This is a genomic window from Gilliamella sp. B2911, from assembly GCF_026536965.1.
Taxonomy (GTDB): Bacteria; Pseudomonadota; Gammaproteobacteria; order Enterobacterales; family Orbaceae; genus Gilliamella; species Gilliamella apicola_E.
In genome coordinates this window covers 1-57,671 of the sequence record NZ_JAFNNA010000015.1, presented here as the reverse complement: position 1 = coordinate 57,671, position 57,671 = coordinate 1, and the positions used below count along the sequence as shown (strand labels likewise).

Genomic DNA, 57,671 nt, shown 5'->3' with positions numbered 1-57,671 from the left:
AACTATGTTAGAATTTAAATGTGTTATCATTTCTAAAACTATAATAATGGAATTATAGATTTGTTAGATTAAGGTATTGATGATGAAGCAAGTGATTAAATTGGCAATTTTATTTTTGTGTTTTGCAATATTTTCAAATGTACATGCGTCTGAAACAGATAATGCTGCTGAGATTTCCAAAGCATTAGCTGATAGTGCAAAAAAATCTTTGTTAGGCGATGAAGGAAAGTTTCCTTTAAAAGTCAAATCAGATTATGAAATAACTAATATTTCAGCTAATCACAATAATGTTGTTTTTGAATATAAAATGCCTACTGATAGCAAAAATACCGCACTAAATGAATTTATAGAAAATGTTAGATTAGGAATAAAAGGTCAGTTTTGTGATAAACCAGACGTATTTAATGTATTAAATACATATGATATCGGCTTTATTTTTCAGTTTGAATTTAGTGATAAACGAAAAATTCCTGTCACATTATCAATAAAAGAAATTTGTCTATGATTGAATCATGAATGCAAATTTCCTCCCTTATTGAAGGGGCTGAAAACATAGCTTAATAGCAGTACGTTTTCTATTTGGCTATCATTTTTAATTAAATATAGGCTCGTGATTTTTTAATCCAGATAATTAAAAATATCGACCTACCAAAACTAAATAGATTATAAGCTAACCATAAACCCTGGTTTCCCCAGATTGGTACAGCAATGTATTGTGCTACAAACCAAACCAATAACGCCAATAGCATTGAGTCGCGTATTGATGTTGTATAACTGATTCCAGAAAAAACACCATAATAGATTAATCCACCCGATGCAACAATTGGAAAAATGATTAACCAATATTGATATTGAAGCGATAGCGTTATGATATTAGTTTGATTGGTTAATAACTTTATGATGGTTGTATCGAAGGTTAGCCAAATTGCAATTAAGATAATTGGGCAAATAATGCAGGCTTGTAGTGACCACCGTAAAGTTTGATTGTAAAGGTGGATATTTTTATTTCCTTTAGCTCGTCCACTGAAAACGCTGGAAGCATTAGCAAAACCGTCAAATAGATAAGCCATCATATAGTGAACTTGAAATAAAATGGCATTGGCGGCTAAAACTTCAGTATTGAACGTTGAACCAATAGAAATAAAGTGGTTAGTTACAATTAATAAGCAGATAGTCCGAATCATTAAATTAGTGTTTACTAGAATTACACCTTTTAATGATTGCCATGACAAAATAGATCTTAAATCCACTTTTTGTTCACTTTTAGGCAAATAACGGCAGGTAAACCAAATACCGACTAAAGTGCAACATATTTGTGCAATTAATGTTGCAAATGCTACGCCTTTAATGTCCCAATGACACCACCAAACAAAAATTACTGCCATCAAAATGTTGAGTAAATTAATAAACACTTGTAAAAACAGAACGGCTTTTATTTTGGATATCCCCATTAACCAGCCAACTAGGACATAATTAATCAGAACAAAAGGTGCCCCCCAAATTAATATAGAAAAATAGATATCAGCATAATGTTGAACATCTTGATTCGGTTTGATGATGTGCATTGAAGCAACAAAAATCAATTTTTGAAAAATTATAAATGCCAAACCTAAAAAGATTGCGATAAAAAGCGGCCGTATAAGAGACGATCTTAATAACAAACAATTATCCAACGCTTGCGCGGCAAAACCGGTGGTACTTACTCTTAAAAATCCAAATAACCAATAAATAGTATTAAATATTACTGTTCCTATCGCAATTCCAGCAATAAAAGCTGGATTGGGTAAATGACCGACTAAAGCCGTATCGACCACGCCAAGAAGAGGGGTAGTAATGGTTGATAAAATAAATGGAATAACTAATTTAATATAATCTTTAAACTGATATTGCAAATTTGATGTTGATGACATTGTTTAAAAACCTAAAATTGATTCAAGTAACAGTTTAGAATAAGGATTTTTAACTTGACTGAGTTGTTGTATTTTATCAACGTATTCCACGATTTCACCTTGATAAAAAAATGCAACTTTATCACAAAGATAAGTAATTGTAGTTAAATCATGCGTGATAAAGATACTGGTCAAATTTAGCTGTTTTTGTAGATCGGCAAGTAATGTTAAGATTTGGCTTTGAACAGAAATATCCAACGAGCTTACCGCTTCATCAAATAAAATAAATTGAGGCGAGCAAGCTATTGCTCTGGCAATGCATACACGCTGTAATTGACCTCCACTCATTTCGTGAGGAAACCGTTCATAAAAAGAATGGTCTAATCCAACTTGTTCTAATAACGCATTGATACGATGCTGACGTTCCTCTTTTGATAGCTTTTCGTAAATATCAAGTGGCTCAGCAATAATTTGGCCGACATTAAAGTATGGATTAACCGAAGAATTATAATCTTGAAATACCGCACTGATATTTTTGCGTATAGCTGCTTTATTCCATGTACGTTTGTTAATATCTTGCCCGCTAAAATAGATTTTGCCACTGTCAGGTTTCTCAAGGCCTAAAATCAGCTTTCCTAATGTACTTTTTCCGCTACCACTTTCACCAATAATACCAAGACACTCACCTTGTTTTAAATCGAATGATACATTTTTGATAATTGTGTTTTTTTTATGGCTAAATATACCAGGTTTCAAAAACGATTTTTTTACATTTACAACTTGCAATAACGGTGGCATCAAATTGTCTCCGAGATTAAATTTGGATTATTAGCATAAATAACCGTATTAAATTTATTCAATAATTGCTTGCGAGTATCAATCAGGTAACGAGTATATTCATGTTTGGGATGATAAAAAATCTGATCACGGCTGCCAGATTCAACAATTTTACCTTTATTCATTACGATAATATCATCGGCAATATGATGAATTACACCTAAATCGTGAGAAATAAAAATCATAGTCGTTTTAGATTTTATCTCTTCAAGCATTTTTAAAATATAAAACTGACTAATTGAATCTAATGCGGTTGTTGGTTCATCGGCAATAATAAGCTCTGGTTCAAGTACTAATGCCATACCAATCATTATGCGTTGTAACATACCACCACTTAACTGATGCGGGTATTTTTTATAAATCTCTTTGGCATTATCGAGCCCTATATTTTCAATCATCAATAAGGTTTTAGCAATAGCATCATTTTTATTGATAGTGAGATGAGCTTGAAGGGTTTCAACTACTTGTTTGCCAATACAATAAAGCGGATCAAAAGCAATCATAGGTTGTTGTAATATTATCGAAATAGCACTACCGCGAATTGGTCTTAATGTCTTTTCATTCTGTTTTAGCAGATCTAAAGTTGAATTAGCCTGTTTGAACAGGATTTGTCCTGTCACGCTAAAATAGGATTCTAATAAGCCGATGATTGCTTTGCAGGTTAAACTTTTACCGCTGCCACTTTCACCAACAATACCTAAACATTTATGATGATTGACGGTAAAAGATATATCATCAAGTAACTTGTTACCATTATTAAGCGTAACGGTCAGTTGCTTTACTGCTAACAATGGGCTACTCATGCTGTTTTTTCCTTAGGATCTAAGATATCTCGTAAACAATCACCTAACATATTAAATGCCGCTACAACAATTAAAATAGCTATACCAGGATAAACCATCTGCATAGGGTGCTGAGTCATTACGTTTTTTGCTTCACTTAACATTAGTCCCCATTCGGCAGTAGGTGCTTGGACGCCTAATCCTATAAAGGATAACGCTGAAATATTCAATATCACCCAGCCAGTGTCTAAGGTAGCCAATATAACTACTTCGGACATGACATTAGGCAATAAATGACGATAAATGATAAAAGAATGTGGTGCACCAATTGCTCGTGAAAAAAGGATATAGTTTTTTCTGCTATATTTAATTACTGAACTTCGGATCATTCGACTATACCAAGCCCATTTGACTACAATATTAGCAATAATAATGTTTTCAATACCCACACCTAAAACACCAACTATAGCTAAAATCATCACTTGGCTCGGAAATGACAACATGATGTCACAAAGACGCATAATACATTCGTCAAGTTTACCTCGTTGATAACCAGAAATAAGACCAATGATACTACCAACAATTATTGTGATAATCATGGTTAACAGAGATAAGAATAGGGTAGAACGGATACCATAAAGTAACCGAGAAAAAATATCACGTCCAAGGTGGTCACAACCAAGCCAATGCTCGCTCGATATAGCGGCATATTTTCGCACTATGCGAACTTTATTTGGATCAAAAGGTGCAATATAAGGCGCTAATATACCTAAAACAATTATTGTAATGATGATTAACAAACAAACTAAAGCGGTTTTATTGCTAATTACTTGCTTAATTAAATTCATACAGAGCCACCATTACTTCGTAATCGTGGATCTAACCATTGATGAATAACATCAACAATAAAGTTACATACTACAAATAAAATGGCCATAATTAATATGTAAGCCTGAATTACTGGATAGTCGCGATTCATAATAGCGGCTATACATAATCTTCCTAAGCCAGGCCAAGAAAATATATATTCGACAACAAAAGACCCTGCAATTAATTGTGGAATGGTCATACCTAATGCGGTAATTGTGGTATGTAGTGAATTGACTAATACATGCTTAAGAATGATTGTTCTCTCTTTCAAACCTCGACTACGGGCATAAAAGATCGAATAATTATGCATATTTTCCAGCATATTATTACGGATAAAACGAATATACGTTGAGATGTAAACAAACGATAAAGTTAACGTCGGTAAAATCAGGTTCTGCCAGGTTCCATACCCGTTGGTTGGCAATAGATCTAAATAAGTAGCAAACAGCCAAATAAATAGCAAACCTAACCAATAACTAGGCATTGCGGTACCTAAAAAAATAATAATTCGAACAATATGATCGAATGCTGAATTAGCAAAGATTGCACATAACACACCTAAAACTAAACTGACAATAAGTGTAAATAGAAATGACGACATTGCTAAAACTAATGTAGGAATTAAGCTACGGATAACTTCATCCCAAACTAATCTGTCACGATGAATAAACGAACGCCCAAAATCAAGATGTAAAACGTCATATAGCCAAGTAAAATATCGTTCAAAAAAAGGTTTATTTAATCCTAATTCCTGACGCATACTTTCAATAGCATCTGGGGTTGGCATTATTTCATTTAACCGTAAGGCAACTTCAGCAGGATCGGAAGGGGCTAGATTGATAAGCAAAAAAGCGATAAAAGAGATACCGAATAATATCGGTATCATCATCGTTAAACGTTTAACAATATAATTTAACATTATTGATCAAAAATATTTATGTACTAAAAATGCATTTTCTCAAATGGAATATCAAATTGAGAAGGCGCAAATTCAATTCCTTTTAAAGATTTAACAGCAATAGCCCGATTTCGTTCATAAGTTAATGGTATGTAAACCGCTTCATTATGTAATGTTTCAAGCACGTAACGGAAAAGATCTTGTCGCTCTTTTTCATCGGTTGAGATCAATGCTTTACTAATACTTGCATCGATTTGCGGTTTCTCTTTTAAGCCCTGTTGAGCCATATAGTCACCATAAACAGGTAGTTTCATACCGGATAAAAATGATTGTGGATCATATGGTGTACCCCATGAGATATCAAATACCATATCAAAATCACCCGCTTTTTGGCGATCACGATAACCTTGCTCTTCTTCACCGTGAATATTAAGCTTTAATCCAACTTGCTCAAACTCATCTTGCATATATTGAGCAATTGTTTTTTGTGAAGCGGTGTTACTATCATAATAAAGTGTGATTTCAAAAGGTTTGCCATCTTTCTGACGATAATTTTGGCCTTTAACTTTTACCCAACCCGCTTTATCAAGTAGCGTTTCGGCTAATTTAGTGTCATATACATAAGGTTTTAACCCAATATTAGCATAAGGAATATTGGTTGCCATTAAAGTATCAGCAGGTGCTTCACTATTATTGAAAATACCTTCTGAAATATCTTTTTTACTAATGATATGTTCAATCGCTTGGCGGACATTAACATCACTTAGTTGGTCACGAGTCGTGTTCATTAATACAATTCGACTAGATACAGGTTTAGACATTAAAGTCTGAAACTTATCCATTGTTGAAAAACGTTCAAATGAATCTGCATCAACCATATTTTTACCATAGATGAGATCGATTTCACCTTTTTCGAGTGCCATTAGTCGGCTTTGGTTATCAGCAATAACTTTCATGGTCACTTTATTGAGTAATGGTTTAGTTCCCCAATAAGTTGGATTAGCGTTAAACACTGCATATTGATCTTTCTTATGATCACCTAATACATAAGGGCCGGTACCAATGTAAGATTTAACGCCATTTTTAGTTTCACCATCAATCATAGAATTTGGTGAAATAAAGCGCATCGGTCGGGTTACGGCAATTTCAATCATAAAAGGGTAATAGGGTTCGGAAAGGTTAACTTGTAAGGTATAATCATCTACTGCTTTGATTTCAGTAATTAAGCGAACCATTTCAAGCCAAGTGTGACGAACTTTGTTTGATAACACGGCATCCCAATTCAGTTTTGCACTGTGCGCATCAAATTTTGCGCCATCACTAAATGTCACGTCTTTTCTTAGCTTGAACGTGTAAGTTTTACCTTCGTTAGTAATAGTCCAGCTTTCTGCAAGCCAAGGTGAAAAAGTGCCATCTTCGTTATAATGAACCAATGATTCATACAACATATTTTGAGCCCACATTTCACCGGAATAGAGATGAGGGTTTAAGTCACGAATATCACGAAAATTAGCAAAAGTTATATCATCTTTAGCAAAACAGTTAATACTAACGCTAGCTAAAACTAATGCTAAAAGTAGATTTTTTATACGAGTGAAATTAAAAAACATATTTAGTCCATTAATTTATTGGGATTAGGAGCGAGATAGTAACATAAATGAGAATGATAATAAATATCATCTATATGTTTTTTATAAAAAACATTTTATAAATCATGGCATTTATTTTATCAAATTCTATTAATTGATTTAAACTTAATTAAGTTTAAAGCATAAATAATGTTAACTCAATTAGTTAAAAATATAGCTTAAAACTTTTTAAAAGTCTTTATGAATAAACAAAAAATATAATAAAGTATTTAATTACCATTGTTTGGCAGCCTCAAAATTGAGTTTAGATTGATCTATCTAATTTTAATAGAGAAGAAAGAGAGAAAATCATTGCCAATATAAATCGCTAAATGGTGTCTGTTCTATGCCTCGTTAAATATTCAAACATTTATTATTGAATTGCTTTATAATAGATTTGAATAATTTATTTCACGTTTATTTAGGAATCATTGCATGTCATTTGACTCTCTTGGCTTAGATGCCAAGATTTTAAAAGCTATTGAAGAACAAAACTATACCGATCCAACCCCCATTCAACAACAAGCTATTCCAGTAATTTTGTCAGGTAAAGATTTAATGGCGAGTGCTCAAACTGGTACAGGAAAAACAGCGGGGTTTGGTTTACCTATTTTACAAAAATTGCATGAAAAGCAACTTAATACAGAACCTAAAAGAGGAAAGCGTCCTTTATATGCGCTAATTTTGGCGCCCACTCGTGAATTAGCTGCACAAATAGGTGAAAATATTCGGGATTATAGCCGATATCTATCTATTCGTTCTTTGGTGGTGTTTGGTGGAGTAAGTATCAATCCTCAAATGATGAAACTTCGAGGTGGGGTGGATATCTTAATTGCAACACCGGGTCGGCTATTAGATTTGGTTCATCAAAATGCGGTGGATCTCTCTACAGTAAAAATATTAGTACTTGATGAAGCGGATCGCATGTTAGACATGGGCTTTATTCATGATATTCGTCGCGTGATCGCTAAATTACCTAAAAAGCGACAAAACTTACTTTTTTCAGCGACATTCTCAGATGAAATAAAATCATTAGCTAATACAATTTTAAATTCACCTGAATCGATCGCTGTAGCCAAAACCAATAGTGCATCTGAGCAAATTACTCAATATATCCACCGAGTTGATAAACGCCGTAAACGTGAACTTCTTTCTTATTTAATTGGTAAAAACCAATGGCAACAGGTATTAGTTTTTACGCGAACGAAATACGGCGCTAATCATCTTGCCGAACAGCTTACTAAAGATGGTATTAAAGCCTCGGCAATTCATGGTAACAAAAGCCAAGGAGCAAGAACTAAAGCTTTGGCTGATTTTAAGTCAGGACAAATACGCGCCCTCGTTGCTACCGATATCGCTGCCAGAGGCTTAGATATTGAGTTATTGCCTTATGTTGTTAATTATGAATTACCTCAAGTTGCAGAAGATTATGTTCATCGTATCGGTCGAACAGGACGGGCACAAAATCAGGGGCAGGCAATATCATTAGTTTGTATTGATGAGCTTGCTCAATTAAAATCAATTGAGAAATTGATTAAAAAAACGATTCCAGAAATTTTTACTCAAGGATTTGAAGTCGATCCTCGAATTAAAGCGGAGCCAGCAAAAAAAGCCAAGCCTGCTCCAGCAAAAAGAAGACGTGTTGATAAAACTCGAACTTCTAAAAATAACCAGAATAGTATGAAGCAATCTAGCCATCATACATATTCTAAAACTAACTAAATTTTCTAAAGTAGAAGGATATTATTATGGCTAAGGTTAATCGCAGTCGTCGTTTAAGAAAAAAATTACATATTGAAGAGTTTAAAGAGTTAGGTTTTACCGTAAGTTGGTCATTTGACGAAGGGACGAGTGAAGACACTATTGATAACGTTGTTGATCAATTCATCATTGAAGCAATACAAGCAAACGGTTTGGCTTACGAAGGTAGCGGGTATTTAAACTGGAAAGGTATTATTTGTACGCAAAAATTGGGTAATTGTACTGAAGAAAATCGTGACGTTGTCACTAAATGGCTTGAAAGCCATGGCTTAAAAAATGTCAAAACCAGCAATTTAATTGATATTTGGTGGGATGAATTAGAATTTTAATTTCTAAATTGAATAAATACTAAAATAGCCACTAATGTGGCTATTTTTATGGATTTTAACGTTACTCAATTCCTTGGCTACGCAAATAATCCTCATAATTACCGGTATAATCAATGACTTTTTCCGGCGTGATTTCAACAATTCTTGTTGCAAGTGAGCTAACAAATTCACGATCGTGCGACACAAAAAATAGCGTTCCTTGATAAAGTTCTAATGCCATATTTAACGATTCAATTGATTCCATATCCAAATGGTTGGTTGGTTCATCCATGACAATAATGTTTGGACGTTGCATCATTAATTTACCAAATAGCATACGTCCTTTTTCACCACCAGATAATACTTTAACTTGCTTTTTAATGTCATCTTGTGAAAATAATAAGCGACCTAAAATGCTGCGCACTGCTTGTTCATCATCGGTTGGTTGTTTCCATTGACTCATCCAATCAAATACGGTTAGATCCTCGTCAAATTCGTATTCATGATCCTGTGCGTAATAGCCAATATTGGCATTTTCTGACCATTTAATATCACCTTGTTCTGGCACTAATTCGCCCATAAGGGTTTTTAGTAGGGTAGTTTTACCAATACCATTAGTCCCCAAAATAGCCACTTTTTCGCCAACTTCAACCATTAAATTGAGATTTTTAAATAGTGGTCCGTTATCAAATCCTTTGGTGAGATTTTCAACGACCAGAGCATTACGAAACAGTTTTTTATCTTGTTCAAAACGAATAAACGGATTTTGTCGGCTTGATGCTTTCACTTCTTCTAATTTGATTTTCTCGATTTGTCGTGCACGTGAGGTTGCTTGTTTGGATTTTGCCGCATTAGCACTAAAACGACTAACAAACGATTGTAGTTCACTAATTTGTGCTTTCTTTTTTGCATTATCTGCTAATAGCCGTTCTCTCGCTTGAGTAGAGGCGGTCATATAATCATCATAATTACCAGGATAGATACGTAATTCCCCATAATCCATATCAGCCATATGAGTACAGACCATATTAAGAAAATGACGATCGTGCGATATGATAATCATCGTGCTTTCACGTTCATTTAAGGTATCTTCTAACCAGCGAATAGTATCGATGTCTAAGTTATTGGTCGGTTCATCGAGTAATAAAATATCTGGATTAGAAAATAGGGCTTGGGCTAGTAATACTCGCAATTTCCAACCCGGAGCGATTTCACTCATTAATCCATAATGTTGCTCAATTGGTATACCCACTCCGAGGAGTAATTCACCCGCGCGTGATTCAGCGCTGTAACCGTCCATTTCAGCATATTGGGTTTCTAAATCTGCAACCTTAAAACCGTCTTCCTCACTCATTTCAGGTAATGAATAGATACGGTCTCGCTCTTGTTTAATTTGCCATAATTCGGTGTGCCCCATAATGACGGTATCAAGTACGCTATATTCTTCAAAAGCAAATTGATCTTGGCGAAGTTTACCTAATCGTTCATGTGGATCAAGTGAAACATTACCTGAGGTTGGCACAAGATCACCACCAATAATTTTCATAAACGTGGACTTACCACTACCATTTGCGCCGATTAATCCATAACGATTACCATTACCAAATTTTACTGAAATGTTTTCAAATAGTGGCTTACTGCCAAATTGCATTGTGATATTACTTGTTGTTAACACGGATAATTACTCTCGAATTGATTTGTGCAACTCGTACTTGAAGCATTTTTCATAAGCTTAAAGTGAAGTGGCTAAACTGTGATTTGGCGCACATTATGCCATAATAAAGCGATTTTTAGCACTTTTGTTACTAAATTTATGTTTCAAAAACCCCGCTCCTCAACTTTTTTTGATTAGTAAACATATCATCCTTATTACTGTTTACATTAATAAGCCGAATTGATACTATGCCAAACTTTCTTTTATCAATAAGAATTTAATATGTATTATCTTATTTTTGTAACGATAGTTTGGTCGTTTTCATTTAGTTTTATTGCTGTTCATTTAAGTGGGCAAGTTGATACGTGGTTTGCAGTTGTAATGCGCGTCTTGCTGGCTTTTATAACCTTTATTCCTTTTTTACGCTTTAAAGGTATTTCTGTAAAACAGATGGTGTTGTTGATGGGCGTTGGTGCTTGTCAATTAGGTATTATGTACTTTTTTTATTACAACTCTTTCCAATATATTTCAGTGCCTGAAGTGTTATTATTTACTATTTCAACGCCAATTTATGTCACGCTAATTTATGATTTCTTGCAAGGACATCGACTCAGACTTGTTTACCTATTAACCGCTGTTATAGCTGTAATTGGCGCAGCCGTTATTCGTTACGATCATATTAGTCGAGATTTTATTATCGGTTTTCTCCTGATTCAGGGCGCTAATATAGTTTTTGCCTTGGGGCAGGTTGGATATAAACGTATTATGGAGCTTTATCCATTACCGCAACATCAAGCTTTTGCATGGGTCTATTTAGGCGCAATACTGGTGGCTAGTATTGGCTGGTTTTTATTTGGCAATCCCGAAAAACTACCCACTACCCAATTACAATGGGGGATAATTATTTGGCTTGGGGTTGTGGCATCTGGATTATGCTATTTTTTATGGAATTATGGCGCAACCAAAGTCGATTCGGGTACGCTTGCCATTATGAATAATTTGGTTATTCCAACTGGTATTTTAGTTAATGTTATTATTTGGCACCAATCGATTGATTGGGGCCGATTTGCGCTAGGTAGTGCAATTATTGTTTCTGCCTTGATCTTGCATCATAAATTCAAAAAGCTAGAGGCAAATTAATTTTTCTAAGCAAACTGTAACATTATTGATAGAATTAGCGGTGTTGTCACGGATGATAATGCCGTTGATATCAATAAACTTGAAGCAATAGGACCTTGCAATACCTCAAACTGTCTTGCCATCATATAACAATTTATCGCAATTGATACCGAACTTAGTAATACAATAACTTGCAGTTCTAAAAGTGGTAATCCGACTATTATCGCTAAAATATAGGTCACAATCGGTAAGATAAATAGTTTTAAAACACAAATGGCTATTGTGATCGGTAAATCATCGCGGATCTTATATTCAGCAAGTCCCATTCCTAAAACGATTAATGAGAGAGGCGCTGTCATATCGCTTACCATCTTCGTCGCTTGATTGATGAAGAAAGGTAGTGGAATGTGTACATAATTGACAACTATTCCTGCAAAAATACCAATAATAATCGGATTTTTTGCTACATTTTTAAATGCTTTTATAAATCCTTTAGTCGATAATTTTCCCATCTGGACAAATTCGATGGATACTGTGGCTAATGTCCATAAAATTAACGCATTAAAAATCACAATAATAGCAACAATCGGAATGGCTTTTTCGCCTAATAACATTTTGATAATTGGTATGCCCACAAACACAGTATTGGTATAAATTCCACCCATTGCAAACATGGTACTTTGCGAGCCATTGAGTTTAAAAAATTTAACCGCAATAAAACAGCCCAATGCAAACACAATAAATGAGCCACCAAAAAAGACCAACAAAAGATTGGCATCAATTTCAGAATGCTCTGAAAAATGGCTCATAATCTGAAATAACATAATTGGGAAGGCAATATAAAACGTAAATTTGGTAACACTATCGGTCACTGTTTTTTGCCAACGACCCGCTCTAACTGCTATGTAGCCTAATAAAATCAAAACGAACAGAGGCAATGTAGTTAAAAACTGTTGCCATAATGTGATTAGAAATTCCATGTTACTTTTATGCGTGATTTCGGGTGAAGTACCATTCTAATTCAGTTGAGCGTTTTGAATCAAATTGGTAGCCTTCTAAATTAAAACTTTTAATATCGTCACTGTTATTAATGCTATTTTTTATAATAAATCGACTCATTAAACCTCGTGCTTTTTTAGCATAAAAGCTGATCACTTTATAATCATTTTTACTTTTATCTAAAAAGATGGGTTGAATAACCTTCGCTTTGAGTTGTTTAATTGCTTTGAAATATTCATTAGAAGCTAAATTAATTAACGTTGGATTGGTTGATTTTGCCAACTCGTGATTTAAACACTCTGTTAACTTATCCCCCCAAAATTGATATAGATTAGTATTATTACCATTTTTAAGGCGAATACCCATCTCTAGACGGTAGGGTTGAATTAAATCAAGTGGTCGTAACAAGCCATATAATCCTGATAGAATGCGTAAATGAGATTGCGCAAATTTTAGATCGGCATCATTAAAATCTTCAACATGCAACCCCTCATAAACATCACCTTTAAAAGCCAAAATAGCTTGCCTTGCATTATCAAAATTAAAGTCAGTATGCCAGTTCTGAAAACGTTCATAATTGGTAGTGGCAAGTTTTGGGCTGATCGACATTAATTTAGCCAAGTCATCACTGCTAAGTTTTTTACAAATATCAATAAGTTGTTTAGTCGATTCTAAAAATTCGGGTAAGCTATGTTGTTTGGTAATTAAAGGAGTTTGATAATCAAGCGTTTTGGATGGAGAAATAATTGTTAGCATAAAAAATACCACCTATTGTGTTTTGTACCAATTGGGTTTATTTTACATCTAATCTTAGCAAATAAGGAGAACAAATATGAATAGTACCAAAAAAGAAATACATGAAATTCGATCTTGGGCCAGCATTCGTGAAACTTCTATTGAGATAGCTGAAGCTATTTTTGAATTAGCTAAAAATGATGAAAAACTCGCTGAGCAAATTTGGGAAGAAGGTAGCGATGAAGTCTTAAAACTCGCTTTTTCCAAAACTAAAGCAGACAAACTCTTCTGGGGTGAACAAACCATTGAGCGCAAAAACGTTTAATCTTTTATGAAATTAACTTTTTTAGGAACGAGTGCTGGGTCACCAACAGCTGAACGCAATGTTAGCAGTATTATGCTTGATCTCCGGCAGGAAAGAGGGCGTTTATGGCTTTTTGATTGCGGTGAAGCGACTCAAATGCAAATGCAAAAGGCCAAATTTAGTCTGGCTAAATTAGAGATGATTTTTTTGACACATTTACATGGTGATCATCTGTTTGGTTTACCTGGCGTGTTAACCACTCGTTCTTTGATGCAAAACCAATCGCCATTGACCTTAGTTGGTCCAAAAGGCATTAAGCAATTTATTCAAACTGTTATTGATATTAGTTATTCTTGGCTGACTTATCCTTTAAATATTATTGAACTTGAGCAAGATGGTTTGGTTTTTGAGGATAATAAGTTTCGCGTTGAAGCCAAATTATTAGCGCATCGTGTTCCGTGTTTTGGGTATCGGATTATTGAAAAAGATCTGCCAGCGTCATTGGACATTGATAAGTTAAAAAAGGATAACATTCACATTGGTTCTTTTTATCGTGATTTAAAAGAAGGTCGAACCGTTACGTTAGAAGATGGTAGGATTATTCATGGTAAGGACTATCTAGAAACCATTAGAAAAGGTAAAAAAATTGCTATTTTAGGCGATACCATTCCTTGTCAGGCTTCAATTGATTTAGCTCAGGATGTCGATTTGTTAATCCATGAAGCAACCCAAGAGCAAGCTCTTGAAGAAAAGGCGCTTGAACGAGGACATTCCACAACTGTACACGCGGCAACTATTGCCAAACAAGCTGATGCAAGGCGCCTTATTATTACGCATATTAGTCCTCGCTATAGCTTGAATGACAAAACAAAATTAGTCAGTGAGGCTAGGAATATTTTTGCGTCCACTGAAATCGCAACTGACTTTGCTACTTTTGAAGTATAGTAAAATGAGCCGATCTTGTCGGCTAGTTGATTTTGTATAAGTTAGCTTCCTTCGTAAAAAATAATTCATCTTAAAAAGCCTCAATTTTGTAAAAAATATTGAGGAGTCTATACCGTCGCTTTTTTTCAAATATAGTATGATGAGCCAATTTTGTCGGTTATTTAATTTTGTATGAGTTAGCTTCCTTCGTAAAAAAATAATTCTTCTTAAAAAGCCAAGATTTTGTAAAAAATATTGAGGAGTCTATACCGTCACTTTTTTTCAAATATAGTATGATAAGCCAATTTTGTCGGTTAGCTGATTCTGTATGAGTTAACATCCTTTGTTAAAAAGATAATTAATTTTCGAGAGCCTCGATTTTGTAAAAAATATCAAGGAGTCTATACCGTCTTATTTTTCTATACAGAATAAGATTAATAAATCTCCTTGGGAGATCTTGAATAAAATGCGCTATATTTACTATCTTTTAGCCAAGGATATTTCTTAATTAGGTGTATTAAGAAAGTTTAGTGATAAATTCTAAATTAATATCCCTAATTTTTTCATCCAATTTACATAATTATCGGCACTTTTTTCTATATCGTTTTTTGTGATTTTATCTGGGTAATCTGGCTCATTATTCGCGCCATAAATCGCAAAAATGGGCTGATAATCAGCTTGAACATAATTCATTGTTAATTCGAATGGTCTTAGAATTTGCTCGAGCGTATATTTATAATGTCCAGATTCGCAGTAATCAGCTTCCTTTATCCCCGCCGAAACCGCTAATCCTACTTTTTTATTTTTTAATTTGTTTCCTGAAGAACCAAATGCCCAACCATAAGTCATAACCTCATCCAGCCACTGTTTTAATAATGGCGGGCAATTAAACCAATATATTGGAAATTGAATAACTAAGTTTTGATGATTTTCAATTAAGTTTTGCTCAAAACTCGGATCTATTTTACGTGAGGGGTAGTGTGAATAAAGATCATGTAAGGTTATTTGATCATGATATTGATTTAATTTATTAAACCAGCATCGGTTAACATTTGAAGAAGCTAAATCTGGGTGAGCAATAATCACTAAAGTCCGTTTCATTGTAAATATCTCTTATCTATTTATAATTGAGTCATCATAGTATTGATACAATTATTTTTAAAGTACGGTAATTACAGTTATGTACTATCTTTAGGGAGAGTGTAAACATGGAAAATCATCATTGTGCCGAAGATCATTTTGAGAATAGTGGATTTAATTACACACTCTCAATGATTCGAGGAAAGTACAAGATTGTTATTCTTTATTGGTTAAACGAAAATCAACCATCAATGCGATTTAATGAACTTAAACGAAGTATTAATGACATTTCATTTAAAACGCTAAGTAATACTTTAAAAGAGATGGAAAGGGATAAATTGATTTTCAGAAAAGAATATCCGCAAATTCCCCCTAAAGTGGAATATGGGTTATTAGACCGAGGTAAATCTTTGGTACCGATTTTAGATATGCTTTGCCAATGGGGAAATAACCATAAAGATGACAAATTATCCTAATTTAAAGCAATTTCATTCGCCGACGATGTCGGCGTTTTTATATGATTAAAGACAGAAATCTTTGATCAAATTTTCTATCGTTAATTTTGTTGGTTTTATAAAGTCCATTGAAATAAACTCGTCTGGTTGATGAGCTTGTTCAATAGAGCCAGGACCTAAAACTATGGTTGGCGCAATTTGATTTAAATAAGGCGCTTCAGTACTGTAATTGACAGTTTGTGCTTGATGACCCACTAAATTTTCAATGTGTTGCAATGCGGGGTGATCTTTTTTACATTCGTATCCTGGAATGGGTGATACTTCATATTCTACTGAAATACGATTAGGGTATTTATCCATGACGGGTTTTAATGTTTCACATAATGCGTTATAGATCGAGTCAACATCATTATCAGGCAATACTCTTATATCAATAATTAATTCACAACATCCGCATATTCGGTTTGCAGCATCACCGCCATGAATCACACCTAAATTCAGAGTTGGATAGGGGACACTAAAGCCTTCATTATGATATTGTTCTTTGAATTTTTGTTTAAGGATTAATAGACGTTCAATGACTAAATGCATAATTTCTATAGCATTAATACCTTTGTCTGGATCGCTTGAGTGACCTGATTTTCCTATCACTTTTATTGAATTGGAAATAAACCCTTTATGTGCTCGTATAGGAATTAGTGAAGTAGGCTCGCCAATTATGGTGCAATCAGGTTTTAATTGAGTTTGTTTGGCAAAAAATGATGCACCAGCCATTGAGGTTTCTTCATCTGCGGTAGCTAGTACATAAATTGGTTTGGTGAGTTTTTTTAGATCAATATCTCGCAAAGCATCTAGAATAAAAGCAAAAAATCCTTTCATATCGGCCGTGCCTAGTCCGTAAAGTTTGTTATTATCTTCGGTTAACTTAAATGGATCTTTGCTCCATTGCCCATCATCAAAAGGAACCGTATCGGTATGGCCACTTAGTAATAGACCTCCTTGGCTTTTATTTTCACTATTTGAATAAGTTGCCAGCATATTGAATTTATGACGTGTGTTAGGGACGGCTTGAACATCAACATTAAATCCTAAATCCGCAAACCATGTCGCTAATTTGTCTATTAAAGGTTTATTGGAATAATCCAATTTTTCGTTGGTGACATTACTAATAGTTGGAGTGGATATCAATTCATTATAAATTGTCAAAAAAGAGGGGATTGCCATAAATTCACCTTATTAAATAATAACGTTTAGTTTTCATCATTCTTTGTTCAATGCGCTTTGCGTTAATACTAGAATGCAAAATACTAAGATTCAAAATACGATAATTCAAAATGGTTTACATGATAGCTTATTTTATATCAGCATGAATTAAAAAATTAATTATTAATCACTTATAAAATAATAGAAAGTGAAGATTAAATTATTTTAGGTTGCCATTTTAGTGAATGTACATCACTTTCCATTTAAAGTTGAGATCGATATTGATGCGTTATAAAAGAATTTATTAGCTGTGATAACACTTTTTTAGATCGAATTAGAGTGATTAATGGTGATGATTTTCTAATGCTAACTTTTCCCAATAGTAATTTACTGATTTTTAGCATTTACTGCGTTTACATTTAGAGTCGATTCTATTTGTAAAAAACATTTGCTATTATGCGTAAATTGAAAATAAATAGATTATAACGGTTAAATTTTTCGTTAATATTTATTATAAATTGTTACTTTAGAATAGGTGTTATTCATGAAACAAATAAATAAAAAATGGATTATTATCGCAGTTGTAGTTGTTGCTATTGGATTTATCTTATGGCAACAATTTAAGCCTGATGGATATGGTTCAGATTTTACTAGCGGTAATGGACGTATCGAAGCAACTGAAATCAATATCTCAGCCAAGTTAGCCGGTAGAATTGAAAAAATTAATGTTGATGAGGGTGATTTTGTTAAGGCGGGTCAACCTTTAGTTGTTATGCAAACAGATACATTACAAGCTCAGTTAAATGAAGCTCAAGCACAATATCGACAAGCCTTGAGTAATGAAGCAACATCTAGAGCTCAAGTTGCCTTAAAAATGAGTGACAAAGTGGCTGCTTTAGCTGGCGTTACTCAAAGAGAAAGTGATTTAGATATTGCCAATAAGCATTTAGAACGAACAAAAGCCCTTTATCAAAAAGGGGCAATTTCAGTTCAACAATTTGATGATGATACCGCTAAAGTAAATAGTGCAAAAGCAGCATTAGACTCTGCTAAATCACAAGTTACCGCTGCCGATGCAGCCATTGAAGCTGCACAAGCCGGAGTAGAAAGTGCTAAATCAGCTATAAACGTAGCGCAAGCTAATATTAATCAAATCCAAGCGGATATTGATGACAGTACATTAACTGCGCCTGTTGATGGACGTATTCAATATCGAATCGCTCAACCCGGTGAAGTTTTACCTTCAGGCGGTAAAGTGTTAAATCTGGTTAATCTTTCAGATGTTTATTTAACTTTCTTTTTACCAGAAACAATTGCAGGTAAAGTCGGAATTGGTGACGAAGTAAGATTGGTTCTTGATGCTTTACCCAATAAAGCAATTTCAGCCAAAATTTCATTTGTCTCAAGCGTTGCGCAATTTACGCCTAAAACTGTTGAAACTAAAGATGAACGTCAAAAACTCATGTTTAGAGTGAAAGCACAATTAAGCCCAGAATTGTTAAAATGCTATATAACTCATGTTAAAACCGGCCTTCCTGGTGTGGCTTGGGTAAGACTAGATCCTAATACGGAGTGGCCTTCAGGTTTATCTGATGTTGCAAAATGCCAAACTAAATAATTGGAGATAGCATATGTCAGAGTCAAATAAAAAGGATTTGACGTTACTTGCTGAAGGTAAGGCCATTGATGATGCTGTTGTAAATGTAAGTAATGTATCGTTACATTATAAAAAAACGTGTGCGCTTAATGATGTTAGTATTGCCATCCCGCCTAGATGTATGGTGGGACTAATTGGTCCTGATGGTGTTGGTAAATCTAGCTTATTATCATTAATAGCGGGCGCACATGTCATTCAAGAGGGATTAGTTTACGTTTTAGATGGTGACATGAAAGATAAATCCCATCGTAAAAACGTCTGTACCCGTATTGCTTATATGCCACAAGGATTAGGGAAAAACCTTTATCCTACACTTTCAGTCGAAGAAAATTTGCAATTTTTTGCTCGTTTATTTGGTAACGATGCTGCTGAAAGGCGACGTCGTATTGATGAGTTAACTAAAAGCACTGGGTTGTATCCTTTTTTATCTAGACCCGCTGGTCGCCTTTCTGGAGGGATGAAACAAAAAGTCAGCTTATGTTCTGCCTTGATTCATGATCCTGATTTACTTATTCTTGATGAACCAACAACAGGGGTCGATCCTCTTTCTCGCGCGCAATTCTGGCAATTAATCAATAAAATTCGTGAACAACGACCACAAATGAGTGTGATTGTTGCAACAGCTTATATGGATGAAGCGCAAAACTTTGATTGGCTGGTTGCAATGTATGGCGGTAAGATTCTTGAAACAGGCACGCCTCAAGCATTATTAGCCAAAACTGGTAAAGATAATTTAGATGATGCCTTTATCCAATTAATGCCAGAAGATGCTAGAGAAGGTTATGAATCGGTTGAAATTCCCCCATTAGATTTAAATAAAGATTTACAAGTGGCGATTGAGGCAAAAGGTTTAACCAAGCAATTTGGTGATTTTGTTGCGGTTGACCATGTTAACTTTTCAATTAAACAAGGCGAAATATTTGGTTTTTTAGGATCTAATGGTTGCGGTAAATCCACAACGATGAAGATGTTAACAGGGTTATTACCAATATCCTCAGGTGAAGCTTGGTTATTTGGTAAACCGGTTGATGCAAGTGATATTAATGTTAGACGTCATTTAGGTTATATGTCTCAGGCTTTTTCGCTTTACAGTGAATTAACGGTTGAACAAAACTTAGTTTTACATGCCCGTCTATTTGGTATTGAAGAAAGCAAAATTCCTGCAAGAGTTGAGGAGTTAGTTAAGCGTTTTGGCTTGGAAAATGAATTAAAAAGTTTACCAGATAGTCTACCGTTAGGGGTTAAGCAAAGACTTTCTTTATCTGTTGCGGTGGTTCATAATCCTGAGATTCTTATCCTAGATGAACCGACTTCCGGGGTTGATCCCATTGCTCGGGATGACTTTTGGCGTTTAATTATCGAACTTTCCCGAAAAGATAAAGTTACGGTATTTATTACTACCCATTTTATGAATGAGGCGGCACGCTGTGATAGGATTTCACTCATGCATGCTGGTAAAGTATTAGCCAGTGATACTCCTGATAATATCATCCATTCCAAAAATGCTAAAACGCTGGAAGAAGCTTTTATTCGTTATTTAGTTGATGCTGGTGCAGATGATACCAATAGTGATGAAAAAGCAAGTGAAGAGCCTAAAACTTTAACCAATAAACAAGCTAGTACAACGCAAGATGCTCACCTACAGGGATTTAGCTTAACTCGTATGATTGGGTGTATGTGGCGTGAAACTTTAGAGCTATCGCGCGATCCATTGCGAGCTTTGTTGGCACTTTTAGGTTCAGCTATCTTAATGTTGGTAATGGGCTATGGTATCACCATGGATGTAGAAGATTTAAATTTTGCGGTGTTAGATCGTGATCAAACTATTACCAGTCAAAATTATATTACCAATCTTTCTGGATCTAAGCGCTATTTTATCGAGAAACCGCCAATCCTTGATTATGATGATATGGATCATAGGATGAGAAGTAATGAGATAGCATTAGCTATTGAGATTCCACCAAATTTTGGTCGAGATATTCAACGTGGTGATCCGGTTAGTATTGGAATATGGATTGATGGTGCAATGCCTTTGCGTGCCGATACGATTAAAGGATATGTACAAGGAATGCATCTTGCTTGGTTAAGTGACAAAATTAAAATGACTACCGGAACAACATCAAGTTCATTGGCAAATATCGAAACTCGATATCGTTATAATCCCGATATCAAAAGTTTACAAGCTATGGTACCGGCGGTTATTCCTATTTTATTATTAATGATTCCATCGATGTTAGCTGCACTATCCGTAGTGCGTGAAAAAGAGATGGGGTCGATAATTAACTTATATGTTACGCCTGTTACCAAAACTGAATTTTTATTAGGTAAGCAGGTTCCATATATTGTGATTTCGATGCTTAGCTTTTTATTATTGCTGCTTATGGCGGTTACAATATTTGGCGTACCAATTAAAGGCAGCTTGTTGACTTTGTGTTTGGCTGGATTAGCTTATTGTATTATTGCAACAGGTTTTGGATTACTTGCTTCGACAGTTACACGCAGTCAAATTGCGGTTATCTTTTTAACCTGTGTTGGTACCATGTTACCAGCGATACAATTTTCTGGTTTGCTTAATCCGGTTGCATCTTTAGAAGGTAGTGGACGATATATTGGTGAAGTTTATCCAACAACCCATATGCTTATTATTGCTCGAGGAGTCTTTAATAAGGCATTAGGATTTTTTGATTTACATAACTCAATATTTGCCTTGCTGATCACCATACCGATTATACTTGGTGCAAGTATATTCCTCCTCAAGAAACAAGAAGGATAGATATTATGCAAAGTTTTATTAATATTTATCGCTTAGGCATTAAAGAGTTATGGGGATTGATTCGTGATCCAATTATGTTGCTGTTAATTGCCTACTGTTTTACGCTTGATATCTATACTGCAGCAACAGCAACTTCAGACTCGCTTCATCATGCGTCGATTGCGGTAGTTGATGAAGATGATTCGCCATTATCCAGACAAATTATTGCGGCGTTTTATCCACCCATGTTTAACCAACCGGTAAAACTAAACTCTATGGATGAAGTTGATCGTGGAATGGATACCGACAGTTATACTTTTGCATTGAATATTCCGCCTAACTTTCAACGCGATGTGTTAAATAATCAAAGTCCAGAAATTCAACTTAATATTGATGCAACACGAATGGGGCAGGCTTTTGTTGGGAATGGTTATATTACCCAAATTGTGACCAACGAAATAACAAAATATTTCAATCAAATCGATAAACCCACCAGTTTGCCGGTGAATATTGAAGTTCATGCTGCATTTAATCCAAACTTGACCCGTTCTTGGTTTGGTTCCGTTATGGAAATCATCAATATTGTGACCACGTTGTCGATTATTTTAACTGGCGCAGCTTTAATGAAGGAGCGTGAACATGGTACTATCGATCACTTGCTTTCAATGCCAGTTACACCACTTCAAATCATGATATCAAAAGTTTGGTCGATGGGGCTTGTCGTGCTTGTTTCAACATGGGGGGCACTCTTAGTTGTTGTTCATGGTTGGCTAAATGTTCCAATTGAAGGCTCGATTACCTTGTTTTTAATTGGGGCAGCTCTACATTTATTCGTGACAACGTCACTTGGTATTTTTATGGCTACTGTCGCTAAATCAACAGCACAATTTGCCATGCTATTTATTTTAATTCTTCTACCTTTACAGATGCTTTCTGGTGGTAGTACACCACGTGAAAGTATGCCTGAGGTGGTCCAAAATATCATGCTGTTTGCACCAACAACGCATTTTGTTGAATTAGGGCAAGCAATTTTGTATCGAGGAGCTGGCTTTAGTGTTGTTTGGACATCTTATGCTTGGTTATTAGCTATTGGTAGTGTGTTCTTTCTTATTGCGCTTAAACGCTTTCGTAGTTCAATTGTTAATATGGGTTCTTAGAATAAACGTGCTGAACATAAGATTCAATCGGTTTTGTTCAGCACTTAAAAATATGGATATACTTGTTTGAAATGATCAAATATATCCATTGTTTAAATTATTATTAATTATCTATTTAGCAAAAGGTAACTCTTCCCAACGAGTTGTATACCGCTGGCTAAGCATATCTCGCTTGATTTGCCAAGCTGCGGTTTGTCTTATACCGCCTAAGTGAATAGTATTTTTTCCCATCTTTTGATTAATGTAATCCATTGTTTTCATTAGCTGTTCACTTTTTTGCGTTTCTGATATGTCAGGAATAAATAAATCGGATTGGCAATAATCATCTTTAGCTTTTAGATCAAGTAGCATCACACCTGATTTCATAAATAAAAAGCCTTTTTTATAAATGGATTGTAATCCTTTTTGAGCTGCATGAATGATTAATCTCGAATCATCAGTTGTTGACAATAATGGAACGACAATTGATGGATTATATTGAGGTAATTCTGGCCGAAATCGATTAGTCTTTAAAAAGACCAGTACTGCACTAGCAACTGATTTTTGCTTTCTTAGTTTTTCTGCACCACGGCTTGCATGTACTCGAATTGCTTCTTGTATATCAAATAGATCACTCGTTAAATGACCAAAGCTACGCGATGTCATAATATTTTTTTTAGGTGTAGATAAATCATCTAATTCAATGCAGTTAATACCACGTAGTTCAAGTACTGTACGTTCAAGGACAACAGAAAATAACTGTCTAATTTGTTTTAAATTAGCTTGATGTAAGTCCCAAGCGGTATGAATATCTAATACTTTTAACCGTTGAGCAATTCGCCAACCAACGCCCCATATATCTTCAATTGAGAATTGCTTTAATATCGTCTTTATCGCTTCTTGATTAGTCGGTAAACAATAAACACCTTGATGAATAGGCTGTTTTTTGGCGATATGATTAGCTAATTTTGCTAACGTTCGAGTTGGTGCAATACCAATACTCACCGGGATACCTGTATCACGCTTTACTATTGTTTTTAAATTTTGACAATGAGTTAACACATTGTTAAATCCATTTAAATGGATGAATGCTTCATCGATAGAGTAAGGTTCAATATCTGCAGTATAATGACGAACGGTATCAAATACCCGCTGACTCATATCGCCATAAAGTTCATAATTAGAACTCAATAATTTAATTTTTTTTCTAATTTTGGGTTCAATTTTGTAGGCAGGCATTCCCATTGGTACTAAGGGTTTTAATTCATTAGAACGGGCGATTACGCAACCATCATTATTAGATAAGATACCAATAGGTTTTCCTTCTAATTTGGGATTAAAGACTCGTTCACATGATGCATAAAAATTATTACAATCAATTAGCCCAATCATGAATGTCCTCGCTTTCGTAGGGAGTGAATCGTATGTATTACGACTCCCCAAATATGGACTTCTTTCCCTGTTAGTGAAATAGGTGGATAAAGTCTATTGCCTGATACTAAATAATGTTCGCCATTAATAAAACTTAAACACTTACAAGTTAGTTCGCCGTCAACAGCTGCGACAACAATATCATCTATTTTCGGCTCTAAAGATCGGTCAACAACAAGCAGATCACCACTGTAAATACCGTAATCAATCATTGAGTCACCAATCGCTTTAATATAATAAGTCGCACTAGGGTGCTTAACTAAATGGCTAGTTAAATCTAGTTTTGTTTCTAAATAATCATCAGCAGGTGAGGGAAATCCGGCTCTTACTGGCGTATTAACTAAAGGCAAATAAGTCGCAAGAGAGCTATTAGCTTGCCCAAGAACAACACAATATTTATTCAAGAAAACACTCCTAAAAAACAATAAAAAACGAATAGCGGAGATCTATTCGCATAAAAAAAAGATATATGTATAAATATACAGTATAAAATACTTAATTCAATAAAAACGAGTGTAAAAAATTAAAAATAGATTACTAAAAAAAGATAATCTGTTGTTTTACAAGTAAAGTTGCTAGCTAAACGACTTAGGTGCTTACTTTTCAATTTATCGAGAGATAAATTAAATTTAAATTTTGCTATTTATTTATACCCAAAAAAACTATACTTCCTAACCCTTACATGATAATGATTATCATTACTATTTATGTGGGTAATATTAATTTAGTCGTGTTTATTTAATAACTATGCTTTTTAAAAGGAACTAGGTATGGGATATAAAAAAATAAGTATATTATTGCTCTGTATGAGTTTTTCTCTTCAAGCGGAACCTTCAAGTGGCGAGAATACTTCACCAGAAGATGAACAAGAATCACAAATAAAAAGAAATAAAGATAACGTAAGTAGTGAAGATATTGATGATGTGATTACCGTTATAGCAAGATCACAAGATCAATTGAAAAAAATTAATAGTGTTATTGCCGGACGATCAACACTTACATCCGGTTTGATAGAACAAAAGCAAGCGGATAATGTAGCCGAATTACTCAATACATTACCAGGCGTGAGCGCCGCCGGTTCGGTTAGACCGGGTGGACAGACATTAAATATTTGGGGATTTGGTAAAGTAGAAGATGTAAAAATCATTGTTGATGGTGCGCAAAAAGGTTTCCAAAAATACCAACAAGGTTCGGTTTTTGTTGAGCCGGAATTACTTAAACGGGTGGAAGTGAATAAAGGCCCGCATGATGTCAAATTTGGTAATGGTGGCTTTGGTGGGGTAGTAACAATGGAAACTAAAGATGCGATTGATTTACTCGATCCTGATAAATATGTTGGCGCTTTGGTTAAATATAGTTTCCATTCAAATAATCATCAAAATATGGTAACAAGTGCTGTTTATGGTAGAACAAAAGATGATATGTTTGATGGGCTGTTTTACTACACTAACCGCGATAGTGGCAATTTTAAAAGACCGGATGGTTCTCGATTTGAATTCTCAGAAGATGATATGGACACTTATATGGGGAAATTAAATTTTAGACCCAATGAAGAGCATACGTTCACGATATCCGGTATCCGATCAAAACGAGATTCATGGCAACCATGGGCAGCAAAATATGTTGAAAAGATGACGCCACCAACTGCTGCCCAAATTAAAAAATATGGATATAGAGCAGCTTGGTTACGAAAATTAGTCAAACGTGATCAAACAGATGAATCAGCACAATTTAAATGGAACTATCAACCAACTTATAATCCATTAGTCGATTTTACCTTACGCACCACGTATTCAAAAACAAAGCAACATGATATGAGGCCGGCCAAATATAATCCGGTTGCTTCTTTAGGTACCATGGGCAATGAGAGTTGGGTCAGTTACACTGATAAAACTGTTGAGCTTGAAAATAACAGTATTTTTACTACAGGACCAATTGATAATCTTCTAAAAATTGGTGCGCAAGTGCATTTGCATGATCGTGATACCTTGATGTATTACAAAAATTACGAGAAAAAACCAAATTATAATCATGGTTATTTCCAACCTGCTTATATGCCTTCGGGAAAACAACAAACTTATAGTTTTTATCTACAAGATGAATTATCGATTAGCAATTTTGTCTTAACGCCAAGCCTTCGATACGATTATGTTCGTAATCATGGTAAGAAAAATTATGCATCAGCTTATAATGATCCCGATCCGCGTTATGGACACAATTATGCGCCTGTTACCTATACTGGTTGGACGCCAAGACTCGGTTCATATTGGCAAGCGACAGAAAATATCGGGTTTTTTGGTGATATCAGTTATGCATGGCAAGCGCCGACTGTTGATGAAACTTATGAGGTTCAATTCACCCCTAAAAATGGCGGTAGTGGTAAAATCTCTGCAACCAGTCGCAATTTGAAAAAAGAGCGTGATTTATCAATCCGATTGGGAAATATCCTCGATTTCAATAATCTAATGTTAAATGATGATAAATTACAAGTTCGAAGCACATTATTTAGACAGCGTGTTACTAACGAAATTTTTGTTACTCGTGGTTTTAATGGCTCTATTTGTGGACCGGGTAAATTGTGTCCGGTTGGCCAATCTAATTATCGAAATCTGCCCGGTAAGTTAGTGGTAAAAGGATTTGAACTAGAAACCTTTTATGATAGTAAATATTGGTTTGCCAGTGCAACGTACTCAATTCAAAAAGGAGAGCGAGACACCGCGCCACAAGCTCCATGGATGCATAACAAAACTTATGTTGCGACAATTTCACCTCGTACAGCAACTTTAACTACCGGTTTTAAAATTCCTCAATGGAATTTAAGAGCAGGTTGGAATGCTCAATTTGTCAGAAAACAAGATCGAACAGGGTCAGAAGATAGAAATCATGATGGACTTGCTGATCTTGGCGCGTATGGTTTAGGTCGTTCATCAGGTTATTCATTACATAATTTATTTGCAACCTGGCAGCCAACATTTTTGCCAAAAGCTGAAGTTAAACTGGCCGTTGATAATATCTTTAACAAAGATTATCGACTATATTTAGGTGAAAATACTTATGGTTTAGCACGCAACTTTAAAGCAAGTTTTTCATATAAATTTTAATACTTATCTAGCGTTAAGTTGATAAGTTTAAACAGTTAAAAAGTCTTGCAGGTTAAACTATTAAAAAAATAGTATTGATGCCTTATATAAATAAGGCATCAATAAAAATCACTGAGTTGTTAAACACATAATAAGCATTTCAAAAAGATCTAATATGATCCGCCACATCCGATTGAATCTGCATTAAACGATTAAAAGAGGGGTGTGAGTGCTGATTGATATATGAATTATATTAGCTTCATACATATCTCAAATTAAATAATTTTCGATATTGAAATTACTTGTCATTTTTTTTAATGACCTTATCGGGCTTTTCATCAAGCTTGAATATCGTGATATTTTAATAAAAAACCTAAGCTAATTAATGAAAATTTTTCATTAGTGCATGTTGTTTTACCTACTTTATCATTGTAGTAAGCTGTTTAATAATAGGCTAACTACAATAACTGAGGTATGGGCTATGAAAAAAACAATAACATTAAATAATGGTATCGAAATGCCTATCTTAGGGTTTGGTGTTTTTCAAATGACCGATAAGAAAGAGTGTGAAACAGCCGTACATGATGCAATTGATTCTGGTTATCGGTTGATTGATACAGCTGCAAGTTACCAAAATGAAACTGAAGTTGGTAATGCTATTCGTGCACATGGGATTGATCGAGCAGAATTATTTATTACGACTAAGTTATGGTTGCAAGATGCCAATTACAATGGTGCTAAGGCTCAATTTGAACGTTCATTAAATCGTTTGCAATTAGACTATGTTGACTTATATTTAATTCATCAACCTTATGGTGATGTTCATGGTGCTTGGCAAGCAATGCAAGAGCTTTATTCAGCAGGTAAAACTCGTGCTATTGGCGTAAGTAATTTTCAACCTGATAGATTAGCTGATTTAACTGCATTTCATTCCATTATTCCTGCCGTAAATCAGATTGAAGTTAACCCATTCCAACAACAGCTTGAAGCCGTGCCTTATATGCAAAAAGAGAGCATAACTCCTCAAGCCTGGGCACCGTTTGCTGAAGGGAAAAATGGTTTATTTACCCATCCGGTGTTAGGTCAAATTGCCGTTAAATATGGTAAAACAATAGGGCAAGTGGTATTACGTTGGTTAGCACAACGAGGTATTGCAAGCTTGGCTAAATCTGTGCGTAAAGAGCGTATAATTGAAAATCAAGATATCTGGGATTTTGAGCTTTCAGATAAAGATATGCAACAAATAGCAGCGCTTGATACAAATACAAGTCAATTTTTTGATCATCGAGACCCGGAAAAAGTAAAATGGTTAACCAGCCGGAGATTAGATGTTTAAATTTTTAGTTATTGAGGCTAATTTGACATAAATGGATTGACAGTTTCTTTGTAAGATTTAACTAATTTTTCCGCTCGTTCAACGAGTTTTTGACGTATATGCTCAGGCTCTAAACAAATACATTTATGACCTAAGCTTAGTAAAATACCATAACTGTAGTCATCATCAATAAAGTTAAAATCTACAAGATACTGTTGTCCATTTAATTTCTTAATATCTTTTTCATCACAAAAATCTAAAATACGTTCCAAAAGCGATTCATCTATTAGCAATTTTATTTTAAAAATCTTTTTTTTCATATCCGCTTGGAATAAAGAGAATGCTTCAGGCGTTGTCTGCTTAATAAATTTAGTGTTTGTTTTTCTAATGTTTGACATTTTTGACAATTTAAATACACGAAAGTCATTTTTAGTTAGACAAAAAGCTTGTAAATACCATTCTTTTTCCTTAAAAATAAGTTTATATGGCTCAATTAAACGTGAGGCTTGTTTATTCCTAACACTTAAATAATCAAACGATAAAAGCATTTGCTCTTTCAGTGCCAGTCTTATAATAGATATTTTGTTATCAATATTTTGTTTAGAAAACCAAGGCGATAAATCAACAATAAGTTGATTTAAGTTATTTGTCACTTCATCAAGTTCTTGTTCTGATAAAAAACTCTTTATTTTCTCGAGTGTTCTTAAATTTTCACTTTCTTTTAAAACCGGTGAGGATAATAAGTTGAGGCCTTTTAATAAAACAATGACATCTTCTTTAGTGAATAGACCTTTACTAATTTTATAATTTTTTAAAATACTTATTCCACCGGCACTTCCTTGATAGGTAATAATGGGTATTCCCGCTCCCTCTATAACTTGTATATCTCGGTAAATAGTACGCAATGATACATTTAATTTTTCTGCTAATTCTTTACCAGTTATTTTTTCTCTTTGTAGCAATACCATGATGGTAGTAATTATACGATTAATTTTCATGCTTTATGTTTGCAAAATAATTTAGATTGAATTTTAAATATGACATACAGTTGTCAGCAATGCTACATCAAAATAGAGATAACTAAAATTGATTGAACTAATTTTTATCACTAAAAGGAAAGAAAAATGTTTAAACCTAATAGCGTTATTGTTTATGTCAAAGATGTCGATGCTAGCACAGAGTTTTACACAAAAATACTAGAGCGCCCACCAGTTAAAACCTATCCTGGTTTTGCTGTATTTTTATTGAATAATGGTTTTATTTTGGGACTTCAAGAGGCCGATAAAATAACGCCAAAGGCACCTAATCATTATGGGGGATTTGAGCTGTCATTTAGTGATGTAACAAAAAATGATGTAGATGCGATTTATTCTGCATGGAAAAAACTAAACGTTAAAATTGAACTTGAACCCCAAATGCTCGATTTCGGATACACATTTGTAGGAAATGATCCTGATGGTCATCGACTTCGTGTTTGTGCTACCGACACTTCAAAATTTGAGTGAAATAATGTTTTAAGAAATTAAGACAATTGGTGTTTTATTATGTAGCCATTGTTTATGAGGAATTAACTTCATAAAAGATAGGGGGGAGCACCCGAGCATCTCGTGGATTTGATTTCGTATGGGAAGAATCTGATTGAGCTTGCGGTGATAATTTCAGTTGCAATAAACATTAATAAATTAATTGTATTTAAACAAGTATATTTCTCAAATTTCATTCAAGTTTAAAACTAGTTAGGCATTAATCAAAATTTGATCTTTTTGGGCTTCAATGGTTTGTAGTTGATTCAATATTGGAGCGGGAAACGAGGTTCGAACTCGCGACCTCAACCTTGGCAAGGTTGCGCTCTACCAACTGAGCTATTCCCGCATAAGAGAAGTGTTTTAAATGGTGCCCGGGGCGAGACTTGAACTCGCACGGCCAAAAAGGCCGAGGGATTTTAAATCCCTTGTGTCTACCGATTTCACCACCCGGGCTCAAAACTTATTACGTAAGGTAATCCGCTTTGAATGCAGTGCATTTTACCTATCTTGAGATTTCAGTCAACATAAATTTTGGATTAATTGTTTAATTGCTCAATGTTTAGCTTATTGTTGGTTTAATATTGAGTTTTTGGGGATTGAGAAGTGTAATTTTGTGAACTTACAGAAGATAACAAAATTACACTAAAAGTAACGATTATCGACTTTTTGATAAATTATTCTTCATCTAATAAGTCACTTTGCGCTATCCATAAATATTGGAACATGGATACTAACGTTAAAATTGTGGCTAAAAAAAGTGCAGCTAGCCCCGCATATATAACAAGATCGCAAGGACGCCAAAGTAACCAAGTTAATGCTGTCATTTGAGCAATTGTTTTAATTTTGCCAATTGAAGATACTGCAACATTACCTCGTTTGCCAATTTCAGCCATCCATTCACGTAATGCAGAGATAATAAGTTCACGAGAGACGATTATTATTGCAGGAATAGAAATCCACCACGCTTGATAATATTGCGTTATAAGTACCAATGCGATTGTTACCATTATTTTGTCGGCAACAGGATCTAAAAAAGCACCAAATTTAGTTGTTTGACCTAATCGGCGGGCAAGGTAACCGTCAAAAACATCTGTAACTGCGGCTATTAGGAAGATTAATGCCGAAAAAAAGCCTGACCATTCATGAGGGATTAAATAAAATGCCAACACAAAAAATGGGATCAGTATTACTCGAAATAATGTTAAGAATGTAGGTAAGTTAATTTTCATGTGACATTAGCTCATATTGTTTTATTAATCAAATGGTTAGCGACAATTAAAAAAACAGGGTTTTCTCATTGATTATGTTGCCTGAAAAATGTTAATTTTTCAATGTGTTATTGCTGTAAATTTAGATAAATTTTTTCAGCTAATGATTTTGAAATACCTTGAACTTGTGCAATTTCGTCTATACTGGCATTTTTCAACTCTCTAAGCCCACCAAAATGTTTAAGCAATGCTTGCCGTCTTTTTCCACCAACGCCTTCAATATGCTCTAAAGCACTGTCAGTTAACTGTTTAACGCCTTTTTTACGTTGACCAACAATTGCATGATCGTGCGATGCATTTCGAATCTGTTGAATAAGCAGTAAAGCAGGGGAATGATAATCCAGATAATATCCTTTTCCATGAGCTTCAAAGAATAGTGTTTCTAATCCCTCTTTACGTTCAGCACCTTTGGCCACACCAATTAAAATAGGGTGGTTTTTATCCCAGTTTACGTCTAAATTATCAAAAACCCTTAACGCTTGGTTAAGTTGACCTTTTCCTCCATCTATAAAGATGATGTCTGGGATCTTATCTTCAGGAAGATCTTTCTTACTATAACGACGGGTTAAGACTTGCTCCATTGCCGCATAATCGTCTCCAGGCGTGATACCATTTATATTGTAGCGACGAAACTCAGATTTAACGGGGCCTTTATCATCAAAAACGACACAAGATGCAATTGTGTTTTTACCCATAAAATGGCTTATATCAAAACATTCCATTCGATTGATTTTATCAATGCCCAAAAACTCTTTTAGTGCATCATATCGTTGTTTAATGGTAGAGTTTTCAAGTAGTTTATTTTTTACTTCAGTTTGAGCATTAACTGTTGCAATATTTAATAGTTTAAGGTTATCACCTTTTGGTTCATCAACTATTTTTACTTGATGTTCAGCGACAATAGATAAAGTATCTTCCATTGCTTGCTTATCAGATAATGAAAAATTGAGAAGAATTTTCTTCGGAATATTTCTATTTTGATTTCCTTGTAAATAAAATTGCCCTAAAAATGTCTCGATCACTTCTTCTAGTTCAGTATTAGATGGCACTTTTGGAAAATAAGAACGATGTCCAAATGTTTGACCATTTCGAATAAAGAGTACATAGATACAAGCTAAGCCGAGTTCGTAATGGAAACCAATCACATCTAAATTATCATTATTGTTATAGATAGCTTGTTTTTCATTTATGTGTTTGATCGCTTGTAGCTGATCTCGTAATGCGGCTGCTTTTTCAAAATTAAGTTCACTACTGGCTTTTTGCATATCCGCAGTAATTTTTTGCAATATTTGGTCTGATTGTCCGGAGAGAAATAACCTTACATAATTAACTTGTTCATTATAATCTTCGTCGCTAACTAAGCCTGGTACACAAGGCCCTAAACAGCGTTTGATTTGGTACTGTAAACAAGGACGAGTTCGATTACGATAAGTGCTATTTAAACATTGTCTTATTGGAAATGTTTTTTGTAATAAGGCAAGAATTTGTTTTACCGCATATCCACTCGGATAAGGGCCAAAAAACTCATCTTTTTTTCGATTAATTGCACCTCGATACAAAGACAATTGAGGATGTCTTTCTTTACTTAATTTGATAAACGGGTAGCTTTTATCATCTTTGAGCAATACATTGTATTTTGGTTGATATTTTTTGATATAAGTTTGTTCGAGTAATAATGCTTCAGTCTCTGTATTGGTGATGGTAAATTCAACTCGATGAATATGACTTACCAATCGATCGGTTTTGATCGTTTTTTTACTGCTATTGAAATAGCTTTTTAAGCGATTATTGAGATCTTTCGCTTTTCCCACATAAATAATGGTATCTTTATCATTAAACATTTGATAGATACCTGGTTTATGTGGGACTGTTTTTAGAAAAGATGCTGTATCAAATTGGCTCATATTAGTTTTCAAAGGTGAGGGCTTTTTTCTCTATTATCCTCATAATGGTGCTTAAAATACCATTTATCAAGAGGTAAATGAGCCCTGCAACCATAAAAATTGAGAAGTCATAGTATTCACCATTTAATGCATTACTATATCCCATTAAATCCATAACAGGAATCATTGAAGCTAAGGCTGTTCCTTTTACCACAAAAACGACTTCGTTAGAATAAGTAGAAAGAGCACGTTTTAATGCATATGGCATGACAATTTTAAGAGTTTGTCTTTTGTTCATACCTAAAGCGCTACATGCTTGCCACTGTCCTTGTGGAACAGATTTTAATGCACCATAAAATATTTGTGTAGTATAAGCGGCACTATTAAGCGTTAAAGCTAAATAAGCACAAAACCAAGGTGAAGAAATAAAATCATAAAAAGCAGGAAATTTACTTAAATATTCACCAAATTGTGATGGTCCATAATAGATTAAAAACAGCTGTACTAATAATGGTGAACCAGTAAAAATAATGATATAAGCGCGAATTGTTTTCGTTAATAGCTTAGAATTTAACGATAAAAGACATGAAAAAACAATAGCCAAAATACCAGCCGTTAATATACCGAATATACTTAGACTTAATGTATCAGGTAGACCTTGAAGAATGATTTTTAGATAAAAAATAAAATTATCAGACATAAAATAACCTTACTGACTATTGGCTGATGGTTCAAAATGGGTTGCACGTTTTTCAATACGTGAAATAATTTTTTGACTTAAAATTGATATCACTAAATAAATAATCATCGCAACAAAGTACCATAAAAAAGGCTGATTGGTTCGGGCAACTATTGTTTTGGTTTGCATCATTAAATCATCTATCGCGATTGCTGAAACAAGGGCAGTATCTTTTAATAAGATTAACCATTGGTTACTCAAACCGGGTAATGCGTGTCGCCACATTTGTGGCATGATAATACGAAAGAAAGTTCGAGATTTGCTTAATCCTAAAACTTGAGCTGCCTGTTTTTGTCCGCTTGAAATCGCTTTAAATGCACCGCGTAACGTTTGTGAGGCATAAACAGCGTAGAGTAATGATAAAGCAAAAACACCGCATAAAAATGGGTCTGGTTGGGTATTATGAATACTCATTTTTACGGTAAACGATGTAAAGCCGAGAGGAACGGTAAAGCCATCATCTAATGCCATCAATAGCAGTGGTAAACCAGTATAAATCGCAACCACAATTAATAATTCGGGTAAAGCTCGAATGGTTAAATTGAATAGCGACATTAGCCATGCAACGGGTTTGAATGGTACTGATTCTAAAATAGTAAAAATGAACGCAAAAAACATTCCAACGACTAACGATACAAATGCTAATGATAACGTAATCGCGGTAGCTTTCGTAAGCGGCAAAATATACCCATCCATAGAAGAGAGTAACAAGTCTATACCGTGTGCAAAAAATTCTGACATAAAAGAACCGTAGTTAAATTTAAAAAATAAACTCGCCGCAGAATATGCGGCGAGATAAATAAGAACTGATTTTGTTATTAATAATTATTTACTAAACCATTTTTTATAAATAGCATCTAATTCGCCATTTGCTTTTAGTTTATCGATTGCTTGATTAAATTGTTCAAGTAATTGATCATTGCCTTGGCGTAAAGCAATACCTAAACCTTCACCAAAAAATTCATGATCGGTAATTTTATCGCCTAAAGCAACGATATCAGCATCTTTACCTAACCATTCACCAGCAACAAAAGAGCTTGAAACAATAGCATCAATACGTTTAGCTTTTAAATCTAAGAAAGCAAATTGGTAGCTATCATAGCTTACTGCTTTAACATCAGGATATTTTTCATTTAAATATTTTAAATAAGTTGTACCTTTTTGAATACCAACTTTCTTACCTTTTAGCTGATCAAGACTTGTTAAGGAATCTTTTAATGTAACAAATTGGATTGAGCTATCATCATAATAGATTTTAGTAAATGCAACTTGCTTTTGACGTTCAGGCGTAACATCTATACCAGCAATAGCCGCATCGATTCGACGAGTTTTTAAACTAGGAATTAATCCATCAAATGATTGATTTACAATGTTACAAGTTACTTTCATTTCATCACAAAGTTTATTCATGACGTCAATATCAAAACCGATGATTTCGTTTTTATCATTAGTAAATTCGAAAGGTGCATAAGTCGCTTCGGTACCAATGGTTAACGTTTCAGTTGCTTGAGCTGCAAATGCAGATCCTGCAAGTATAATAGCTAGTAATGTTTTTTTCATATATCCACCCAATCAGATTTTTATTAATATTAATGCGATAGATAAGCTTTGAACTCTTCAGTTTTTGGATGAGCAAAACACTCAATTTGACCTTGTTCAACAATCTTACCATGTTCCATGTAAATCACTTGTGAAGCAACTTTACGTGCAAAATCGACTTCATGCGTAACAATAATCTGTGTAATTCCTGTCTGTGACAGTTCATTAATGATTTCTGCAATTTGAGATGTGATTGCAGGATCTAAAGCTGCGGTTGGCTCATCAAATAGCAAAATTTTAGGTTCCATCATTAAGGCTCTCGCAATAGCCACTCGTTGCTGTTGACCACCTGAAAGGTGAAGAGGGTAACGATGGGCCATTTCATCAATTTGTAAGCGAGCCAAAATTGACATGGCTTTTTCACTTGCTTCTTTTTTCGATAGTTTCAAAACTTGGCAAGGGGCTTCAATTAAGTTCTCTAAAACAGTTAAATGTGGCCATAAGTTGTAATTTTGAAAAACCATGCCAACATTTTTGCGCAAAGTTCGAATAGTTGATTCACTTATTTTTTTGGAAAAATCAAAATGTGAATCCGCAATTGTCATTTCACCAGACGTTGGTATTTCAAGTAAGTTAAACACTTTCAGTAAAGAACTTTTACCTGCACCGCTCTGACCAAGTAAAACAATTGTTTCACCTAAAGGGTAACATAAAGAGACATCATTTAATGCCTGATGTTTACCATAAAAACAGTTAATATGGTTTAATTCGATATTCATTAGTATTAGATAAACTATTTAAATTTTAATTGACTAAATATTACTTTTTTTTGCATAAAAATGCAATCTAAATTATTAGACAACGATATTTTAGCTTGATTTTTAAGCTAAAAACCCGGCTCCTCAACTTTTTTTATTGTCGTTATTTTAGTGTTGTATCAAGTTGTTTGTATAATCATCAGTACTTAGAATTATAAAAAACATGAAGATTAAATACTAATGTGAGATATATGACCATATACTTAGTTCAAAAACCCCGTTCCTCAACTTTTTTTTAGATTTATATAATGTTATTAATTTTGATTATTAATGATTGGAATGGTAGGACCAAGAAATTTAGGTTCTTTGTTCAGGATGTAAAGATCAATAAAAGCACTTACTCGTGCAAACATCTCTCTAATTCGAACTAACTTCATACTTTTGGGCGCAGGGACAGCAAAACATTGAGCTTGAATACCTTGCGCTAACGCAATAAACATTGCTCGTTCACAATGGAATTCTTGAGTAATAATAGTAAATTCATCTGCGTCAAAGACTTTATTTGCACGAACAATTGAATCGAAGGTTCTAAATCCAGCAAAATCTAACACAATGGCATCTTTAGGGATGCCTGCTTTTATGAGATCTTTCTGCATCATAATGGGTTCGTTATAATTTAATTGCGCATTGTCTCCACTAAGCAATAAATAATCAACTTTACCTTGCCAATAGAGATCAATCGCACCATCTATTCGGCTGCGATAAAAACCATTGATTCCGCCATTTTTTACATATTTAGATGTTCCTAATACAACACCAATTGTTCGGTAGGGAAGTTTGTTTTCATCGTGATAAATGTAAGGTGCTGTCTTATAGCTTATCCAAAAGTCGAGTCCAATTACTAAGGCAAGTAGTAATGAAAAAAAAGCAATAAAATAAGCAATAAGTTTTTTTAACTTCATACTAAAACCAATCAAAAATAAATACCATTATTGGGAATAAAAATGGTGCTGTTAATGAGGTCATAATACCACATAAAACTAGAGATAGGGAGCTATAAGCCCCTTCGTTATAATTGACTTCAATACAACGCGCTGTACCTACAGCATGAGATACTGCGCCAATTGATAACCCCCTTGCTGAAGGTGTTTTTATTCTAGCAACGTTCAGTAATTGATGACCGAAAATACCACCTAGTGTTCCAACAAGTATTACGCATAATGCAGCGATTGATTGAACGCCACCCTCATTACCAGCGATGGTGACCGCGATGGCTGTTGTCACTGATTTAGGTAATACTGATGCAGCAATTTCTTTACTACCCCCTAACCATAATGCAATAAACACACCGGTTACCATAGACGCTATGGAGGCTGTGAAGGTGATAATCATGATTGACTTCCAACGGGCTTTTATTTGTGGAATGAGTTCATATAAAGGATAAGCTAAAGCAACGACAGAGTAAGGGAGTAGATCGTTAATAATTTTTACGTTTTTAACATATTCAACATACTCGGTATTTGTAATTAATAAAATAGGGATTAATACAATAACCGAAATGACTAATGGGTTAAATAACGGATTTTTAATTTTAAATGAAATTCTTCTAATAATTAAAAAAACCAAAACGGTTAATGGTAGCATCCATATCATGATTGGTTCTCCCTATTATCGGAGGTTTTAACGACTTTTTTATGCAGATGTTCAGTTAAAAAAGCGGTTAAATATAAGACAATAACTGAACCACCAACACTAGCAAAAATTATCGGTATCCAATTATCTAAGAGTAATGAATAATTATCCATTATCCCCATCGCCGCAGGAATAAAGAGTACCGTCATGTATCGCATGAAAAGATTACAACTATTTTTTATCCAACACGTTGGTATTAATTGAAAAGTTAATAAAATGAACAAAATCAATAAACCAATAATACTTCCAGGGATCATGATTGGTAAGATTGCAGATACGACATTTCCTGCCCATAAGCAAATGGTTAGGATAATCAAGCCTCGACCGTAGCTAAATAGTGTGTAGTATAAAGAATAAAGTCGATGCTTAATGGTTGCATGTTTGGCTAAAAAGTGTTTCATAAATTAAATGCTAATTGTTTAAAACTTAAATTATGATTACCAATTCTATAGTAAGAGATGGCATTGTACTTTGAACAGGCGTATATGATACGCCCGTAACATTTAATTATCCAACTAAATAATGACAATATTGATATAGTTGTTTTAGTAATGCCAGCTTTTCAGGTTTTTGTATATAAATCTCAGCAAGTTGTTCAAGGGTTTGCATATAATCTTGAACTTTAGTTGCATCTAGTTTATCACGACAATGATCTTGCCAGATTCGTAACTCTTGTTCAGTTAACGTTTCTGGATAGTTTCTAGCTTTATAACGAAACAGTAATTTTGCTAATCTTGGATCATCAAAAGTTAACGATAAACTATCTAATAATTGGGGGGGAGTAGTTCGAATCGTTTCACAATTTAATAAATCATTTCCATTTAAAAAGCCTGCATATATTTGCGCATCGACATCATTATTGTTATTTGAGTATTCATTATCCATGCCAAATAGTTCACGCATTTTACTTTGTAATAAACTTTGATTTTCCAGTAGTTTTTGTTGATTTTCTAAGCATTTTTGTTTATCAAGATCGAAACGTTTTGCATTATCGGGTAATAGTGTGCTCAATGGCGCAATGATTGGGCATTTGTTAATATGAATTAGTTTTAATGGGATACGTTGTTCATCAACATCAAGATCTTCAGTTTTAGTGTAGAGTTTCTCTCGAATAGTTTCGACTGGTAAATTAATCAGTGAATCGATATCTCCAGTAAGATCACAAACAATCACTGCATTTTTTTGATTTGCGTGCCATGCAATAGGGCTAACTAATGACATGTTACCGCGATAACTACCTAACATGCCAGAAACGTGAATTATTGGCGTCATGTTGGCAATATCGATAAGCTCGACAACTTTATTTTTATTACGTAGTGTGAAGAAGTAATTGAATAACTTTGGTTGTACTTGCTTAATTAATTTTGCCATCGCAATAGTGGCGTAGACATCAGACATAGCATCATGCGCATGTTCATGTTTAATATTATTAGCTTTAGTGAGATCTTCTAATCGAAAACTAGGGAAACCAGATTCATTTATTGGCCAATTAATCCCTTCCGGTCTTAATGCATAACAAGCTCGGACGACATCTAGTAGGTCCCATCTTGAATTACCGTTTCGCCAACTATAAGCATAAGGGTCATAAAAGTTACGGTATAAGATGTTGCGAGTCACTTCATCATCAAAACGAATATTATTATAGCCTAAGATACACGTGTTAGGTTGGCTAAATGCTTCATGTATTTGTTTGGTGAATTCGGCTTCACATATACCTTTTTGATTTGCTTTTTGTGGTGTTATTCCAGTTATTAGCACAGCTTCAGGGTTGGGAAGATAATCTTGGGCTATTTGACAATAGATGACTAAAGGTTCTTCAATAATATTAAAATCACTGTCAGTTCGAACACCAGCAAACTGAGCAGGGCGATCTAAAGCTGGATTTATGCCAAAAGTTTCATAATCGTGAAAATAAAAGGTTATCTGCTGTGAATTATTTTTCATTATTTTATAATTTTTTGTATTTAAATTTATTAAATCAAGCTGTTTTGTTTATCGGCTTTAGGATGATATTTAAGTCTGATATTGAAAAATATTAACTAAATATCGATAGTTATATATTTTATATTATATCAGATTTAATGAGAGTAATGTGGGATAAAATATAATTATTGGAAGATAAGCTCAAATAAAAAAGTGAATATAATAATATATTCACTTTTCTAATCCTCCTAAATTAGTAATAATTATCGAGTTCTTTTAGAAATATTTTTAACTCTTCTATCCATAATTCAGCATTCATGGTTGTACCATGGCCTCGGGTCTTAACACTTGCTGGAATTAGATAATATTTAGCAGCAACAACATCCTTGAGGGCTTTTTCCATTAAACCTGTGTTTGGTGGATTTCTTTCATCATCTTCTGAATTGATAACTAACATAAATGCTTTAATTTTTGTTAGCTCTTTTGTTGGATCAAAGTTTCTGGCAGCATCCCATTGATATAAAAAATCATTCGCGTCCATTGTTGTTCGTTCTTTTAACTTATTTGCTAATATTTCTTCTGTTTTCTGGGTGTTATAAGCGTTATTTTGCCAGGCAATATCACCTCCGTTAGTCGCGATATCGTAATAATTATAAACAGTTTGGAATTTTTCAGGTTGTTTGCTATAAAAGCCATTATTCCAATCAGGATCGTCTTTAATTGAATTAATGATCATCTTTCTCATTATCCAATTTCGACTAGACATTGGCGCAGGGGTTGCTGCCATTGCAATTGCTGCTTTCATGTAATTAGGATACATAGTTACCCATTGCCATGTATTCATTCCACCCATCGAGTTACCAATAATAAGTTCAAGATGATCTATATTTAAACCTTTTTTCAAAAGTAGGTATTGAGCATTAACCATGTCGGTATAATCATAATGAGGAAAGTTTCCTTTCAAACCGTCAGAGGGTTTCGAAGATTGACCTGTACCAATAGCATCAGGCAATATTATGAAATATTTTTCAGCATCCAACGGCATTCCTTTATCGAATAAGGCATGACCAAAACTGTCATTAAGCATTGAATCTCCATTGCCAGTTGTGCCATGTAAAACTAATACTGGCTTTCCTTTAGGGTCGCCGATAGTGACATAATGAATTTTCAAATTTTGAATTGTGTTACTATCATTAAATTTAAATTTTTCAATAATATAATCACCTTCTTTTCGGTTATAGAACTCGGAACAATATCCTTGCGATGCGAAAACAAGAAAAATAAAAAATAGTAGCGCTTTTTTTATATTATTCATATGTGGCTCTCTCCTTCATAATTACGTTATGAATCATATGTGTAAGAGATAGGGTAGGAAGGTAATATTTACGTTGAATGAATTTTTTCCAACGTTAGTTTCTATAATAATTTATTAAATGATAGTCATCCAATAAAAATACGTTTATTTACATTAAATAATTAAATTTGAATATGAATTTTAAGTATAAACGGAAAGTTCTTTAAGTTAGTAAAAAGGGAATTATTAATTCCCTTTCTTGAAGTTATTTAATAGAATTTTTAGTCTTTGGGTGCGCTTTCGATGATATCAGCTAGCTTTTCGAGAGTTAATCTTAAGAACCTTGGCATAGCTTCGATTTCAATCGAGTCCATCAAGTTTTTCACATAGAGCCCTAATTCAGTATCGCCTTCAACAATGAGTCGACGTTGAAAGAATAATGTATCAGGATCTTGCCGTCTAGTTGCTATCATTATTAAGTCATTGGCATTGCCGATGAAGCTTACATCAGGTATTTCTTCACGGCTAACCACAAGTTTGTTATCAATTAAGCTGACAAACCAGACTAATTGAAGATCGACAACTTGGATTTTGAGCCAACGATTTTCTAAAAAATCTAGCTCGCCATCTTCAAGTGAGTGTTTGAATTGCAATTGTAATAATTGTTCAATAGCTCTTTTTTTTACGCTAAAGGGTATACATTGTAATGTCATACCCAACATTTGTGGCGCTTTATCGACAAATTGTGAATGAATTCTTCCTAGAAATTGGTGTTTATTGCCAATCATTTACGCATCTCCAGAGATCATCTTCTCATAAATATCTAAATCGGTATTTAGATGCTCGAAAACTTCTTCACTAACTTCATCACGAACTTTCATTTGAAGTAATGCGGTGCGCTCCGCCCCAATTGCGACTAAACGCATACGTCTTTCTAGATTTTCAGCTTCAAGAGCTTTTTGTTCTAAATCTTTTAAGCCAGTTCGACGTCTTAATGAACCTATAACACGTGAACCAACTTCGTGGATAATTTCTTGATCTAGGCCTTCTTCAGACGTTTCTTGTAAAAGGCTAGTTTGCATTTTTTCAAGACTAACGATAGCTTCTTCAGCCATTTGTCCTTTTACGGTTAATATTTCGTTGTCTTGTTCGGAGTTATCCAAGATCACACTACCTCGTAATAAAATTGGTAACATGATAATAGCGGATATTAATGATACTAATATAATACCAGCAGCAATAAATACGAGTTGATATCTGCCCGCAATGGTTATTGGAATAGATAATACACCGGCTAGTGTTATCGCTCCGCGGACACCAGCAAAAGTAGATATCCATAAATCACGTGTGGTATATGAATTAAATGCTAATGGACGCTTTGTGCCAAATGGCATTGTTGGCATTTTTTTCATAGCCCAAAGCCAAGCAAATCGAGTGCCCATTAATACTATAAAAACGAACAATACAATTAAGCATAGTTGCCATAATTCAATTGATGCATCGGTTTGGTTTTCAGCAAATGTATTTTTTAAAATACTTGGAAGCTGAATACCTAATAGAACAAAAACAAATCCATTGAATACGAACGTTAACATTGACCATGCACTATCAGATTGTAAGCGAGTTGTTAAAGGGGCATTACGCATCATTCCTGAGTGGTTAACTGTCATACCAGCACTTACTGCAGCTAAAATACCGGAACAGTGACATTCTTCAGCAATGATATAAGCGGCAAATGGTAGTAAGAATAATAGTACGATTTGGATTGCGGGATCATTGTTTGTTAGTTGGTTTATTTTACGCAAAATACGAGCATATAACCAAGTGAATATCACCCCAACAGCTAATCCACCTAAAGCAACCACAAAGAAGGATATACTGATTTGTAATAAGTTGAATTCAAATGCACCCGCTGCAATTGCAAGTGCAAATTTTAAGGAAACAAGGCCAGAAGCGTCATTCATTAAGGCTTCACCTTCAATGATTTCCATCTTCTCTTTTTCAATTCGTCCTTTACCGACAATACCACTAAGTGCGACGGCATCGGTAGGTGATAATACTGCTGCTAATGCAAATACGGCTGGCATTGAAATATCTGGTAGCATCCAATGTAGTAAGTAACCCAGAGCAACAATTGATATAACCACTAGAACCAAGGCTAGCCCTACAATTTCTCGTACATTATGGACAAAATCTTTTACAGAAGTTTTACGTCCATCAGCAAATAGTAAAGGAGGAATGAACAGTACAAGAAATAGGTCTGAGTTAAACTCTAAATAAATACCTAATGCGGCAAGAATACTACCTAGTAGTATTTGCATTAGAGGCAATGGGATCTGTATTGGTAACATTTTTATAATGACACCAGAAAGTGATACAATTAATACTATTAGTAATATTGTTGAAAATAGTTCCATAGCTACTCTTTTAGTTATCCCATATATAGTTATCTATTATATAGGATTTTTAAGAATATTTCAGGTTAAAATTGTATAAAATCACTCAAATTTTAAGCAATCTCTATTATTGATCAAAAAAAGTAATAATTTAATTGATGGGCAGGTTAGATGGAAAATTGGCGAAGAGCATTTGTATTACATACCAGAACATACAGTGAAAGCAGTTTGCTAGTCGATTTATTCGTTGAAAATGTTGGGAAAGTAACCATTTTAGCAAAAGGTGCTAGGCGTAAACGCTCTGCATTAAAAGGTGTTTTACAACCTTTTACTCCACTAATTGTTCAATATTCAGGTCATGGAGAAATAAAAACTTTACGTCAAGTTGAGGCTGTTTCCCTTACTTTACCTCTTGTTTCTGTTTATTTATATAGCGCCTTTTATTTAAATGAACTATTACACCGTGTTTTAGTCGCCGAAACCGAAATAACTACGTTGTTTGATGATTATCTAGCAAGTATACAACAATTAGCCCAACAAGTTCCTGCTGAAAACGTGTTACGAGCATTTGAATTGGCCTTACTTGAAAATTTGGGCTATCACGTTGATTTTTTTCATTGCAGTGCAACAGGTGACGATATTGTTGAATCTATGCATTATCAATATATTTCAGAAAAAGGTTTTATTTGTAGTTTGTTACAAAATAGTACCGCTTTCACTGGTGAAGAAGTCTTAGCTTTAGGGAAAAGGCAATTTCACAATATCGATACACTTAAAGCGGCAAAACGTTTTACCAGGATGGCGTTAAAACCTTATGTTGGTGCAAAACCATTTAAAAGTAGAGAATTATTTTTAAAAATATAATTTGTCTTTTAACTTAATTTAAAAGGGACTTTATGTAAAATGTATCAGATCTATTCCGTCAACAATGTTGACGGAAAGATGATTAACCATAAATTAATAAACCGGAGGTTTGGCATAATTACCATTATCAGCAGGAAAAGCATTTGGACTTAATTTTTGATAGTTTCTACTATTATCCTCTAACTGGAATATTGCCGTGCCTATTACACCTATATTTGTTGCTGAACCTTCACTATTATGATTAGCATAAGCACTAGAGCTGTCAGAAAAAGTAAAAGCAGCTACTTCATTATTACTTTTACGGAAGCCTTCAATCACAAGTGTGTCATGTGGTCTTAAAATATAGCCATTGTTTGATAATGAACCAGCTTTACCATTAATAACGTCTAATCCATCAATAGTTGCTACAATTTCATAGGTATTAGAAGAGTAATTACGATAGAATAATCGGTAACTTTGTCCTACTTTACCTTGTAACTTAACGTTGTTATTTTGTTTAGTTAATTGCCATTTTTTGCCACGATCATCAAGGAAAGCCATACCAATTCTGCCATTATTCAACATAACTTCTGAAATTGCTTTTCCATTATATTGATGTGCTGAATAATTGATAGTAATAACATCAATAGGGTAAAAACCGGTACGTTTCATACTTACTTGTTGAACATGCGATTCAATGCCATCTCCCCATTGAGTCCCTAAGCTTTTATTAGCACTTTCTGTAACAGTATTTGATGATGCAACATCACTATTACGATAAGATTGGCATCCAGTTACAATTAAAGTTAATAAAGATAAAATAGCGATAAAATATTTTGTATGCATTACTTTCATATTCCTTTATATATTATGTAGTCAAACATATTTATCTTAATACATTATATTATTATATATAATATTTTTTTGCTGGCTATGTTTTATTTCAGCTATTTATAATTAATTATGACTAATTAAGTGTTATTAAATTATTATAATAAAATCTGTGATAAACCCTCGGTATTCTATTTAAAATCCTTAAGATAAGTGGTAGTATACACAACTATTTTTTATGTACGCATGTGCGCTTTCGTGTGGCGCACCACTGTTATAAGGATTTATTATGCCAATTATTACTCTTCCTGACGGAAGTCAACGTCAATTTGATAAGCCTGTTACTGTTTTAGAAGTTGCTCAAAGTATTGGAGCTGGTCTTGCCAAAGCATGTATTGCTGGGCGAGTAAATGGTGAACGTAAAGATGCTTGTGATTTAATTGAGCAAGATTCAACTTTATCTATTATTACATCAAAAGATGAAGATGGGCTTGAAATAATTCGTCACTCTTGCGCTCATTTGTTGGGGCATGCAATTAAACAACTTTGGCCAAATACGCAAATGGCAATTGGTCCAACGATTGATAACGGCTTTTATTACGATGTCGATTTAGATCACTCTCTAACTCAGGAAGATCTTGACGCTCTAGAAAAGCGTATGCATGAATTGGCTAAGAAAGATTATGAAGTTATAAAAGAAGTAGTAAGTTGGGAACGTGCTAGAGAAGTATTCTGGGAGCGTCATGAACCATATAAAATTGCTATTTTAGATGAGAATATTCCAAAAGATTCTACTCCTGCACTTTATCACCATGAAGAATATATTGACATGTGCCGCGGGCCACATGTGCCGAATATGCGTTTTTGCCATCATTTTAAATTACAAAAAATTGCTGGAGCATATTGGCGGGGTAATAGTGATAATAAAATGTTACAACGTATTTATGGCACAGCATGGGCTGATAAAAAACAACTTGATAGTTACTTACAATTTTTAGAAGAAGCAGCTAAGCGAGACCATCGTAAAATTGGTAAACAGCTAGATTTGTATCATATGCAGGAAGAAGCACCTGGTATGGTGTTTTGGCATAACGATGGTTGGATTATTTTCCGTGAACTTGAGGTTTTTGTTCGCACTAAACTAAAAGAATACGATTATCAAGAAGTGAAAGGTCCATTTATGATGGATCGGGTTTTATGGGAAAAAACAGGTCACTGGGGTAACTATAAAGAGTTGATGTTTGTTACTTCATCTGAAAATCGTGAATACTGTATTAAACCGATGAACTGCCCAGGGCACGTTCAAATTTTCAATCAAGGTTTAAAATCTTATCGCGATTTACCACTAAGAATGGCTGAGTTTGGTAGTTGTCACCGAAACGAACCGTCAGGCTCATTACACGGTTTAATGCGTGTTCGCGGTTTTACTCAAGATGATGCACATATCTTTTGTACTGAAAACCAAATCCGCAGTGAAGTTAATAACTGTATCAAAATGGTTTATGACATGTATAGCACATTTGGTTTCAAAGACATCACTGTTAAATTATCAACTCGTCCTGAAAAACGTATTGGTAAAGATGAAACTTGGGACTTAGCCGAGAACGATTTAGCAGAATGTTTAACTGAAAATGGTATTGAATTTGAGTATTTACCTGGCGAAGGTGCATTTTATGGGCCAAAAATTGAATTTACGCTTCATGATTGCTTAGGCCGTGCATGGCAATGTGGTACTGTCCAACTCGACTTTATGTTACCAGAAAGATTAGATGCAACTTATGTAGGTGAAGATAATGAACGTCATGTTCCAGTTATGATTCACCGAGCGATTTTAGGTTCGATGGAACGTTTTATGGGAATTTTGACTGAAGATTGTGCAGGATTCTTCCCAACTTGGTTAGCACCATTACAAGTGGCCGTTATCAATATTACCGATAATCAAGCTGATTATGCGAAACAATTAACCAGCCAATTACAAAAAGTTGGTATTAGAGCAAAAGCAGACTTGAGAAATGAGAAAATAGGGTTTAAAATTCGTGAGCATACTCTAAAACGTGTTCCTTATATGTTTGTTTGTGGAGACAAAGAAATGGAATCAGGAACAATTTCAGTTAGAACACGCCAAGGTAAAGATCTTGGTAGCTTTGAAGTGAAACATGTTATAGAATTATTGCTTAATGAAATTCATAGTCGTTCATTAGAACAGATGAATTAATGATAAATTACTTTGGAGGAATGAGATATTAAAGTCAGTAAGCGAATTCAGTCAACACGCGCGCACAAAATTAACGATGAGATTACAGCTCGCGAGGTGAGGTTAACCGGCGTCGATGGTGAACAGCTCGGTATTGTTAGCTTAGATGAAGCTTTAAAACAAGCTGAAGAAGCAACGTTGGATTTAGTTGAAATAAGTCCTAATGCAGAGCCACCTGTTTGTCGAATTATGGATTATGGCAAATTCCTCTATGAAAAGAGTAAAGCAACAAAAGAACAGAAGAAGAAGCAAAAGGTTGTTCAGGTTAAGGAAATTAAATTCCGACCTGGTACAGACGAAGGCGACTATCAGGTAAAACTCCGCAGCCTGATACGCTTTCTTGAAGATGGCGATAAAGCCAAAGTTACGTTGCGTTTTCGTGGACGTGAAATGGCTCACCAACAGTTAGGTATTGAAATGCTTGACCGCATTAAAGAAGACTTAGCTGATTTGGCGGTTATTGAATCTTATCCAACTAAGATTGAAGGTCGTCAAATGATTATGGTGTTAGCGCCGAAGAAAAAGTAATGGTTTTTCAAGTTAATTTTTAGTTTCTAAAAATTACACCATTATTTTATTTTTATTAACAATGCGAAGTGGAAATTTATAAAATGCCTAAAATTAAAACTGTAAGAGGCGCAGCAAAGCGCTTTAAAAAAACAGCTTCTGGTGGCTTTAAGCATAAACAAGCTAACAAGAGCCATATCCTAACTAAAAAATCAACTAAGCGTAAACGTCATTTACGTGGTTTGACTACTGTGTCAAAAGGCGATTTAGGTTTAGTAGTGGCGTGTGTTCCATACGCTTAATTATTGATTAATTTTTTAGAGGATATAGTTTATGGCTCGTGTTAAACGTGGTGTTATTGCTCGTGCACGTCACAAGAAAATTTTAAAACAAGCAAAAGGGTATTATGGTGCTCGTTCACGTGTATATCGTGTTGCTTTCCAAGCAGTAATTAAAGCAGGACAATATGCTTATCGTGACCGTCGTCAACGTAAACGTCAATTCCGTCAATTATGGATTGTACGTATCAATGCTGCTGCTCGTCAATGTGGTCTTTCTTATAGTCGTTTCATCAACGGTTTAAAGAAAGCTTCAATTGAAATCGATCGTAAGATCCTTGCAGATATTGCAGTATTTGATAAAAATGCATTCGCTGCATTAGTTGAAAAGGCAAAAGCTGCACTTTAATAGCTTTATAAGAGCCGAGTTATCTCGGCTTTTATGTTTTATAAAAAGATTATTTAAGAGTTAATTATGAATTTAGTTATTTTTCGTTTCTTTTTTAGCTTCAATAATGCTATTCGTTCGTGAGGCAAATAAAAAACGAAAAATAATTATAAAAGCCTCAGAAGAGGCTTTTTTTATGTAATAAACAATAAGCAGGAGAACTGTATGTCTCAATTAGTTGAACTGGTAAGCAATGCCAAATCCGCTATTGAAAATGCTAATGATATTAATACCATAGAACAAATTCGAGTGGAATATTTTGGTAAAAAAGGCTATTTTACAATGCAGATGGCTTCTTTACGTGATGTTCCCGCTGATGAACGCCCGGCTGTAGGTCAGAAAATTAATGATGCTAAGCAACAAGTTGTTGAGTTATTAAATCAGAAGCGTAACTTTTTAGAGCGTCAGGCTCTTAATGCAAAATTAGCAAATGAAACAATTGACATTACATTACCAGGTAAGTCGCTAGAATTAGGTGGTTTACATCCAGTTACTAAGACAATTAATCGTTTAGTTGAATTTTTTGGAGAACTGGGCTTTGTTGTTGAGACTGGACCAGAAATCGAGGACGATTATCATAACTTTGATGCATTAAATATTCCTGCTCATCATCCTGCACGTGCTGATCACGATACATTTTGGTTTGATGCAAAACGTTTATTACGCACACAAACTTCTACAGTTCAAATAAGAACAATGGAAAATCAAAGACCGCCAATCCGAATCATTGCTCCAGGTAGAACTTATCGTAATGATTATGATCAAACGCATACGCCAATGTTTCACCAAATGGAAGGGTTATTGATAGATAAAAATGTAAGTTTTACCCATTTGAAGGGGTTATTGCATGATTTTCTTCATTGTTTTTTTGAGGATAATATGGAAATTAGATTTAGACCTGCATATTTTCCATTTACAGAACCTTCAGCAGAAGTGGACATCAAGGCTAAGAATGGCAAATGGTTAGAAGTTTTAGGATGCGGTATGGTTCATCCTAATGTATTACGTAATGTTGGAATAGATCCTGAAATATATAATGGTTTTGCCTTTGGTATGGGAATTGAAAGGTTAACTATGTTGCGTTACGGTGTCACTGATTTGCGTTCTTTCTTTGAAAATGATTTACGTTTTTTAAAACAATTTAATTAATTCTGGAGATCAAAACATGAAATTTAGTGAAAGTTGGCTACGTGAATGGATCAATCCAGAAATTAGTAGCGAAATGTTAGCCGATCAATTAACCATGGCTGGACTAGAAGTCGATGATGTTGAAAAAGTTGCTGGTGATTTTTCAGGTGTCGTTGTTGGAAGGGTAGTTGAGTGTAAACAACATCCTAATGCCGATAAGCTCCGTGTAACTAAAGTCGATATTGGCAAGCCTGAATTACTGGATATTGTTTGTGGTGCACCAAATTGTCGTCAGGGTTTAACTGTTGCTTGTGCAACAATTGGGGCTGTCCTACCAGGTGATTTTAAAATTAAAGCCGCCAAATTACGTGGCGAACCTTCAGAAGGTATGCTTTGTTCTTACTCTGAATTAGGAATATCTGAAGATCATAGTGGCATTATTGAATTGCCTGATGATGCACCTTTAGGGCAAGATATCCGTGAATATCTAAATCTTAATGATGTTATGATCGAGATTAGTGTTACGCCTAATCGGGCTGATTGTTTTGGTATCATTGGTGTTGCCCGAGATATCTCTGCAGTTAACAATATTCCAATGAAACAACTTAATATTGAAAGTGTTCCAGCAACTATTGCTGATACTGTGTCAATTGAAATAAATGAACCTAAAGCTGCGCCACGTTATCTTGGTCGAGTAATAAAAAATATTGATGTTAATGCAACAACACCACTTTGGATGAAAGAGAAATTACGCCGTGGTGGTATCCGCTCAATTGATGCCATTGTCGATATTACTAATTATGTGTTATTAGAATTAGGTCATCCGATGCATGCATTTGATTTGGCGCAAATCGATTCAGGAATCATTGTTCGTTATGCTCATCAAGATGAAAAACTTGTTTTATTAAACGGGAATGAAGTCAAACTAAACGATAAAACACTCGTTATTGCTGATCATCAAAAAGTATTAGCAATGGCTGGTATTATGGGGGGAGAAAAATCTGGCGTAACAACTTCCACAAAAGATATCTTCCTTGAATCAGCTTTTTTTGCACCATTAGCAATAACTGGTAAAGCTCGTGAATATGGTTTACATACTGATGCTTCTCACCGTTATGAACGTGGTGTTGATCCTTATTTACAATTATCTGCTATGCAAAGAGCAACTCAATTAATTGTTGATATTTGTGGTGGTGATGTAGGTCCTATCTCTGAAATTACAAACGAAAAAGAGCTTCCTTCTCAAGCTACAATTCAACTACGTAGACATAAAGTGGATCAAATTATAGGTTATGTAATTGAAACTCAAAAAATTACAGACATTTTAGTTAGATTGGGCTGTGAAGTTTCTTATAATGAAAATGTTTGGACTGTTAAATCACCAAGTTGGCGATTTGATTTGCAAATCGAAGAGGATTTAATTGAGGAAGTTGCTCGAATTTATGGCTATAACAATATTCCTAATGTGAATCTGAAAATAGAATCTGTAATGAAGCCAAAACCTGAAAATATAGTCCCTTTGTCTAGAGTAAAAAATTTATTAGTAGATAAAGGTTATCAAGAGGCGGTGACTTATAGTTTTGTTGATCCTAAAATTCAACAACTTCTTCACCCAGAGCAGCATCATATTACATTACCTAATCCTATTTCGAGTGAAATGTCAGTTATGCGTTTATCATTATGGTCAGGGTTATTAGATGCTGTAATATATAATCAAAATCGTCAACAATCTCGGATGAGATTATTTGAAACAGGCTTACGTTTTATTCCAGATGATTCATGTGAATTTGGTGTTCGCCAGGAATTGATGCTTGCTGGTGTTCTTACTGGCACTCTTTATGAAGAGCATTGGTCATTACCTAAACAAAATATTGATTTTTATGATTTGAAAGGGGACTTAGAGTTACTATTTTCTCTTTTAGGTTGTAATGAAAAAATTGTATATCAGAAATCAGAGCTTGATGCATTACATCCTGGACAAAGTGCTGCTATTTACTTGAATGGCGAGCTTATTGGTAATTTTGGTGTTTTACATCCAGAAATTGAAAAAAAATTATCTTTAAATAGTAAAACGCTTGTTTTTGAAATAAATTTAGATAAAATTAATGATAAAAGAGTACCAGTTGCTCATGAGTTATCTAAATATCCGTCTAATAAGCGAGATATTGCTGTAGTTGTATCTAACACAATACCAGCAGCAGATATTATTTCTGAGTGTAAACATGCTGGTGGTGAACAACTTGTAAGAGTTAATTTATTTGATGTATATCAAGGTGAAAACATAGATAAAGATCAGAAAAGCCTTGCTATCAGTTTGATTTTACAAGACAAATCACGTACACTAGAAGAAGAAGATATAACAAACATTGTAAGCAAGTGTGTTATTGCTTTACAAAACCGTTTCAATGCCCTATTAAGAGAATAATAATTATGACATTAACTAAAGCTGATATTGCAGATCGTCTTGCCGATAAATTTGATATTGATCGTCAAGAAGCTAAAGTCCTAGTTGAACTTTTTTTCGAAGAAATTCGTGTTGCTTTAGAAAAAGGTGAACCTGTTAAACTGTCTGGATTTGGTAATTTCGCTGTTCGTGATAAAAATTCACGACCAGGTCGCAATCCAAAAACAGGCGAAAGTGTTGATATCTCAGCTCGTCGAGTTGTCACATTTAGACCAGGTATTAAATTTAGAGAACGAATTGAGAAAAATTTAACTCTATAGTTAAACATTTTTAAATTTCGTTTGATATGTAATAGCCTTTCTGTTGTTATTACAAGACAGGAAGGTTAGTTCTTTTTTCGTTATAAATATTGTAATAATTTGCTAATTAAAGCATAATAACGCCTCTTCAATGGAGGCTCTATGGGTCCTCTTGCAACATTTTTTTGCTCATCAGGTCAGGTCCGGAAGGAAGCAGCCAAAGTAAAAAATATGTGTGTGGGATGTGGCTGATAGGGTCTCCTCCAAAATTCTCTAAATTAATATTGCTATTAACTTACCATTGTCTTTAATGGCTATTAAATAGTCACTTAATTTATCCTTTCAAAATTTCATATTAAAGAGGTTGTAGAGATGCAACATTTTTGCGATCATATATCAAATTTTATTTATCTTCTTAAGTAAAATTATTCATATTAGAAAAACAGTAATGAGGAATTATTTATGATGCGAGTTGGATTATTTATCCTAACTAACTTAGCTGTTATGTTTGTATTTGGTATTATTTTAAGTATTTGTGGCGTTGATGCTCATAGTACATTAGGATTGCTTATATTTGCGGCTATATTTGGTTTTGGTGGGTCTTTTATTTCACTTCTTTTATCTAAAAGAATGGCTTTAAGTTCTGTTGGTGGAAAAATAATTACTAATCCTCGCAACGCTCAAGAGCAATGGCTTTTAGATGTAGTTAATCGCCAAGCAAATGAATTGAAATTAAAAACACCACAAGTTGCGATTTATCAAGCAGAAGATATAAATGCTTTTGCAACGGGAGCAACTAAAAATAATTCTCTCGTAGCTGTTAGCTCGGGTCTTTTAGCCGCTATGACTCAAGATGAAGCTGAAGCTGTAATTGGACATGAAATGAGTCACGTTGCAAATGGTGATATGGTGACAATGGCGCTTTTACAAGGTGTACTTAATACTTTTGTTATTTTTATTTCACGAATTTTTGCTTCAATCGTAACAAAAGCTTTGGAAGATAGAAGTGAAGGATTATCTACTTTTGCTTATTATTTCATCGTAATGATTTTTGAAACTGTATTTGGTATTTTAGCAAGCATCATTGCTATGTGGTTTTCACGTTATCGAGAGTTCCATGCTGATGCAGGCTCAGCGAAATTAGTAGGGTCTACTAAAATGATTGCTGCTTTAGAAAAATTAAAATTGAGTCATGAGCCAAGTGAAGAAGCATCAATTTTGGCATTCTGTATTAATGGTGAGAAGAAAGCAAGATTTTCTCAACTATTCTTATCTCATCCACCTTTAGATAAACGTATTGAAGCATTGCGTAATCAATCTAATATTCTTTAATAAATAATATTTAAAAACTTCAATGGCAAATATTAATTGTATTTGCCATTTTTTAATTAAAATTTAATATACCATCCTAATATTTTCTCAGAGAATCTCTCATGTATAGGCAACACACTACTAAATTAGAATTACTTAGCCCCGCAAAAAATGTAGAAATTGCAAAAGAAGCTATCTTACATGGAGCTGATGCTATTTATATTGGCGGTCCTCAATTTGGTGCTCGTCATAATGCTGGTAATTCAGTAAGTGATATTGCTAAACTAGTAGAATTTGCCCAACATTTTTACTCTAAGGTTTTTGTAACTTTAAACACAATTCTTCATGACAATGAGCTTGAAGCTGCAAGGCAATTAATTTGGCAATTATATAATGCTGGGGTGGATGCTTTGATAGTTCAAGATATGGGAATATTAGCTATGGATATCCCACCAATTGATTTACATGCTAGTACCCAAATGGATATTAGAACGCCAGAAAAAGCTAAATTTCTTTCCGATGTAGGTTTTTCTCAAATAGTTTTAGCGAGAGAATTAAATTTAACCGAAATAGCAAACATACATCAACAAATTGATGCAAATATTGAATTTTTTATTCATGGCGCATTATGTGTTGCATTTTCTGGTCAATGCTATATTTCTCATGCACAAACGGGGCGAAGCGCTAATCGAGGCGACTGTTCTCAAGCTTGTCGATTGCCATTTACATTAAAAGACGAACAAGGTCGCATCGTCGCTTATGAAAAACATCTTTTATCAATGAAGGATAATAATCAGTCTGATAATTTAATAGAGTTGATACAAGCCGGAGTGAGATCTTTCAAGATTGAAGGCAGATACAAAGATTTGAGTTATGTTAAAAATATAACCGCATTTTATCGTAAAAAATTAGATAATATTTTAGAAAAAAACACAGATTTTGTTGCTGCATCGAGTGGCAAAACTGAACACTTTTTTACCCCGGATCCAAATAGAACATTCCACAGAGGATCTACCGATTATTTTGTTCGAGGTAGACAAGCCAATATTGGTGCATTTGATTCACCCAAATTTATTGGTTTAACAATTGGTGAAATTATAAAAATTACTAAACAATCTATCGTAATAAAATCAGAACAAGCGTTAACTAATGGTGATGGATTAAATGTTTTAATCAAAAGGGAAATTATAGGTTTTAGAGCTGATAAAGTAGAAAAAATTGGTAATAATCATTATCAAGTATTTCCTAATGAAATACCTAAAGCATTATATTCTATAAAATTACCTTATCAAATTAATCGCAATTTAGATCATAATTGGCAACAAATTTTATTAAAAGAATCTAGTTGTCGTCGTATCGGTGTAACATTTAGGCTTAAAAATATAGCAAATGGTTTGGAGTTAATTGCATCAAGTGAAGAGGGTAGTAGCGTTAAAATTGAATTGAAAGGCCCATTTGAGCTAGCTAAGCAACAGGATAAAGCTCTCAATAATATAAGAGATAGTTTATCTAAGTTAGGCCAGACAACCTATTATTTAGCGGAGTTAATTATAGATTTAAACCAAGCTTATTTTGTTCCCAACAGTCAATTAAATCAGTTAAGACGAGATATTATTGATAAATTAACTCTAGAGCGATTAAATAATTATCGAAGAAATATTCGTAAACCTCAAGTACATCCAACACCGATATATCCTGAACAACAATTAAGTTTTTTAGCTAATGTTTATAATCACAAAGCTCGTGAATTTTATGCTCAACATGGTGTAAAACTAATCGAGAGTGCATTTGAAGCTCACGAAGTTAAAGATGACGTTCCTTTAATGACTACAAAGCATTGTCTAAGATTTGCATTTAATTTATGTCCAAAACAAGCTAAAGGGATTCAAGGAGTTAAAACTAAAGTAACACCAATGAAATTAATTCAAAATAATAATGAAGAATTAATTTTAAAATTCAACTGTAAAGCTTGTGAAATGCAGGTTTGGGGCAAAATCAAAAAACATATTTTAAAAATCCCAGTACTTGGTAGTGAAGTTATTTTACTGACAAATAATAATTAACATATTGATTATTATTGATTTCTATCTTATTAATAAAAAATATTAGCGATAAATAGTAATGCAAAAGGTGTTATTTTAGTTCGCAATAATGTTATTATTTAACATAATATACATTATAGGAACTTTAATGTTATGATTTTATTAAATATAATTAATTAGGTGCGTAATAATTGAAAATAAGTGATAAATCTCATTACAAATTAATATACTGAGCTACTCAACATAACGCATTTCACATTATGTATACTAAATTAATTTAACTAAAAAATATCAATAGATTGATGGTTTATTTTAAATAAACTTAATTTACTTAAAAATGTATCTACACTATCTTTCCATATCGTTATCTTTATTTGTCTGATCGATTTTTTATTTGCCACATTCTGCTTAGCAGTTTGAAGTAGTTTAGCAAGGCTCTAATCTTGTGATAGTTTATTTTCATCTTTATTAATTTCATATTGAATAGATACAGATGGTAAACCTTTATCAATCTTGGAATCATAAATTTTTTCTTGTCGATTATAAACGGTTAATGATTCAATTTGCGTTGATTGACTTAGTTTGCTTCAATAACTTGATCATGCACATTTTTGGGAACATAGCGCGGGATACGTTCTCGATAAGAATTTAATTCAATAATTAGACTATTATTACTGAATTCAGTTTGAAGTTTATTTGTAAAGGTAGATTTACCAGCTCCTGGTTGTCCGCCTACAACATAAGCTTTGGGTTTTGTTGTGATGTCAATTCATTCGGGCTGTTCTATATGAATATCAATCCATATGTCATTAACGATATGATTCTTTTATTGATTAGATACATGGGATAATTGTTCATTGTTTTTCATATTAGTTAATTATATTTATTTTCGATTAACTGGAAAAATTTTAATGCAGCTTCATAATCAATTTCTTCATAAGAAGTATCTGCAATTTTTTTTCTAAATTCTCTTAATTTTTTAATATCTTCTAACATATCTGATGTATATTCATTGCCATAGCCCTTTGCTTTTGAAATGCAAATTCGAACACTGTTATACATTTCTTCCCATAAAAACTCTTTTTCGTCAAAAGTCGCCATAAATTTTTCCTTTTCTGTATTAAATTAATAAACAGTTTAGATTATAGAATATATTTTTAATGGCGTACAAATCAAAAGGCTCCCTATGCTTTCTTTTCCACTTGGACCCCTTTTAAAAATTATTTATAATTCAGCCGTCAATATCACCAAAACTACCTAAGGAGCGCAATATGCGGGACCAAAAAGAAAGAATTTATAGTATTGAAAGATTGACAAAAGCTGAGTTTAGATATGCATTGAAGTTTAACTTAATTACTCAAGAACAGTATGATAAATATCTACAAGAACTCAATGAATTAATGTCATACATTTATGAAAAATATAAAGATGACCCAAGTTTTTATCCAGATGATTGGGATAAGATAAATAATTACTATGAAAAAATTGTAG

Annotated in this window: 54 protein-coding genes, 2 tRNA genes and 1 other RNA gene; 25 read left to right on the top strand and 32 right to left on the bottom strand. The window is 34.0% G+C overall.

All coding sequences use genetic code 11. The annotated features are described in order from the left end of the window. Positions 1 to 82 precede the first annotated feature (82 nt). Entirely contained in the window at positions 83 to 505 is a 423-nt protein-coding gene (locus J3U27_RS10850; RefSeq protein ID WP_065734073.1) for a hypothetical protein, read from the top strand. 91 nt (positions 506 to 596) lie between these two features. Here the strand turns inward: J3U27_RS10850 and J3U27_RS10845 are convergent, their stop codons facing one another. From J3U27_RS10845 to nikA, 6 genes are read right to left on the bottom strand one after another with little or no spacing between them, the layout of a single operon-like run. Next, complete coding sequence (locus J3U27_RS10845) at positions 597 to 1,910, bottom strand: MATE family efflux transporter (protein ID WP_065734074.1); 1,314 nt, start codon at positions 1,908 to 1,910, stop codon at positions 597 to 599. A gap of 3 nt (positions 1,911 to 1,913) precedes the next feature. Next, positions 1,914 to 2,687: an ABC transporter ATP-binding protein gene (locus tag J3U27_RS10840; protein WP_267377445.1), complete on the bottom strand. Its 774-nt coding sequence runs from the start codon at positions 2,685 to 2,687 to the stop codon at positions 1,914 to 1,916. Continuing rightward, positions 2,687 to 3,529: an ABC transporter ATP-binding protein gene (locus tag J3U27_RS10835; RefSeq protein WP_065734076.1), complete on the bottom strand. Its 843-nt coding sequence runs from the start codon at positions 3,527 to 3,529 to the stop codon at positions 2,687 to 2,689. Before J3U27_RS10835 ends, J3U27_RS10840 begins: the two co-directional genes overlap by 1 nt. Beyond that, the gene (gene opp1C, locus J3U27_RS10830) at positions 3,526 to 4,356 is read right to left on the bottom strand and encodes a nickel/cobalt ABC transporter permease (protein ID WP_267331899.1); all 831 of its coding nucleotides are present in this window, start codon (positions 4,354 to 4,356) and stop codon (positions 3,526 to 3,528) included. The genes J3U27_RS10835 and opp1C overlap by 4 nt, the downstream gene beginning before the upstream one ends. Continuing rightward, on the bottom strand, positions 4,353 to 5,297 hold the full coding sequence (gene opp1B / locus J3U27_RS10825) for a nickel/cobalt ABC transporter permease (protein WP_065734078.1): 945 nt from the start codon (positions 5,295 to 5,297) through the stop codon (positions 4,353 to 4,355). The genes opp1C and opp1B overlap by 4 nt, the downstream gene beginning before the upstream one ends. 23 nt (positions 5,298 to 5,320) lie before the next feature. Then, positions 5,321 to 6,886: a nickel ABC transporter substrate-binding protein gene (nikA, locus tag J3U27_RS10820; RefSeq protein ID WP_267331901.1), complete on the bottom strand. Its 1,566-nt coding sequence runs from the start codon at positions 6,884 to 6,886 to the stop codon at positions 5,321 to 5,323. 453 nt (positions 6,887 to 7,339) lie between these two features. On the opposite strand from nikA, the gene rhlE reads away from it, so the two are divergent. Beyond that, positions 7,340 to 8,626 (top strand): ATP-dependent RNA helicase RhlE, encoded by a 1,287-nt coding sequence (rhlE, locus tag J3U27_RS10815; RefSeq protein WP_267377444.1) that lies wholly within the window; start codon positions 7,340 to 7,342, stop codon positions 8,624 to 8,626. Between the two features lie 26 nt (positions 8,627 to 8,652). Continuing rightward, complete coding sequence (locus tag J3U27_RS10810; protein ID WP_065562082.1) at positions 8,653 to 8,994, top strand: YggL family protein; 342 nt, start codon at positions 8,653 to 8,655, stop codon at positions 8,992 to 8,994. A 61-nt stretch (positions 8,995 to 9,055) separates the two neighbouring features. On the opposite strand, the gene J3U27_RS10805 is transcribed toward J3U27_RS10810, so the two are convergent. Further along, entirely contained in the window at positions 9,056 to 10,648 is a 1,593-nt protein-coding gene (locus tag J3U27_RS10805) for an ABC-F family ATPase (protein WP_220226014.1), read from the bottom strand. Between the two features lie 261 nt (positions 10,649 to 10,909). Between J3U27_RS10805 and J3U27_RS10800 the strand changes: the two genes are divergently transcribed. Beyond that, the gene (locus J3U27_RS10800) at positions 10,910 to 11,767 is read left to right on the top strand and encodes a carboxylate/amino acid/amine transporter (protein ID WP_065734082.1); all 858 of its coding nucleotides are present in this window, start codon (positions 10,910 to 10,912) and stop codon (positions 11,765 to 11,767) included. A 5-nt stretch (positions 11,768 to 11,772) separates the two neighbouring features. Here J3U27_RS10800 and J3U27_RS10795 read toward each other — a convergent pair whose 3' ends face one another. Both J3U27_RS10795 and yaaA read right to left on the bottom strand, forming a co-directional pair. Continuing rightward, on the bottom strand, positions 11,773 to 12,726 hold the full coding sequence (locus J3U27_RS10795) for an AEC family transporter (protein WP_065562079.1): 954 nt from the start codon (positions 12,724 to 12,726) through the stop codon (positions 11,773 to 11,775). A 7-nt stretch (positions 12,727 to 12,733) separates the two neighbouring features. After that, the gene (yaaA, locus tag J3U27_RS10790; RefSeq protein WP_220226016.1) at positions 12,734 to 13,501 is read right to left on the bottom strand and encodes a peroxide stress protein YaaA; all 768 of its coding nucleotides are present in this window, start codon (positions 13,499 to 13,501) and stop codon (positions 12,734 to 12,736) included. Positions 13,502 to 13,577: 76 nt separating this feature from the next. Here yaaA and J3U27_RS10785 point away from each other — a divergent pair, with 76 nt between their 5' ends. Together J3U27_RS10785 and rnz are read left to right on the top strand one after the other, a co-directional pair. Then, the gene (locus tag J3U27_RS10785; protein ID WP_065562077.1) at positions 13,578 to 13,805 is read left to right on the top strand and encodes a YccJ family protein; all 228 of its coding nucleotides are present in this window, start codon (positions 13,578 to 13,580) and stop codon (positions 13,803 to 13,805) included. Positions 13,806 to 13,811: 6 nt separating this feature from the next. Next, entirely contained in the window at positions 13,812 to 14,729 is a 918-nt protein-coding gene (gene rnz, locus J3U27_RS10780; RefSeq protein ID WP_267331056.1) for a ribonuclease Z, read from the top strand. Positions 14,730 to 15,248: 519 nt separating this feature from the next. On the opposite strand, the gene J3U27_RS10775 is transcribed toward rnz, so the two are convergent. Next, the gene (locus tag J3U27_RS10775) at positions 15,249 to 15,809 is read right to left on the bottom strand and encodes an NAD(P)H-dependent oxidoreductase (RefSeq protein WP_267377443.1); all 561 of its coding nucleotides are present in this window, start codon (positions 15,807 to 15,809) and stop codon (positions 15,249 to 15,251) included. A gap of 107 nt (positions 15,810 to 15,916) precedes the next feature. On the opposite strand from J3U27_RS10775, the gene J3U27_RS10770 reads away from it, so the two are divergent. Further along, positions 15,917 to 16,264: a winged helix-turn-helix transcriptional regulator gene (locus J3U27_RS10770; protein ID WP_065734086.1), complete on the top strand. Its 348-nt coding sequence runs from the start codon at positions 15,917 to 15,919 to the stop codon at positions 16,262 to 16,264. Positions 16,265 to 16,309: 45 nt separating this feature from the next. Here J3U27_RS10770 and argE read toward each other — a convergent pair whose 3' ends face one another. Then, positions 16,310 to 17,467, bottom strand: coding sequence for an acetylornithine deacetylase (gene argE / locus J3U27_RS10765; protein ID WP_267377442.1), 1,158 nt, complete (start codon positions 17,465 to 17,467; stop codon positions 16,310 to 16,312). Positions 17,468 to 17,990: 523 nt separating this feature from the next. Here argE and J3U27_RS10760 point away from each other — a divergent pair. From J3U27_RS10760 to J3U27_RS10750, 3 genes are read left to right on the top strand one after another with little or no spacing between them, the layout of a single operon-like run. After that, positions 17,991 to 19,064, top strand: a complete 1,074-nt coding sequence (locus J3U27_RS10760; RefSeq protein ID WP_267331058.1) for an HlyD family secretion protein — start codon at positions 17,991 to 17,993, stop codon at positions 19,062 to 19,064. 13 nt (positions 19,065 to 19,077) lie between these two features. Then, positions 19,078 to 21,876 carry a ribosome-associated ATPase/putative transporter RbbA gene (gene rbbA, locus J3U27_RS10755; RefSeq protein ID WP_267377441.1) on the top strand — a complete coding sequence of 933 codons (2,799 nt, stop codon included), beginning with the start codon at positions 19,078 to 19,080 and terminating at the stop codon, positions 21,874 to 21,876. 5 nt (positions 21,877 to 21,881) lie between these two features. Next, complete coding sequence (locus J3U27_RS10750; protein WP_065562073.1) at positions 21,882 to 23,012, top strand: ABC transporter permease; 1,131 nt, start codon at positions 21,882 to 21,884, stop codon at positions 23,010 to 23,012. 111 nt (positions 23,013 to 23,123) lie between these two features. Here J3U27_RS10750 and J3U27_RS10745 read toward each other — a convergent pair whose 3' ends face one another. Both J3U27_RS10745 and J3U27_RS10740 read right to left on the bottom strand, forming a co-directional pair. Then, entirely contained in the window at positions 23,124 to 24,383 is a 1,260-nt protein-coding gene (locus J3U27_RS10745) for a Y-family DNA polymerase (protein ID WP_267337567.1), read from the bottom strand. Further along, on the bottom strand, positions 24,380 to 24,826 hold the full coding sequence (locus J3U27_RS10740; protein ID WP_267377439.1) for a LexA family protein: 447 nt from the start codon (positions 24,824 to 24,826) through the stop codon (positions 24,380 to 24,382). Before J3U27_RS10740 ends, J3U27_RS10745 begins: the two co-directional genes overlap by 4 nt. 366 nt (positions 24,827 to 25,192) lie before the next feature. Between J3U27_RS10740 and J3U27_RS10735 the strand changes: the two genes are divergently transcribed. Next, positions 25,193 to 27,523: a TonB-dependent hemoglobin/transferrin/lactoferrin family receptor gene (locus J3U27_RS10735; protein WP_267342982.1), complete on the top strand. Its 2,331-nt coding sequence runs from the start codon at positions 25,193 to 25,195 to the stop codon at positions 27,521 to 27,523. Between the two features lie 460 nt (positions 27,524 to 27,983). Then, positions 27,984 to 28,838 (top strand): aldo/keto reductase, encoded by an 855-nt coding sequence (locus tag J3U27_RS10730; RefSeq protein ID WP_267331910.1) that lies wholly within the window; start codon positions 27,984 to 27,986, stop codon positions 28,836 to 28,838. Positions 28,839 to 28,855: 17 nt separating this feature from the next. On the opposite strand, the gene J3U27_RS10725 is transcribed toward J3U27_RS10730, so the two are convergent. After that, on the bottom strand, positions 28,856 to 29,815 hold the full coding sequence (locus J3U27_RS10725) for a helix-turn-helix transcriptional regulator (RefSeq protein ID WP_267337563.1): 960 nt from the start codon (positions 29,813 to 29,815) through the stop codon (positions 28,856 to 28,858). A gap of 126 nt (positions 29,816 to 29,941) precedes the next feature. Between J3U27_RS10725 and J3U27_RS10720 the strand changes: the two genes are divergently transcribed. Beyond that, positions 29,942 to 30,322, top strand: a complete 381-nt coding sequence (locus J3U27_RS10720) for a VOC family protein (RefSeq protein ID WP_267377437.1) — start codon at positions 29,942 to 29,944, stop codon at positions 30,320 to 30,322. A 291-nt stretch (positions 30,323 to 30,613) separates the two neighbouring features. On the opposite strand, the gene J3U27_RS10715 is transcribed toward J3U27_RS10720, so the two are convergent. The 15 genes from J3U27_RS10715 to J3U27_RS10645 all read right to left on the bottom strand — a co-directional run bounded on the left by J3U27_RS10715 (position 30,614) and on the right by J3U27_RS10645 (position 43,856). Continuing rightward, positions 30,614 to 30,689 (bottom strand) — tRNA-Gly (locus J3U27_RS10715). A gap of 19 nt (positions 30,690 to 30,708) precedes the next feature. Continuing rightward, positions 30,709 to 30,796 (bottom strand) — tRNA-Leu (locus J3U27_RS10710). Between the two features lie 221 nt (positions 30,797 to 31,017). Further along, entirely contained in the window at positions 31,018 to 31,572 is a 555-nt protein-coding gene (pgsA, locus tag J3U27_RS10705; protein ID WP_065734099.1) for a CDP-diacylglycerol--glycerol-3-phosphate 3-phosphatidyltransferase, read from the bottom strand. A 107-nt stretch (positions 31,573 to 31,679) separates the two neighbouring features. Continuing rightward, positions 31,680 to 33,515, bottom strand: a complete 1,836-nt coding sequence (gene uvrC, locus J3U27_RS10700; protein ID WP_065734100.1) for an excinuclease ABC subunit UvrC — start codon at positions 33,513 to 33,515, stop codon at positions 31,680 to 31,682. 1 nt (position 33,516) lies between these two features. Then, complete coding sequence (artM, locus tag J3U27_RS10695; protein ID WP_065562114.1) at positions 33,517 to 34,194, bottom strand: arginine ABC transporter permease ArtM; 678 nt, start codon at positions 34,192 to 34,194, stop codon at positions 33,517 to 33,519. Between the two features lie 9 nt (positions 34,195 to 34,203). Next, on the bottom strand, positions 34,204 to 34,974 hold the full coding sequence (gene artQ, locus J3U27_RS10690; protein ID WP_218059990.1) for an arginine ABC transporter permease ArtQ: 771 nt from the start codon (positions 34,972 to 34,974) through the stop codon (positions 34,204 to 34,206). Between the two features lie 84 nt (positions 34,975 to 35,058). After that, positions 35,059 to 35,793 (bottom strand): transporter substrate-binding domain-containing protein, encoded by a 735-nt coding sequence (locus J3U27_RS10685; protein WP_065562113.1) that lies wholly within the window; start codon positions 35,791 to 35,793, stop codon positions 35,059 to 35,061. Between the two features lie 29 nt (positions 35,794 to 35,822). Beyond that, positions 35,823 to 36,551, bottom strand: a complete 729-nt coding sequence (artP, locus tag J3U27_RS10680) for an arginine ABC transporter ATP-binding protein ArtP (protein WP_220226030.1) — start codon at positions 36,549 to 36,551, stop codon at positions 35,823 to 35,825. Between the two features lie 293 nt (positions 36,552 to 36,844). Then, positions 36,845 to 37,492, bottom strand: a complete 648-nt coding sequence (locus J3U27_RS10675) for an ElyC/SanA/YdcF family protein (RefSeq protein WP_065734101.1) — start codon at positions 37,490 to 37,492, stop codon at positions 36,845 to 36,847. A 1-nt stretch (position 37,493) separates the two neighbouring features. Next, the gene (locus J3U27_RS10670; RefSeq protein ID WP_220226032.1) at positions 37,494 to 38,183 is read right to left on the bottom strand and encodes a CidB/LrgB family autolysis modulator; all 690 of its coding nucleotides are present in this window, start codon (positions 38,181 to 38,183) and stop codon (positions 37,494 to 37,496) included. Further along, positions 38,180 to 38,623, bottom strand: coding sequence for a CidA/LrgA family protein (locus J3U27_RS10665; RefSeq protein ID WP_081303336.1), 444 nt, complete (start codon positions 38,621 to 38,623; stop codon positions 38,180 to 38,182). The genes J3U27_RS10670 and J3U27_RS10665 overlap by 4 nt, the downstream gene beginning before the upstream one ends. A 106-nt stretch (positions 38,624 to 38,729) precedes the next feature. Further along, complete coding sequence (gene sbcB / locus J3U27_RS10660) at positions 38,730 to 40,166, bottom strand: exodeoxyribonuclease I (RefSeq protein ID WP_267377436.1); 1,437 nt, start codon at positions 40,164 to 40,166, stop codon at positions 38,730 to 38,732. Between the two features lie 232 nt (positions 40,167 to 40,398). Further along, positions 40,399 to 41,460 carry an alpha/beta fold hydrolase gene (locus tag J3U27_RS10655; RefSeq protein ID WP_267377435.1) on the bottom strand — a complete coding sequence of 354 codons (1,062 nt, stop codon included), beginning with the start codon at positions 41,458 to 41,460 and terminating at the stop codon, positions 40,399 to 40,401. Between the two features lie 260 nt (positions 41,461 to 41,720). After that, on the bottom strand, positions 41,721 to 42,227 hold the full coding sequence (ubiT, locus tag J3U27_RS10650) for a ubiquinone anaerobic biosynthesis accessory factor UbiT (RefSeq protein WP_065562107.1): 507 nt from the start codon (positions 42,225 to 42,227) through the stop codon (positions 41,721 to 41,723). Further along, positions 42,228 to 43,856, bottom strand: coding sequence for a Na+/H+ antiporter (locus J3U27_RS10645; RefSeq protein ID WP_065562106.1), 1,629 nt, complete (start codon positions 43,854 to 43,856; stop codon positions 42,228 to 42,230). A 150-nt stretch (positions 43,857 to 44,006) separates the two neighbouring features. Here J3U27_RS10645 and recO point away from each other — a divergent pair, with 150 nt between their 5' ends. Beyond that, a complete protein-coding gene (recO, locus tag J3U27_RS10640; RefSeq protein ID WP_065562105.1) occupies positions 44,007 to 44,699 on the top strand; it encodes a DNA repair protein RecO in 693 nt (230 codons plus the stop codon). Positions 44,700 to 44,792: 93 nt separating this feature from the next. Here recO and J3U27_RS10635 read toward each other — a convergent pair whose 3' ends face one another. Next, positions 44,793 to 45,524: a hypothetical protein gene (locus tag J3U27_RS10635; RefSeq protein ID WP_267377434.1), complete on the bottom strand. Its 732-nt coding sequence runs from the start codon at positions 45,522 to 45,524 to the stop codon at positions 44,793 to 44,795. Between the two features lie 274 nt (positions 45,525 to 45,798). Between J3U27_RS10635 and thrS the strand changes: the two genes are divergently transcribed. The 10 genes from thrS (at position 45,799) to J3U27_RS10585 (ending at position 56,201) form a co-directional block, all read left to right on the top strand. Continuing rightward, positions 45,799 to 47,724, top strand: a complete 1,926-nt coding sequence (thrS, locus tag J3U27_RS10630; protein WP_267377433.1) for a threonine--tRNA ligase — start codon at positions 45,799 to 45,801, stop codon at positions 47,722 to 47,724. Between the two features lie 27 nt (positions 47,725 to 47,751). Then, positions 47,752 to 48,291: a translation initiation factor IF-3 gene (gene infC, locus J3U27_RS10625; RefSeq protein ID WP_065562102.1), complete on the top strand. Its 540-nt coding sequence runs from the start codon at positions 47,752 to 47,754 to the stop codon at positions 48,289 to 48,291. A gap of 83 nt (positions 48,292 to 48,374) precedes the next feature. Beyond that, entirely contained in the window at positions 48,375 to 48,572 is a 198-nt protein-coding gene (rpmI, locus tag J3U27_RS10620) for a 50S ribosomal protein L35 (RefSeq protein WP_034882133.1), read from the top strand. Between the two features lie 31 nt (positions 48,573 to 48,603). Then, positions 48,604 to 48,957, top strand: a complete 354-nt coding sequence (rplT, locus tag J3U27_RS10615; protein ID WP_024496189.1) for a 50S ribosomal protein L20 — start codon at positions 48,604 to 48,606, stop codon at positions 48,955 to 48,957. 204 nt (positions 48,958 to 49,161) lie between these two features. Continuing rightward, entirely contained in the window at positions 49,162 to 50,145 is a 984-nt protein-coding gene (gene pheS, locus J3U27_RS10610; protein WP_267377432.1) for a phenylalanine--tRNA ligase subunit alpha, read from the top strand. Positions 50,146 to 50,161: 16 nt separating this feature from the next. Continuing rightward, the gene (pheT, locus tag J3U27_RS10605) at positions 50,162 to 52,549 is read left to right on the top strand and encodes a phenylalanine--tRNA ligase subunit beta (RefSeq protein ID WP_267331071.1); all 2,388 of its coding nucleotides are present in this window, start codon (positions 50,162 to 50,164) and stop codon (positions 52,547 to 52,549) included. 5 nt (positions 52,550 to 52,554) lie between these two features. Next, a complete protein-coding gene (locus J3U27_RS10600; RefSeq protein WP_034882129.1) occupies positions 52,555 to 52,848 on the top strand; it encodes an integration host factor subunit alpha in 294 nt (97 codons plus the stop codon). Positions 52,849 to 52,988: 140 nt separating this feature from the next. After that, an RNA gene (ffs, locus tag J3U27_RS10595) (signal recognition particle sRNA small type) lies at positions 52,989 to 53,084 on the top strand. Positions 53,085 to 53,289: 205 nt separating this feature from the next. Beyond that, the gene (gene htpX / locus J3U27_RS10590) at positions 53,290 to 54,159 is read left to right on the top strand and encodes a protease HtpX (RefSeq protein WP_065734110.1); all 870 of its coding nucleotides are present in this window, start codon (positions 53,290 to 53,292) and stop codon (positions 54,157 to 54,159) included. Between the two features lie 101 nt (positions 54,160 to 54,260). Continuing rightward, the gene (locus tag J3U27_RS10585; protein ID WP_267377430.1) at positions 54,261 to 56,201 is read left to right on the top strand and encodes a peptidase U32 family protein; all 1,941 of its coding nucleotides are present in this window, start codon (positions 54,261 to 54,263) and stop codon (positions 56,199 to 56,201) included. 556 nt (positions 56,202 to 56,757) lie between these two features. Here J3U27_RS10585 and J3U27_RS11680 read toward each other — a convergent pair. Then, positions 56,758 to 56,943, bottom strand: coding sequence for a zeta toxin family protein (locus tag J3U27_RS11680; protein ID WP_416380567.1), 186 nt, complete (start codon positions 56,941 to 56,943; stop codon positions 56,758 to 56,760). A gap of 110 nt (positions 56,944 to 57,053) precedes the next feature. Continuing rightward, entirely contained in the window at positions 57,054 to 57,281 is a 228-nt protein-coding gene (locus J3U27_RS10580) for a hypothetical protein (RefSeq protein WP_267331073.1), read from the bottom strand. A 170-nt stretch (positions 57,282 to 57,451) separates the two neighbouring features. Here J3U27_RS10580 and J3U27_RS10575 point away from each other — a divergent pair. Then, positions 57,452 to 57,671, top strand: a 220-nt coding sequence (locus J3U27_RS10575) for a hypothetical protein (protein ID WP_267377428.1), incomplete at its 3' end; no start/stop codon positions are given.

Coding starts and splice junctions, on each gene's coding strand:
- J3U27_RS10850 (WP_065734073.1), top strand. CDS start 83: ATGAAGCAAGTGATTAAATTGGCAATTTTATTTTTGTGTTTTGCAATA.
- J3U27_RS10845 (WP_065734074.1), bottom strand. CDS start 1,910: ATGTCATCAACATCAAATTTGCAATATCAGTTTAAAGATTATATTAAA.
- J3U27_RS10840 (WP_267377445.1), bottom strand. CDS start 2,687: ATGCCACCGTTATTGCAAGTTGTAAATGTAAAAAAATCGTTTTTGAAA.
- J3U27_RS10835 (WP_065734076.1), bottom strand. CDS start 3,529: ATGAGTAGCCCATTGTTAGCAGTAAAGCAACTGACCGTTACGCTTAAT.
- opp1C (WP_267331899.1), bottom strand. CDS start 4,356: ATGAATTTAATTAAGCAAGTAATTAGCAATAAAACCGCTTTAGTTTGT.
- opp1B (WP_065734078.1), bottom strand. CDS start 5,297: ATGTTAAATTATATTGTTAAACGTTTAACGATGATGATACCGATATTA.
- nikA (WP_267331901.1), bottom strand. CDS start 6,886: ATGTTTTTTAATTTCACTCGTATAAAAAATCTACTTTTAGCATTAGTT.
- rhlE (WP_267377444.1), top strand. CDS start 7,340: ATGTCATTTGACTCTCTTGGCTTAGATGCCAAGATTTTAAAAGCTATT.
- J3U27_RS10810 (WP_065562082.1), top strand. CDS start 8,653: ATGGCTAAGGTTAATCGCAGTCGTCGTTTAAGAAAAAAATTACATATT.
- J3U27_RS10800 (WP_065734082.1), top strand. CDS start 10,910: ATGTATTATCTTATTTTTGTAACGATAGTTTGGTCGTTTTCATTTAGT.
- J3U27_RS10795 (WP_065562079.1), bottom strand. CDS start 12,726: ATGGAATTTCTAATCACATTATGGCAACAGTTTTTAACTACATTGCCT.
- yaaA (WP_220226016.1), bottom strand. CDS start 13,501: ATGCTAACAATTATTTCTCCATCCAAAACGCTTGATTATCAAACTCCT.
- J3U27_RS10785 (WP_065562077.1), top strand. CDS start 13,578: ATGAATAGTACCAAAAAAGAAATACATGAAATTCGATCTTGGGCCAGC.
- rnz (WP_267331056.1), top strand. CDS start 13,812: ATGAAATTAACTTTTTTAGGAACGAGTGCTGGGTCACCAACAGCTGAA.
- J3U27_RS10775 (WP_267377443.1), bottom strand. CDS start 15,809: ATGAAACGGACTTTAGTGATTATTGCTCACCCAGATTTAGCTTCTTCA.
- J3U27_RS10770 (WP_065734086.1), top strand. CDS start 15,917: ATGGAAAATCATCATTGTGCCGAAGATCATTTTGAGAATAGTGGATTT.
- argE (WP_267377442.1), bottom strand. CDS start 17,467: ATGGCAATCCCCTCTTTTTTGACAATTTATAATGAATTGATATCCACT.
- J3U27_RS10760 (WP_267331058.1), top strand. CDS start 17,991: ATGAAACAAATAAATAAAAAATGGATTATTATCGCAGTTGTAGTTGTT.
- rbbA (WP_267377441.1), top strand. CDS start 19,078: ATGTCAGAGTCAAATAAAAAGGATTTGACGTTACTTGCTGAAGGTAAG.
- J3U27_RS10750 (WP_065562073.1), top strand. CDS start 21,882: ATGCAAAGTTTTATTAATATTTATCGCTTAGGCATTAAAGAGTTATGG.
- J3U27_RS10745 (WP_267337567.1), bottom strand. CDS start 24,383: ATGATTGGGCTAATTGATTGTAATAATTTTTATGCATCATGTGAACGA.
- J3U27_RS10735 (WP_267342982.1), top strand. CDS start 25,193: ATGGGATATAAAAAAATAAGTATATTATTGCTCTGTATGAGTTTTTCT.
- J3U27_RS10730 (WP_267331910.1), top strand. CDS start 27,984: ATGAAAAAAACAATAACATTAAATAATGGTATCGAAATGCCTATCTTA.
- J3U27_RS10725 (WP_267337563.1), bottom strand. CDS start 29,815: ATGAAAATTAATCGTATAATTACTACCATCATGGTATTGCTACAAAGA.
- J3U27_RS10720 (WP_267377437.1), top strand. CDS start 29,942: ATGTTTAAACCTAATAGCGTTATTGTTTATGTCAAAGATGTCGATGCT.
- pgsA (WP_065734099.1), bottom strand. CDS start 31,572: ATGAAAATTAACTTACCTACATTCTTAACATTATTTCGAGTAATACTG.
- uvrC (WP_065734100.1), bottom strand. CDS start 33,515: ATGAGCCAATTTGATACAGCATCTTTTCTAAAAACAGTCCCACATAAA.
- artM (WP_065562114.1), bottom strand. CDS start 34,194: ATGTCTGATAATTTTATTTTTTATCTAAAAATCATTCTTCAAGGTCTA.
- artQ (WP_218059990.1), bottom strand. CDS start 34,974: ATGTCAGAATTTTTTGCACACGGTATAGACTTGTTACTCTCTTCTATG.
- J3U27_RS10685 (WP_065562113.1), bottom strand. CDS start 35,793: ATGAAAAAAACATTACTAGCTATTATACTTGCAGGATCTGCATTTGCA.
- artP (WP_220226030.1), bottom strand. CDS start 36,551: ATGAATATCGAATTAAACCATATTAACTGTTTTTATGGTAAACATCAG.
- J3U27_RS10675 (WP_065734101.1), bottom strand. CDS start 37,492: ATGAAGTTAAAAAAACTTATTGCTTATTTTATTGCTTTTTTTTCATTA.
- J3U27_RS10670 (WP_220226032.1), bottom strand. CDS start 38,183: ATGATATGGATGCTACCATTAACCGTTTTGGTTTTTTTAATTATTAGA.
- J3U27_RS10665 (WP_081303336.1), bottom strand. CDS start 38,623: ATGAAACACTTTTTAGCCAAACATGCAACCATTAAGCATCGACTTTAT.
- sbcB (WP_267377436.1), bottom strand. CDS start 40,166: ATGAAAAATAATTCACAGCAGATAACCTTTTATTTTCACGATTATGAA.
- J3U27_RS10655 (WP_267377435.1), bottom strand. CDS start 41,460: ATGAATAATATAAAAAAAGCGCTACTATTTTTTATTTTTCTTGTTTTC.
- ubiT (WP_065562107.1), bottom strand. CDS start 42,227: ATGATTGGCAATAAACACCAATTTCTAGGAAGAATTCATTCACAATTT.
- J3U27_RS10645 (WP_065562106.1), bottom strand. CDS start 43,856: ATGGAACTATTTTCAACAATATTACTAATAGTATTAATTGTATCACTT.
- recO (WP_065562105.1), top strand. CDS start 44,007: ATGGAAAATTGGCGAAGAGCATTTGTATTACATACCAGAACATACAGT.
- J3U27_RS10635 (WP_267377434.1), bottom strand. CDS start 45,524: ATGCATACAAAATATTTTATCGCTATTTTATCTTTATTAACTTTAATT.
- thrS (WP_267377433.1), top strand. CDS start 45,799: ATGCCAATTATTACTCTTCCTGACGGAAGTCAACGTCAATTTGATAAG.
- rpmI (WP_034882133.1), top strand. CDS start 48,375: ATGCCTAAAATTAAAACTGTAAGAGGCGCAGCAAAGCGCTTTAAAAAA.
- rplT (WP_024496189.1), top strand. CDS start 48,604: ATGGCTCGTGTTAAACGTGGTGTTATTGCTCGTGCACGTCACAAGAAA.
- pheS (WP_267377432.1), top strand. CDS start 49,162: ATGTCTCAATTAGTTGAACTGGTAAGCAATGCCAAATCCGCTATTGAA.
- pheT (WP_267331071.1), top strand. CDS start 50,162: ATGAAATTTAGTGAAAGTTGGCTACGTGAATGGATCAATCCAGAAATT.
- J3U27_RS10600 (WP_034882129.1), top strand. CDS start 52,555: ATGACATTAACTAAAGCTGATATTGCAGATCGTCTTGCCGATAAATTT.
- htpX (WP_065734110.1), top strand. CDS start 53,290: ATGATGCGAGTTGGATTATTTATCCTAACTAACTTAGCTGTTATGTTT.
- J3U27_RS10585 (WP_267377430.1), top strand. CDS start 54,261: ATGTATAGGCAACACACTACTAAATTAGAATTACTTAGCCCCGCAAAA.
- J3U27_RS10580 (WP_267331073.1), bottom strand. CDS start 57,281: ATGGCGACTTTTGACGAAAAAGAGTTTTTATGGGAAGAAATGTATAAC.